The organism is Methylobacterium sp. J-059 (assembly GCF_022829485.1).
Lineage (GTDB): Bacteria > Pseudomonadota > Alphaproteobacteria > Rhizobiales > Beijerinckiaceae > Methylobacterium.
In genome coordinates this window covers 1-53775 of sequence record NZ_JAKSYA010000171.1, presented here as the reverse complement: position 1 = coordinate 53775, position 53775 = coordinate 1, and the positions used below count along the sequence as shown (strand labels likewise).

Sequence of the window (53775 nt, the reverse complement as noted above, 5' to 3'; positions counted from 1 at the left end):
CGGCGCGGTGCCGCCCCCACGCGAGGGAACTCACCGGGGGCGCCTTTGCTCCGAATCCGGGCGCGCCGGCCCGGGCGGGGACCGTCGCGTGGCATCAAGAAGACGCGAGCGCCGCCCGGAGGGCGGCGCTCAGCCTTCGGCCTGCTCCACGAAGCGGCGGATGAGCCAGCGCCCAGCCGGGCCGGGCGGGCGGTCGGTGCGGTGGATCGCGGTGAGCGGGAGCAGGCGGCGCGTCGCCTCCGGCAGCTTCAGCGCCACGAGGCGCCCCGCCTCGAGGTCGGCGCGCGCCAGGTGCGCGGGCATGCTGCCCCAGCCGATCCCGGCCAGCAGCAGCGTGTGCTTGGAGCTCATGTCGGAGAGCCGCCAGGTCCGCGGCGCGATCACCCCGAATTCCTGGCCTTCCGACAGGGGAGAGCGGTCGGAGATCACCAGCTGCACGTGCTCGCGCGCCAGGCCCGACACCGACCCGTCGGCGGCGGCCAGGGGATGGGAGGGCGCGGCGACCGCCACCATCTCGACCTCGCCGACGGACACCAGCTCGAGCGGGTCGGTCTCCCGCTGCCAGAGCTCGACCCCGATGCCGATCGCCGCCCGGCCGTCGATCACGTGCTGCTGCACCGCGCCGAGCGCCTCGACGTTCAGGCGCAGGGCCACCGAGGGAAACCGCGCCTGGAACGCCTTGAGCGCATCGACGAGCCGCGGCCCCGGCATCAGCAGGGTGACGACGAGGCTGACCTCCGCCTCGAGCCCGCTCAGCAATCCGCCGACCTTGGCGCGCAGGGCGTCGACGCCGTGGGCGACGATGCGCGCCTCCGCCAGCACCGCGCGCCCGGCCTCGGTCAATTGCGGCCGTCGCGTCGCGTCGCGGTCGAACAGCGGCAGGCCGAGCTGCTGCTCGAGATTGGCCACCGCGTAGCTGATCACCGAGGTGGCCCGGTTGAGGCGACGGCCCGCCGCGGCGAAGCTCCCGGCCTCGACCACCGCGAGGAAGACCCCGAGCTGGTCCAGCGTCGGTGTTCCGGGGCCGCGCATGCCGGGATCCTCGAACGATCGGGGCGCGTCCGGCCCCGGCGATCCGGCAAGCAAGGTCGGCGCCGCCGGGTCAGCGGCGGGCGGGCTTGTGCGCCTGGATGCGGCCGACCGAGCCGGTGACCATCGCATCGTAGGCGCTCGGCGCGGCCTGGCCGACGCCGCGCTCGACGGGGCGGCCGGAGACCGTGCCGGGCGCGGTCTCGGTGGGGATGCCGGCCGGCGCGGTGTAGCTCTGCGCGACCGCGGCGGCGGGCAGGGCGGCCGCCAGGGAGAGGGCGAGAACCGAAACCTTGAGGATGCTGGACATGGGGGGCTCCATCGATCTGAGGCGAGGCGACCCGGTGGCCGCCGTCCGATGAAGCGAAGATGGGCCCGTCTTGCTGATCCGAAAACCCGAATAGTTTCGAACAAGACGTTCGACTTTTTTGGCAAGCCTGCTTTCTTCTCCAGCCCGCCGGCTTCACCTGCGCTCGGGTGCGAGGGGGCGGCAGCCGGCGAGGAACAGGGCCACCGCGGCGCGGCGGCGCTTCTCCTGCGCTTCCGGGTCGACCGCGATGCCGTAGAGCGCCTGCTTCGCGCTGCGGCCGAGGACGAGGTTGAGGAACAGGTCGGCGGCGATCTCCGCGTCGTCGACCGCGATCTGCCCCCGCGCGGCCATCACCGTGAGGAGGCGGCCGACCGCGCGCACGCCGCGCATCCAGCCTTCCTCGTAGGCGAGCCGCGCCAGATCGGGGAACTGCATCGCCTGCGCGGCGATGCAGCGGGTGAGCGCGGCGGCGCCCGGCGCATGGGCACGGGCGAGGAGGTTGCGGCTGAGCTCGTCCAGCACGGTCGCGGCGTCCCGCGGGTTGGCCTCGAGGGCCTGCGTCTCGGCCGCGGCCGAGAGCGGGGCCAGCCATTCGCGGATGCGCTCGTCGAGCACCGCCTCGAACAGCGCGCGCTTGTCGCGATAGCGCGAATACAGCGTCGGCTTGCTGACGCCGGCCGCCTCCGCGACCGCGTCGATCGAGGTCGCGTCGAAGCCGCGCTCCATGAACAGGCGGGTGGCGACCTCGACGATGCGCGCCTCGCGCCGCGCGGCTTCCGCGCGGGTCGGCCGTCCGCCGCCGCGCCGGGGCTGCGCCTCCGCATCGTCGGCCGCGACCTGCGTCATGAACTTCCTCCTTGTCAGCCCGAACCGCCGACCGTATTACAACGATACCGTATCGTTTTATTGTTGGCCAGCCGCGATGCAACCACGATCCACCGACGATCCTGCGCCCGTCCCCGTCGTTCCTGCACCCGCGCGCAAGCGCCGTCCCGCGCGGCTGATCCTTCCGTTGCTCGTCCTGGCCGCGCTCGGCGGGGGCGGCAGCTACGGCTGGCACTGGTGGACCGTCGGCCGGTTCCTCGAGACGACCGAGGACGCCTACCTGCAGGCCGACAAGGTGACGGTCGCCCCCCGCATCGCCGGCCACGTCGCCGCGGTGCTGGTCGGCGACAACCAGGCCGTGCAGGTCGGCGACGCGATCGCGCGGCTCGACGACCGCGAGTATCGGATCGCGTTGAAGCAGGCCCAGGCCGAGGTCGAGAAGAACCGCGCCCAGCTGCTCGGCACCGCCGCCGCCATCCTCCAGCAGCAAGCGCAGGTGCAGTCCGCGAAGGCCGAGGTCGAGAACACCGATGCGGCCCTCGATTTCGCCACCAAGGAATACGCCCGCTACCAGAACCTGCTGCAGACCGGCTCGGGCACCGCCCAGCGCCAGCAGCAGGCCGATGCCGACCTGAGGCAGAAGCGGGCGGCGCACGACAAGTCCGTCGCCTCGCTGGACGCCGCTCGCAAGCAGGTGGAGAGCCTGACGGCGCTGGAGGCGAGCGCCCGCGCGAGCCTGGACGGGGCGCGGGCCAAGGTCGAGCAGGCGCAGCTCAACCTCAGCTACACGACCATCGCCGCGCCCGCCGCCGGCACGGTCGGCGACCGGGCCCTGCGCGTCGGGCAGTTCGTCTCGGCCGGCACCGGGCTGCTCACGATCGTGCCGACCGGCCGCGACATCTACCTCGTGGCGAACTTCAAGGAGACGCAGACCGGGGAGATGGTCGAGGGACAGCACGTCACCTTCACCGTCGATGCGCTGGGCGACCGCGCGTTCGAGGGCCGGATCGAGAGCTTCTCGCCCGGCACCGGGGCGCAGTTCGCCCTGCTGCCGCCCGAGAACGCCACCGGCAACTTCACCAAGGTCGTCCAGCGCGTGCCGGTGCGGGTCGCGATCGACGCGTCCGACCCGCGGCTCGCGCGCCTGCGCGCCGGCCTGTCGGTCGAGGCCACGGTGCACCTGGCGGACCCGGTCGCGCCGGCCGCACGCCGCGCCCGGCCCGGCGCCGCCCTCGTCAGCGAGGCCCTGCCCCGATGAGCGCCGCCGCGGCGATGCGCGGGCCCGAGGCCAAGGCCAGCGCGCGCGACTGGCTCGCGGTGTTCGGCGCGATCCTCGGCGCGTTCACCGCCATCCTCGACATCCAGATCACCAACGCCTCGCTCTCCGACATCCAGGGCGCGCTCGGCGCCTCCACCGAGGAGGGCAGCTGGATCTCGACCGCCTACCTGATGGCCGAGATCATCGTGATCCCCCTCACCGGCTGGCTCTCCTCGGTGATCGGCCTGCGCCGGTACCTGTCGGTGAACACGATGCTGTTCACCGCCTTCTCGCTCGCCTGCGCGCTCTCGACCTCGCTCTCGCAGATGATCCTGTTCCGGGCCGGCCAGGGCTTCACCGGCGGCGTGCTGATCCCGACCGCGATCGTCATCGTGCGCACGCGCCTGTCGAGGAGCCAGCAGCCGATCGGCATCGCGATGTTCGGGCTGACCGCCACCTTCGCGCCGGCGATCGGCCCGACGGTGGGCGGCTGGCTCACCGACAACCTGTCCTGGCACTACATCTTCTACCTGAACCTGATCTTCGGCCCGCTCGCCGCCGCGATCCAGCTCGGCGCCTTCGACAGCGTGCCGGCGCGCTGGGCCGAGCTCCTGAAGGGCGACTGGATCGGCATCGGCCTGATGGCGACCGGCCTACCGGCGCTGACCTACGTGCTGGAGGAGGGCCAGCGGAAGGACTGGTTCGGCTCGCCCGTCATCGTCCAGGCGAGCTGGCTCGCGGTGGCCGGCATCGCCGGCTTCATCGTCCGCGAGCTCATGGCCGAGCGCCCCTTCATCAACCTGCGGGTGCTCGCCAACCGCTCGGTCGGCGGATCGTGCGTGCTGATGACGGTGCTCGGCGCGGTCTCGTTCGGCTCGATCTACATCATCCCGCTCTACTGCGCGCAGATCCAGGGCTACGACGCCCAGCAGATCGGCTACGTCGTGATGTGGTCCGGGCTGCCGCAGCTGCTGCTGTTCCCGATGATGCCGCTGATCATGCGCACCTTCGACGCCCGGCTGCTGGTGGTGACCGGCACGCTTTTCTTCATCGCGAGCTGCTGGATCAACGTCGGGCTGACCCACGACGTCGGCGCGGACCAGCTGATCCTGCCGCAGCTCCTGCGCGCCGTCGGCCAGCCGCTGTTCACCATCCCGCTGTCGCAGCTCTCGACGGCGGGCCTCGCCCCCCGCGACACGGCGGACGCCTCGGCGCTGTCGAACATGATGCGCAACCTCGGTGGCTCGATCGGCATCGCGATGCTCTCGACGATGATCGACCGGCGCGAGCACATGCACTTCTCGGTGCTGGCCGAGGCGATCACCGTCAACGCCACGCGCACCCAGGAGCGCCTCGCGGCCATGGCCGCCGGCCTGCACGGGCACGTCGCCGACGCCGCGGCCGCGAAGGGCGCCGCCCTCGGCATGCTGGCGGCCCAGGTCCGGCGCGAGGCCGAGGTGATGGCCTATGCCGACGGGTTCTGGCTCGTCGGCGTCAGCCTCGTGCTGAGCCTCGGCGTCGTCGCGATCCTGAGGAAGCCGCAGCGCGCCTCGGGGCCGGTCGAGGCCCTCTGAGCCCGCGCCTGCGACGATCGTCCGTCTCAGTGGTGCCCGGCCATGTGACGGCCGATCGTCGCCACCTCGGCGGTGGCGGCCTGCGTCTCGTAGACGAGGCGGCCCTCCGACATCACCACGATGCGGTCGGACAGCTCCAGGATCTCGTCGAGGTCCTCGCTGATCAGCAGCACCGCGGCGCCGGCGTTGCGCGCGGCCACGATCCGGTTGCGGATCTCGGAGACCGCCGAGAAGTCGAGGCCGAAGCACGGGTTGACGACGATCAGGAGGTCGACCGGGTCGGTCAGCTCGCGGGCGAGCACCGCCCGCTGCACGTTGCCGCCGGACAGGGTGGCGATCGGCGCCTCGGACGAGGCGGTCTTCACCTTGAACCGCTCGATCAGGTCGCGCCCGCGCCGGGCCATCGCCCCCCGGTCGAGCCAGAAGGTCGGCTTGCCCGTCGGGTCGTCGCCGCGCCGGTCGAAGGCGCGAAAGCCCAGGTTCTCGACCACCGACATCCGCGGCGCGCAGGCGTTGCGCAGCGGCTCCTCCGGGATGAACCGCACCTTTCGCGCGCGGCTCTCGGCCCGCGTGCCGGCATAGGGCGCGCCGGCCACCACCACCCGGCCGCCGGTGGCGCGGACCTGGCCGCCGAGGACGTCGGCAAGCTCCTTCTGCCCGTTGCCCGAGACGCCGGCGATGCCGACGATCTCGCGGGCGCGAACGCTGAGCGCGTCGACGGCGATGTGGCGCAGGCCCGAGGCGTCGGTGGCGGTCACGCCCGCGATGCGCAGGATCTCGCGGGCTTCGTCGGGCTCGCCGAGGCGGGCGGCCGGCACGCGCACCTTGCGCTCGCCCATCATCATCGCCGCCATGTCGTCGCGGGACAGCGCGCCGACCGCGCCGCCGCCCACGAGCCGACCGCGCCGGAGCACGCTCAGGCTTCGGGCGAAGGTCTCGACCTCGCGGAACTTGTGGCTGATCATCAGCACGGTGAGGTCGCCGCGGTCGGCCATCGCGCGGAGCAGCCCCAGCACCTCCTCGGCCTCGCCCGGCGTCAGCACCGAGGTCGGCTCGTCGAGGATCAGGAACCGCGCCTCGAGGTAGAGCTGCTTGACGATCTCGAGCTTCTGCTTCTCGCCCGCCGCCAGCTCCGCCACCGGCCGGTCGAGGTTCAGCCGGAACGGCATGCCGGCCATGAAGGCGGACAGCCGCGCCCGCTCCCGGCCCCAGGCGATCACCGAGGGCGCGTCGGCGCGGCTGATGACGAGGTTCTCCGCCCCCGTGAGCGAGGGCACCAGCGTGAAGTGCTGGTAGACCATGCCGAGGCCGCGCGCCTGCGCGCCCTTCGGGTTGGTGATCTCGGCCTCGCGGCCGTCGACCAGCACCGTGCCGGCGCTCGGGGCGTAGAACCCCATCACGCACTTCACCAGCGTGGACTTGCCGGCGCCGTTCTCGCCGAGCAGCGCGTGGAAGCCGCCGGCCGCGATCTTCATCGACACGTCGTCGAGGGCGGCGAAGGCGCCGAAGCGCTTCGTCATGCCGACGGTCTCGACGCCGATGGCGCGGGGGGGGCCCGGGGCCGGGGCCGAGGGAGGAGACGCGAGCGGTGACGACGTCATGGGCGGCCTCTCACGGCGCTTCGGCGATGATCGCGACGGGGCCGCCGCCATCCGGCCCCTGATGCTCGGCGCCGCCCGAGACGTAGAGCTCGGCATGGCCGACGAGGCCGGCGAGCACCCCGCCGACGAAGCCGCGGGCGTGCCGCGTCGCGGCGTGGTCGGAATCGGTGAGCATGGTGGTGCGAAGCCCGCGTAGGCGCCCGTCGGACGGGGCCTCGGCCTTGGCGAGCAGCGCGACCAGCCGCGCGCGCTGCGCCGGCGCCAGCTGTCCGGCGGTGCCGAGGCCGAGGCGGGCGAGGGCGGCCCGCACGGGCTCGACGTCCAGGGCGTCGGCCATGGTGGCGTGGTCGATCCGCAGCGGGCCGGACCAGCCGGCGCCGCGCCCGAGCACCACGATCTCGTGGCCCATCAGCTCGATCCCGGCCGAGGCCGAGGCGCGCGACGAGGCGAGCGAAAAGTCCCGGCCGATCGCGGCCTCCTCCAGCGCGCCGACCTCGCCGAGCGCCGCGGCGATGCCGAGGGAGGCGGCCGCGCGCGAGAGGCCCATGGATTTCAGCGTGTCGGCGGTGGCGCAGTCCGCGTCGCGGCCGCGCGCCGCGGCGATCCGCTCCGAGGTGAGGAGCGGGCACTTCACCTGGACGAAGTGCACCTCGTCCGGATCGACGATCCCGGCCGCGCGCATCGCCGCGCGCACGCCGTCGGCCACCGACGCGACCTGGGCCAGGCGCCCGACCTGCTCGGGCCGGAGGTCGGCGGTGTGGGCGTGGCCGATGGCGAGCGCGCCGGGCACGGCGGCCTCGTCGGCCTCGCGCACCTCGAACACGGTGACGTGCGGGGACAGGCCGCCCTCGGTCCCGCCCGACATGACGAGGCAGACCCGCTCGGCGGCCTCCGGGCCGGCGTGCCGACCCAGCAGGTCGCGCAGGGCGCGGGCGGCGAGCCCCCGGGTCCAGTCGTTGACCAGGCCGTTGCCCTCGGTCTTGCCGAAGATCGCGACGATCGCGCCCGGCACGATCCGGCCCTCCGCGATCGCGCGTTCCAGGCCGGAGACGTCGTCCGGGGCGGCGGTGGCGATGCGGTGGACGACGGCGCGGCGGGTGCTCATGCGGCGGCGAGCGCGGCGATGACGGCGTCGGTGTCGGAGACCGCGCCGAACACCCCGCCCTGCATCGTCACCATGCGAAGCGCCGCCGCGTGGTTCTCCGGATCGGTGGCGCCGCAGGCGTCGCCCAGCACCACGCATTCGAAGCCGCGGTCGTTGGCCTCCCGCATGGTGGTGGAGACGCAGACATCGGTGGTGATGCCGGTGAGCACGAGGTTGCGGATGCCGCGGGTGCGCAGGATCAGCTCGAGGTCGGTGGCGCAGAACGAGCCCTTGCCGGGCTTGTCGATCACCACCTCGCCGGGGAGCGGCGCGAGCTCCGGGATGATCTCCCAGCCGGGCTCGCCGCGGACCAGGATCTTGCCGCAGGGCCCGGGGTCGCCGATGCCGGCGCCGATCCGGCGCGAGCGCCAGCGCTTGTTCTCCGGCAGGTCGGAGAGGTCGGGCCGGTGGCCCTCGCGGGTGTGGATGATCGTGTAGCCGGCCCCGCGCATCGCGGCGAGCAGGCGGGCGATCGGCGCGATCGGCGCGCGGGTCAGCGACAGGTCGTAGCCCATCGCGTCGACGTAGCCGCCGTCGCCGCAGAAATCGATCTGCATGTCGATGATGACGAGCGCCGTGTTCCCCGGCCGCAGGTCGCCGTCGTAGGGCCACGGGTAGGGCTCGGCGGCGACAATGCCGGTGGGCGAGGACGTCGTGCTCATGCGGCCTCGCCCTGTCGGCTTGACGAACGAATGTCCGCTGACGGAGATCGTCGTGACGTGCGCTCGATTCGGAATGCCGCGAACGAGCGCGGGACGAGTATTGCCCTTCGCCGCACGCGCTCTTCCCTCCCCCCTCTGCGGGGGAGGGTGGGCCTCGCGTCAGCGAGGGTCGGGAGAGGGGAGCGACCTCTCCGGATACGGCGCTCCCCTCTCCCCCCCTGCTCCGCAGGGTACCCTCCCCCGCAGAGGGGGGAGGGAGAACGCCTGGCGGCCAAATCGCCGACGGATTTCCTAGCTGATACGATTCGCGAGACGACCGAGGCCGGCGGGGAGATCGAGGTCATCCGCATCATCTCCGCCCGCAAGGCCGATCGTTCGGAAAGGCGACGCTATGAACACGAAGCTGGTCAGCTACGAGATCGACCTCGCCAATCCGCCGACGCTGAGCGAGGCGCAGACGGCGGAGCCGGAGGCCCTTGCGGCGAAGCCGGACGCGGAGATCGACCACAGCGACATCCCGACCCTGACGGAGGCGTTCTAGCAGAACGCCGTGCGCAACCCGTTCTACCGCCCGGTCAAGACCTCGACGACGGTGCGGATCGATGCCGACGTGCTGGCCTGGCTGCGGGCGCCCGGGCGCGGCTACCAGACCCGCATCAACGCGATCCTGCGCCGCGAGATGCTGGCGGCGTTGAGGAAGGGCTGAGGCCCTCACTCCGCCGCCTCACGCGCGGCCGGCGCCTGGCCGGCGCCGTAGGAGCGGGTCGGCGCGACGAAGCCGCAGGACGTGCCGTCCACGACCTTCACCTGATCCTCCCACGGCAGCCTGTACCGGCCGGCGGCGAGGTCGTGCATGTAGGTGTAGGGGCAGTCCTGCGCGCCGCCCTTCACCGCCGTGCAGCCGCGGTGGCCGAGCTGGTAGATGTTGTTCTCGACGCCCCAGTGGATCCGCGCCTCGCGCACGAGGTCGGGCCGGACCTCGGCGGTGATGATCTCGTCGACGCGGCCGGTGGTGCCGTGGGCGAGGATCGCCCCGTCGAAGTTGCAGACCATGCCCTCGCCCATCGAGTCGAAGGTGCCGTCCGAGCCGCACAGGCAGACGTTGGCGGTGACCATCAGGTTGCAGAAGGCGTTCGACTGGTTGGTGAAGCGCCAGGATTCGCGGATCGGCGCGGTGTAGCCGGCCGTGCGGATCATGATCTCGGCGCCCTTGTAGGCGCATTCGCGCGCCATCTCCGGGAACATCCCGTCGTGGCAGATGATCAGGGCGAGCTTGGCGCCCTTCGGCCCGTCGATCACCGGGATGCCGAGGTCGCCGGGCTCCCACGGCTCCACCGGCACCCAGGGGTGCATCTTGCGATAGTACAGCTTCACGTCGCCGGCATCGTCGATGATCAGGCCGGTGTTGTAGGGCGCGCCGTGCGGGTTGAGCTCCATGATGGAGAAGCAGCCCCAGATCCGGTTGTCGACGCAGGCCTTGCGGAAGGCGGCGACCTCCGGCCCGTCCATCCGGCACATCAGCTCCGGCCGGGTGTCCATCGACAGGCCGTGGAGCGCGTATTCGGGAAACACCACGAGATCCATGCTCGCCATGTTGGCCCGCGCCTTGGCGACCATCGCGACGACCCGGTCGGCCTGCGCGCCCAGGTCGGCCGGCGTCTCGACCTTCGGCAGCTTCAGCTGGACGAGGCCGACGACGACGCCGTTCGGGGATTTGTTCAGCCCACCGAGACCGTTCATGCGAAACCTTATTTCGAGAGGGAGAGCTCGCCCGGCGCGCCGGCCAGCGCCCGGTCGGGCGACGAGGTGGCGATCAGCAGGGCCAGGGTGAGGACGTAGGGTGCGGCGTAGTACAGGTAGTAGCCCTGCGTGACGCCGACCGATTGCAGCGCCGGCCCGAGCGCCCCGGCGCCGCCGAACAGCAGGGCGGCCGCGAAGCACGCAAGCGGGTTCCAGCGGGCGAAGATCACCAGCGCCACCGCCATCAGCCCCTGGCCCGAGGAGATCCCCTCGTTCCACGAGCCCGGATAGTACAGCGACAGGTAGGCGCCGCCGATCCCGGCGAGCACGCCGCCGGCGGCGGTCGCGAAGAGCCTCACGCGGTCGACGTCGTAGCCCATGGCACGCGCCGCGTCGGCGCTGTCGCCGACGACGCGCACGATCAGCCCGGCCTTGGTGTTGCGGAACGCCCACCACAGGAACACCGCGAGCGCGGCGCCGACGAGGAACAGCACGTTGACGCGCAGCGCCGCCTGGATCTGCGGCACGTCCGACCAGAACCCGAACGGGATCGCCGGAAGCGGCGGCGCCGAGGGCTGGATGAAGGCCTTGCCGAAGAAGAAGGCCAGCCCGGTGCCGAACAGCATCAGGGCGATGCCGACCGCCACGTCGTTGACCCGCGGCAGGCGGCAGACGAACCCGTGCAGAAGCCCGAAGGCACCGCCGGCGAGCCCCGCCACCGCGACGCCGGCCCAGGGCGAGCCGGTGAGCACCGCGGTGGCGTAGGCCGACATCGCGCCGAACACGAGGGTGCCCTCGAGGCCGAGGTTGATCCGCCCCGAGCGCTCGGTGATGGTCTCGCCGAGGCTGACGAACAGGAACGGCGTCGAGACGCGGATCGCGCCGCCGACCACCGCGATCAGGACGCTCCAGAGCCCGAGATCGCCGCTCATCGCCCGCCCTCCGCCGCGCTCATGCGGGCGCTCATGCGGGCGCTCCCGCCGGCAGCGCGGCGGCGGCGCGCTTGGTGGCCCACAGGTGCGGGCTGAACAGGTGCAGGCGCCCGTAGAGCGTCTCGCTAGCGAGCACCACGAGGAACAGCAGCCCCTCCAGCACCAGCACGGTGGCGTCGGGCAGCTGCATCCGGCGCTGGATCAGCCCGCTCGACGCCTCGATCCCGCCGAGCAGGAACGCGACCGGCATGATCGCGATCGGGTTCTGGCGGGCGAGGAAGGCGACGAGGATGCCGGTGTAGCCGTAGCCGGCGGCCAGCGTGCCGTTGGCGGTGCCCTGAACCGCGACCACCTCGAAGAACCCGGCGAGCGCCGCGAAGGCGCCGCCGAGGGCGGTGAAGCCGACGATCAGCCGCCCGACCGGCAGACCCTGGATCTGCGCCGCGCGCACGTTGCCGCCGGCGATCCGCGCGGCGAAGCCCAGCGTCGTGCGGTCCATCAGCACGTAGGCGACGAGGCAGGATAGGACGCCGACGCCGAGGCCCCAATGCACCCCGATCCCCGGCATCGGCGCGAGCATGAAGGCGTCGCCGACGGGCAGCGTCGAGGGCTTGTTGAGGCTCGCCGGATCGCGCAGCCAGCCCTCGATCAGGTGGTTGGAGAGCGCGATGGCGATGTAGGACAGCAGCAGGCTCGAGATCGTGGCGTTGACGCCGCGATAGGCCTGCAGAAACCCGACGGCGCCGATCCAGACCGCGCCGACCAGCGCCGCGGCGAGCGCCATCAAGGGGATCGCGAGACCGGGCGGAAGGGCGGCCAGCGGCTGGGCCGCGGCGGCGGCGCTGAGGCCGCCCAGCACGATCGCCCCCTCCCCGCCGATCACCACGAGGCCGAGGCGGGCGGGCAACGCGACGCAGAGCGCGGCGAACAGCAGGGGTGCGGCGCGCTGCAGGCTGTTGCCGAGCGCGAAGGACGAGCCGAAGCCGCCGCGATAGACGATGTCGACGAACTGGAGCGGCGACTTGCCCAAAGCCGCCAGGAACAGCCCGAACAGGACGAAGCCCGCGAGCGCCGCGCCGACCGGGATCAGGAACGCCTCCGAGCGCCGCGCCAGCCAGGCCCGGGCCTGAAGGCCGCGCGCCGGCGGATCCGCCGTCTCGACCGGTGCCACAGCGGCGTCCGCGACCATCCCGCACCTCCGAACCGGTTCCACCATCCTGCGACGCGTGCGGCAGGAAGCGTGCCAGCCCCGCAACCGGGCCGGTGCAAGCCTTCGCCGCCCCTTCCCTCCCCCCTCTGCGGGGGGAGGGAGAGCGTCGAACCGTGCCTCAGACCGAGCCCTTCACGCCCGCGACCAGGTAGTTCGTGCTTTCCAGCTCGGCCGCCTTCTCGGGGTAGCCCTTTCCGGCGGCGAGGATCTCCTTGCCGGCATTGTCCTTGAGCGGTCCCTTGATGATCTGGTAGCCGCCCTTCATCATCTCGGCCTTGACCGCGTCCGCGTTCTTGCGCGCCGCGTCGCTGACGCCCGGGCCGTAGGGGCTCATCTTGACGTAGCCGTCGGCGAGGCCGCCGCGGACGAAGTTCTCCGGCACCTTGCCGGCCTGCATCGCCTCGACGAAGCCCTTGTAGATCGGCAGCCAGTTCCACTCCGCCCCGGTGAGGTACTTCTGCGGCGCCAGCGGCGACTGGTCGACGTGGTAGCCGCAGACGAAGGCGCCCCGGCGGGCGGCGGTCTCCACCGTCACCTTCGGGCTGTCGACGTGGCAGGTGACGACGTCGGCGCCGCCGTCGATCAGCGCGTTCGTGGCCTCGGCCTCCTTGACCGCGAGCGACCACTCGCCGGTGAAGATCACCTGGCAGGTGATCGACGGGTCGACGCTCTGCGCGCCGAGCAGGAAGGCGTTGATGTTGTTGAGGACCTGCGGGATCGGCTTGGCGGCGACGAAGCCGAGCTTCTTCGACTTGGTGGCGTGCCCGGCGGCGATGCCGTTGAGGTACTGCCCCTGCGCGATGTAGCCGAAGTAGGAGCCGGCGTTCTTCGGGTCCTTGTCGGTCCACAGGCCGCCGCAGTGCCGGAACTGGATCTTGGGGTTCTTCTTGGCCTCGGCGACCATGTAGGGGCTGTAGTAGCCGAACGAGGTCGGGAGCAGCAGCGTCGCCCCGTCGAGGTTGATCATGCTCTCCATGGTCTTCTCGACCGCGTTGGTCTCGGGGACGCGCTCCTCCTCCGTGACCTCCAGGCCGGGCATGCCCTTCAGGGCCTTCGCGGCGAGGGCGTGGGCCTGGTTGTAGCCGTAATCGTCCTTCGGCCCGACATAGATGAAGCCGGCGGTGAGCGTGCCGGCGGCGCGCGCCCGCGAGAGGGGCGTCAGCGCGAGCGCGGCGGCGCCCCCGAGGAGGTGCCTGCGCGAAAGCGAATGATCTGCCAAGGCCGTCTGCTCCGTCCCGAATGCGGGGCGAAGTCTAGGCTTGGCCGCAACACCGGCGAAGCCGAGATTTTCGGCATCGTCGGCGTCGTTGCGGCTCAACGCGACGCCTGATCGACCTGGATCAGGCGCCTAAAATCAGTCCTGCCACTGCGAATCTTTTCGGCAAAGCTCGTGGCGGCGTTCGGACCGACCTCAGCGGCTGCGATAGGCCCGCGCGTCGCGGCCGTCGCGCAGCGAACCGGTGACGAGGCCGTCGTCGACCCCGTAGACGCTCCGCGCGTCGCCACGCGGGGTGCGGCCCGCGGCATCGAGGGCGTTCGGGATGGCGGCGCGGCCTTCGAGGCCGCCGGGCGCGAGCGCGGGCGGGATGCCGGCGGGCGCGTTGTAGCTCTGGGCGAAGGCGGTGGTGGACAGGGCGAGCCCGAGGGAGGCGGCGAGGATCAGGCGTGCGGTCATGGGAGGCATCCGAGGTTCGATCGGTCGGCGACCCCGTGGTCGCCGACGCTCTCGGACCTAGATTTTCACCAGACCTGCCTTTGGAAAGGGCCGTGAATGCTGAAGTTTTAGCCTGATTTCCAGGGAATACCCGCCGCGGGCGGATCGAACGGGCCGGCCCGGCCGAACTCTAAGATTAAAAGGCGCATTAAATCAAATACTTAACAGAGCAATCGGTCGCCGCTGCCCTGTTATTCGGCATCTGGCACGCTTCTTTCGCGGAGCGTGCGGTTCGGCACCCGGCCCGTCGCTGCGGGTGCCGGGCTAGCCCCGGCCGATGGTCGCCACGATCTGCCCGTGCGGCTCGTCGGTCGGCAGGAACACGGTGTTGGCGTTCGCAAGCCCGAACGGCGCCAGGTTGATCGGGATGTAGTGCTTGTTCGGCATGGCGAACCCGATCTCGCCGACCTCGGGAATCGCGGCCAGCACCGTCTCGCCCATCCGGTACATGCTGTCCTGCACGCCAAGGCTGTAGGTGGTGCCGAACACGGTGAGCAGGTGGGTGAGGATGTCGGCGTTGGCGGCGGCGTAATCGGCCGGCGGCCGCGTCCAGGTCCAGGTCGCGTCCATGGCGGTGGCGGCGATGCGGTCGGTGGTGTCGGGCAGGGTGCGGTAGCCGTCGTCGACGAAGTCGGACCAGCCCGATTGCGTGGTCTTCATGAAGGTGAAGTTGCGCAGGCCCGATTGCAGCGCGCGCGCGCCCCGGCTCGCGACGAGCCGGACGAAGCCGGTGCCGTTGGCGTCCAGCGTGAAGGTGTGGCCGTGCGGCTCGCCCGCGACGGCGTAGCGGAGCCAGCGCGTCTCCAGCCCCTCGATCGTGACCTCCTCGATCTGGGGATAGGTGTCGAGGAACACCGCCGCGACCGCCTCGACGAAGGCTTCCTTGTCGAGGGACAGGTTCTTGGCCGCGGTGACGTTGACGATGTTCTTGACGCTGTCGGTGGCGACGCAGGCGCGGTTGTCGCCCGCGGTCCAGGCGGCGTCGAAGGCGCCCTTCATCAGCACGGTGAGGGTGAGCTCGCGCGGGGTGTGGTGGTCGCCCTCGCGGGTCAACCGCATGACCCGGACGCGGCCCTTGCCGTAGGTCGAGGCGATGAGCGGCATGGAGGTCTCCGGTTCGGGTGGAGGTTCGTCGGAGCGTCTTCGCCGGATCGCGCGGACGGACGCGATCCCGCGACGGGCGTCAGTGCTCGGAGGCCGCGGCCTGGCGCAGGGCCGCGTCGCGGGCGTCGGCCGTGCTGCCGAGGCCGTTGAAGAACAGGTTGAGGACCACCGCGGCGATCGCGCAGAGCAGGATGCCGGATTCGAGCAGCGGATGCAGCGCGTGCGGCATCTGCTTGAAGAAGTTCGGCGCGACGAGCGGGATCATCCCGAAGCCGACCGAGACCGCGACGATGAACAGGTTGTTGCGGTTGCGGGCGAAGTCGACCGCGCCGAGGATGCGCGCCCCGGTGGCGCCGACCATGCCGAACATCACGAGGCCGGCGCCGCCGAGCACGCATTGCGGCACCGCCTCGACCAGGGCGGCGAGCTTCGGGATCAACCCGAGCCCGAGCATGATCACGCCGCCGACCACGGCGACGTAGCGGGTGCGCACGCCGGTGACGCCGACGAGGCCGATGTTCTGCGAGAACGAGGTGTAGGGAAACGTGTTGAACACGCCGCCGATGATCGTGCCGAGCCCGTCGCCGCGCAGGCCCTTGGTCAGGCGCCTCTCGTCGACCGGGTCGGCGCAGATCTCGGCGAGCGCCAGGAACATGCCGGTCGACTCGATCATCACCACGATCATCACGATGCACAGCGTCACCACCGAGACCGGATCGAAGGTCGGCAGCCCGAAGGCGAAGGGGCGCACCACGTCGAACCACCCGGCGGCGGCCACGTGCGAGAGGTCGACCAGCCCGAAGACGCCGGCCACGAGCGTGCCGACGACGATCCCGATCAGCACCGAGGCGGAGGCGACGAAGCTGGTGCCGTAGCGGGTGATCGCCAGGATCACGCAGAGCACGAAGGCGGCGATCCCGAGGAAGACCGGCGCGCCGTAGCTCGGGTTGCCGACCCCGCCGGCCGCCCAGTTCACGCCGACGCGCATCAGCGAGATGCCGATGACGAGGATGATCGTGCCGGTGACCACCGGCGGGAACAGCGGCAGCAGCCGCCCGACGAGCGGCGCCACCAGGAACGCGAACAGCCCGGCGGCGATCACCGCGCCGTAGATGCCGGTGAGCCCGATCTCCGGGCTCGCGCCCATGGCGATCATCGGCGTGACGGCGGCGAAGGTCACGCCCATCATCACCGGCATGCGGATGCCGATGCCGGGCAGGCCCCAGCTCTGCACCAGGGTGGCGAGGCCGCCGGCGAACAGGTCGGCGCTCACCAGCATCGCCACCTGCTCCGGCGCCAGCTTCAGGGCGCGCCCGACGATCAGCGGCACGGCGACGGCGCCGGCATACATCACCAGCACGTGCTGGAGGCCGAGGAGACCGAGCGCGAGGGCGCCGACCCGGGCGACCGGCGCGGTGGCGGGCCCGAGCGGCACCGGACCGCTCTCAGGCAGGACATCCGGGTGGGCCGTGCTCGACATCGGCGAACGCTCCAGCAGGCCGCCGGATCGGTCCGGCTGCCGAGGACAGATCCTCGCGCAAGGCATGTGCCAGCGCAGGCCCCGCAGGGGCGGGCGATCGCGCGGCCGACCCGCCCGACGGACGCGCCGCTTGGCCCGTTGCCTGCTACCCTCGGCCGCGAGACCCGACGCGCGAGGCCCGATGACGATTCCCCTGGCCGACCTGAACGCGATGGCGGAGGCCGACTTCGTCGCCGCCCTCGGCGCGGTGTTCGAGCACGCGCCCTGGGTGGCGCAGCGGGCGGCCGCCGCACGGCCCTTCGCCACCGTCGAGGCGCTGTACGGCGCGATGCGCGCCGCGGTGGAGACGGCGCCCGACACGGCGCGCCTCGCGCTGCTGGCGGGCCATCCCGAGCTGGCGGGCCGCGCGGCGCGCGACGGCGCCATCGCCCCCGATTCGATCGCCGAGCAGGCGGCGGCCGGGCTCGACCGGATGTCGGACGCGGAATACGCGCGCTTCGAAGCGCTCAACGGGGCCTACCGCGCGAAATTCTGCCTGCCCTTCATCCTGTGCGTCAAGCGGCACGGGCGCGCCGCGCTGCTCTCCGCCTTCGCGGCGCGTCTCGACTCCGACGCCGCGACCGAGCGGCGGACCGCCGAGGCCGAGGTCCTCCGCATCGCCGCGATCCGCCTGAACGCGCTGGTCTCCGGCGAGGGGCCGCTCAGGACGACGGGGCGGATCTCGACGCACGTGCTCGATACGGTGAGCGGGCGCCCGGCGGCCGGCGTCGCGGTGAGCCTCCACGAGATCGTCTCGGAGACCGAGACGGCCCTGGTGGCGCGGGCCGTGACCAATGCCGACGGGCGCACCGACGCGCCGCTCGTCGGCGGCCGGCCGGTGCCGATCGCGGTCTACGAGCTGCGCTTCGCCCTCGGCGACCATTACCGCCGGCTCGGGCTTTCGCTCGCCGAGCCGGCCTTCCTCGACGTCGTTCCGCTGCGCTTCGGCGTCGCGGAGCCGGAGGGGCACTACCACGTGCCGCTGGTGGCGACGCCGTGGAGCTTCCAGACCTATCGCGGAAGTTGAGCCGCACCGCGGAAAATCGTCTTCCTGGGGCGCACCGCGGCGGGGTTCGCGCGTTGTCGGCGCAGATCCCACGAGGAGCCGCCATGCTGCGTTCCGCCCAAGTCCTGATCCTCTCGCTCTGCCTCGGCTGCGGCCTGGCCGGCGCGGCCTCGGCCCAGTCCGTCGGCGCCCCCGCCGGGCGCGTCGCCGCGACCGCCCCGGGCGGCACGGTCGGCAAGGCCGGGGCGCGCAACCGGATGGAGGCGATCCGCAGCGGCGACGCCTACGGCCGGCGCCGGATGCGCCACCACCGCCGCCACCGGCGCTGAGCCGCCCGCGCCCCTCACGCGATCACGGAGAACCCATCGATGCGCCTCGCCACCCTCACGGCCCTGACCCTCGCCGCCGGCCTCGGCCTCGGCGGCTCCGCCTTCGCCCAGTCGACGGGCGCCCCTGCGGGGCTCGACCCCGCGACGGCGCCCGGCGGCACCGAAGGCCGCGCGGGCCCGCAGAACGAGATGAACGCCGTCCGCGACGGCGACGCGGTGGCGGTTCCGCCGCCGGCGGGCGACGTCACGACGGAGGCGCCGCCGCGCCGGGACGACGTGCCGCCGCAGCCCCGCTACTGAACCGGACGCGCGGGCGGCCCCCCGCTCGCGCGCCGGAGACGGCGGCCCGCTACTGCGGCAGCTTGTCGTCGATGCCCTTCACGTACCAGTTCATGCCGAGGATCATCGGGTCGGGCGCGTCCTCGCCCGCCTTCACCGCGACCGTGCCGTCCTGCTTCGTCACCGGGCCGGCGAAGGGGTGGACCTTGCCCGACGCGATGCCGGCCTTGGTCTCCTCGGCCATCGCCTTCACGTTGTCCGGCATGTTGGTGAAGGGCGCGAGCACGACCATGCCGTCCTTGATGCCGCCCCAGGTGTCGTGGCTCTTCCACGAGCCGTCGAGCACCGCCTTGGCCTCGCCGATCACGTAGCCGTCCCAGTCGTCGGTGATCGAGGTCAGCTGCGCCTTCGGGGCGAAGCGGAACTGGTCCGAGGACTGGCCGAAGGCGAGCTTGCCGGCCTTCTCGGCCTCCTGCAGCGGGGCCGCGGAATCGGTGTGCTGGGTCAGGATGTCGGCGCCCTGCGCGAGCAGGGCCTTGGCGGCCTCCGCCTCCTTGCCCGGGTCGAACCAGGTGTTCACCCAGACGATCTTGAGCTTGACGTTGGGGTTCACCGACTGCGCGCCCAGCATGAAGGCGTTGATGCCGCTCACCACCTCGGGGATCGGGAACGAGGCGATGTAGCCGACCGTGCCGGACTTCGAGAGCGTGCCGGCGATCTTCCCGCAGACGTAGCGGCCCTCGTAGAAGCGGGCCGAGTAGGTCGAGACGTTGGCGCTGCGCTTGTATCCCGTGGCGTGCTCGAACTTCACGGTGGGGAATTTCTTGGCGACCTTCAGGGTCGGCTCCATGAAGCCGAACGAGGTGGTGAAGATCAGCTTGGCGCCCGAGCGCGCCAGCTTCTCGATCGAGCGCTCGCTGTCGGCCTCGGGCACGCTCTCGAGAAACGTGGTCTCGACCTTGCCGGGCATCGCCGCCTCGAGCGCCTTGCGGCTGAGGTCGTGCTGGTAGGAATAGCCGTAATCGGCCACCGGGCCGACATAGACGAAGCCGACCTTGAGCTTGTCGTCGGCCCGCGCGGCGGGTGCGAGCAGAAGAGCCGCCAGGATGGCGCCGGTGATCGTCCGCATGGTCGTCGATGTCCCCAAGGTCGATACCCCCAACATGGCCCCCGCCTTCTAGCGGTGGGGCGTGAATTCGCGGCCCAGGGCGGCGGGCGCCAGCGAGCCGCCCTGGCGCCGCCCGAGGGACAGCAAGACCAGGGCCAGGATCGTCGCAACGTAGGGCAGCGCCGACAGCGCCTGCCCCGGCAGGCCGAGGCCCGCGGCCTGGGCGTGGAGCTGGAGCACCGTCGCGCCGCCGAACAGCAGCGCCCCGGCGGCCACCCGCAGCGGGCGCCACGAGGCGAACACCACCAGCGCCAGGGCGATCCAGCCGCGCCCGGCGGTCATCCCCGGCGACCAGAACGGGGTGTAGGCGAGCGACAGGTAGGCGCCGGCGAGCCCGGCGCAGGCGCCGCCGAACAGGACCGCGAGGACGCGGACCTTGCGCACCGGCAGGCCGAGCGCGTGCGTCGCGGTGTGGTCGTCGCCGATGGCGCGCAGCACCAGCCCGGCGCGGCTCCGGCCGAGGAACCACCACACCCCGAGCACCAGGGCGACCGCGACGTAGACGAAGGCGTCCTGCCCGAAGAGCAGGTCGCCGACGACCGGCAGGTCGCTCAGCCCCGCCACGTGGAGGTGGGGCGCCGGATCGCGCTTCATCCCGACGTAGCCGGTGCCGACAAGGCCCGAGAGCCCGAGGCCGAGGATCGTCAGGGCGAGGCCCGAGGCGACCTGGTTGGCGGCGAGCCCGACCGTGAGGATCGCGAACAGCCCCGACAGCGCGAGCCCGGCGCCGGCGCCGCCGAGCGCGCCGGCGAGCGTCGAGCCCGTCTCGGTGGCGACCGCGAAGCCGGCGGCGGCGCCGAGCACCATCATTCCCTCGGTGCCGAGGTTGAGCACCCCGGAGCGCTCCGCCACCAGCTCGCCGATCGCGGCCAGGATCAGGGGCGTGGCCGCGGTCAGCACGGTGACGAGCACCATCTGGACGATGTCGAGGGTCATGGCCGCCTTCTCACCATGCCCGGCGCCTCACGCGGTCCGCCGGGGGCCGCCCGGCACGAGCCGGACGCGGTAGCGGGCGAGCACGTCCGCCCCGAGCACGAAGGCGAGCAGCAGCCCCTGGAACGCGCGGGTGAGGTCGAGCGGCAGCTTCAGGTCGATCTGGGCCGACTCGCCGCCGATCGTGGTCAGCGCGATCACCCCGGCGGCGACCAGGATTCCCGGGGGGGACAGCCGCCCGAGGAAAGCGACGATGATCGCGGTGAAGCCGTAGCCCGGCGAGATCGTCGGCTGCAGCTGGCCGATCTTGCCGGCCACCTCGCAGATGCCGGCGAGCCCAGCCGCCGCCCCCGAGATCGCGAAGACGGCGAGCGTCAGGCGGGCGTCGCTGAAGCCCGCGAACCGCGCCGCGCGCGGCGCGGCGCCGACGACGCGGACCTCGAAGCCGAACAGCGTCCGGGCGAGGACGAGCGTCGCGACGATCACGGCAGCGAGCGCGATCAGCACGCCGGCATGCAGCGTGTCGCCCTCCATCAGGTAGGGCAGCCGCGCCGCCGGATCGAACGGCACGCTCTGCGGGAAGTTGAAGCCCGCCGGATCGCGCAACGGCCCGCGGGCCATGTAGTCGAGCAGCAGCTCCGCGACGTAGACCAGCATCAGGCTGGTCAGGATCTCCGAAACGCCGAGGCGGACCTTCAGGAGCGCCGGGAGCATCGCGTAGGCGAGGCCCGCCAGCGTGCCGGCGGCCAGCATCGTCGGCAGGATCCAGGCCGTGAAGCCCTCCGCCCCTTGCGTCGCGACGCCGATCCAGCCGCCGGCCAGGCCGCCGACCACGAACTGGCCCTCGGCGCCGATGTTCCACAGGCTCGCCCGGAAGCAGAAGGCCAGCCCCGTGGCGACCAGCGCCAGCGGCGCCGCCTTCAGCGCCACCTCCTGCAGCGACCACACCTCGCTCAGCGGGATGACGAAGTAGGTCGTGAACGCGGCCCCCGGCGCGACGCCGAGCAAAGCCACCGCGATCCCGCCGACGAGCACGGCGCCGGCGAAGGCGATGACCGGCGACAGCGCCGAGAGCACGGCCGAACGCCGGGCGCGCGGGCTCAGATCGAGGCGCATGGGAGGCTCTGAACAGTCGGAAAGAATCGCGGGCGGCTCCTCCCTCCCCCCTCTGCGGGGGAGGGCGGGCCTCGCGTCAGCGAGGGTCGGGAGAGGGGAGCGACGGTGCCGGACGCGGCGCTCCCCTCTCCCCCCCTGCTGCGCAGGGTACCCTCCCCCGCTTCAGGGGGAGGGAAGAACGCCGCAGCTTCACGCATGCGATCCGCCCATCAGCAAGCCCACCGCCTCGCGGGTCGTCTCGCCCGCCGGGACCGGCTCGGAGAGGGTGCCGGAATGCAGCACCGCGATCCGGCTCGCGATCTCGAACAGCTCGTCGAGGTCCTGGCTGATCACCAGCAGCGCGGCGCCGCGGGCGGCGAGATCGATCAGCGCCTGGCGGATGCGGGCGGCGGCCGAGGCGTCGACGCCCCAGGTCGGCTGGTTGACCACCAGCACGCCGGGCTCCGCCTGGATCTCGCGCCCGACGACGAACTTCTGCAGGTTCCCGCCCGACAGGGTGCCGGCGGCGGGGTCAGGGCCGGCCTTGCGCACGTCGAAGGCCGCGATCACGGCGGCCGCGAGCGCGCGTGCCGCCCCGCGCCGGAGCAGGCCGAAGCGCGCGAGCGGCGCGGTGGCGTGGCGCGAGAGCACCGCGTTCTCGGACAGGCTCATGCCCGGGGCGGCCGCGTGGCCGTTGCGCTCCTCGGGCACGAAGGCCGCGCCGCGCCGGCGCCGCGCGTTGATGTCGAGCCGCCCGACGGCCGCGCCGTCGACGACGACCGCCTCGGCCCGCGCCGCGGCGGTCTCGCCGGAGAGCGCGGAGAAGAACTCCGCCTGCCCGTTGCCGGCGACGCCGGCCACGCCGAGGATCTCGCCGCCCCGGACGGTGAGGCGGATGTCGGCGAGCGCGGTGCCGTGCAGGCCGGGCGCCGGCAGGGACAGGCGATCGAGGACGAGGCGCGGCGGGCCGAGCGCGGCGCCGGCGCGGCCGGTCACCGCGCCGACCTGCGCCCCGACCATCAGGGCCGCGAGCGAGCGGGCGCTCTCCCCCTGCGGATCGCAGGCGCCGACGACGCGCCCGTGGCGCAGGATGGTGGCGCGGGTGCACAGGCGCCGCACCTCGTCGAGCCGGTGCGAGATGTAGAGCAGCGCCCGGCCCTCGTCGCGCAGCCGCTCCAGCACCGAGAACAGCTGCTCCGCCTCGCCCGGCGTCAGCACCGAGGTCGGCTCGTCGAGGATGACGAGGCGCGGGTCCTGCAGCAGGCAGCGCACGATCTCGATGCGCTGGCGCTCCCCGGCCGAGAGCGACCAGACCGGCCGGGCGGGATCGAGGTGCAGGCCGTAGGCCGCCCCGAGCGCGGCGATCCGCTCGGCGAGCGCCCTGCCCGAGAGGGTCTTCGGCATGACAAGGGCGATGTTCTCGGCCACCGTCAGGTTCTCGCAGAGCGAGAAGTGCTGGAACACCATCCCGATGCCGATGGCGCGCGCCGCCTCGGGGTCGGGCAGCTGCACGATGTCGCCCTTGTGGGTGACGACGCCCTCCGTCGGCTCCAGCAGCCCGTAGAGGATCTTCATCAGGGTCGACTTGCCGGCGCCGTTCTCGCCGAGCAGCGCGTGGATCTCGCCGGCGCGGATCTCGAGGTCGACGCCGTCGTTGGCCTTGAAGTCGCCGAAGCGCTTGACGATGCCGTAGGCCCCGTAGAGCGGCGCGGTGCCGGCGGCGGGCGACGGCACGGCCGCCATCAGGCGCCGCCGAGGAGGCTGAGGGCGAGCCGGCCGTGGTCCTCGCGCAGCTTCCGCGTGTCCATGCCGACGGGGTTTCCGTCGACCACCCGCCACCGGCCCGCGACCATCACCCGGTCGGCGCGGTGCGCGCCGCACAGCACGAGCGCGGCCAGCGGATCGTGCGCGCCGGAGAAGCGCAGCGCGTCGAGGGTGAACAGCGCAAGGTCGGCCTCGCGGCCCGGCTCGATCCGGCCGATGTCGTCGCGCCCGAGGCAGCGGGCCGAGCCCTCGGTCGCCCAGCGCAGGGCGTCGAGATGCGTCACCGCTTCGGCGCCGTAGGTCAGGCGGTTGATCATCAGGGCGTGGCGCACGCCCTCCATCAGGTTGGAGCTGTCGTTCGAGGCCGAGCCGTCGACGCCGAGGCCCACCGGCGCGCCCGCCGCCTCCAGCTCGCAGGTGCGGCACTGGCCCGAGGCCAGCGTCATGTTCGAGGTCGGGCAGTGGCAGACGCCGACGCCGGCCTTGCCGAGCCGGCGCACCTCGTCGTCGTTGAAGTGGATGCCGTGCGCGAGCCAGGCCCGCGGGCTCATCCAGCCGACCTCCTCGAGGTAGTCGACCGGCCGCTGGCCGAACATCTCCAGGCAGTAGGCGTCCTCGTCCAGCGTCTCGCCGAGATGGGTGTGGAGCTGGCAGTCGTGGCGGTCGGCGAGCGCCGCGCTCTCGCGCATCAGCCGCTTGGTGACGTTGAAGGGCGAGCACGGCGCCAGCCCGATCCGCACCATCGCGCCGGGCTTCGCGTCGTGGAACAGGTTCAGCACCCGCTCGCTGTCGGCGAGGATGGTGTCGTCGTCCTGCGTCAGGCATTCGGGCGGCAGGCCGCCGTCCTTCTCCGACAGGCTCATCGAGCCGCGGGTGACGAAGGCACGGATGCCGAGGCTGCGCGCCTCGTCGACCTGCACGTCGACGGAATCCTCGAGCCCCTTCGGGTAGAGGTAGTGGTGGTCCCCCGCCGTGGTGCAGCCGGAGAGCAGCAGCTCGGTGTAGGCGAGCCGCGTCGCGAGCCGGAACGCATCGGGGGTGATCTTGTCCCAGACCGTGTAGAGCGCCTTCAGCCACGGGAACAGCGGCTTGTTGATCGCCAGCGGGTGGGCCCGCGTCAGCGTCTGGAAGAAGTGGTGGTGGGTGTTGATCAGCCCGGGGATGACGACGTGGCGCGACGCGTCGAAGGTCTCGTCCACCGGCGCGGCGGGCTGCGCGCCGGCCGCCACGCGCTCGACGATGCGGCTGCCCTCGACCACGATGCCGCCGCCGGCGCCCTCGGCGAGGATCGCCAGCGGATTGCGAATCCACAGGCGCCGGAGCGTTTCGTCCCCTCGGGGCCTGGCGTCGGATCCCGTCATGCCGTCTCCCATCCCGTCACGGTCGTGCGATCGGCGATCCAACCGGCGATCAGAAGATGTGGAACGCGACGCCGGCGAGGAAGCTCTTCTCTTCCGTGCCCTTGAACGTCGCCGTCTCGACGTTGCCGAACTTGTTCAGCCAGTACTGGAAGCCGATGAAGGCGTCGACCTTGTTGGGCTGGTCGTAGATCAGCTTGCCCACGTCGAGCACCAGGTTGGTGCGCGACAGGAATTCGAGGCCGCGCTTCGGGTTGAAGGCGAAGTCGGCCACGTTCTGCACGCCGCGGCCCTTGGGCAGCACGATGTTGTTGAAGCCGGTCAGGCTCAGCGGCAGGTTGGTGAAGGCGAGGGGGAAATTGTAGACCACCTCGAATTCAGGCACCACGTCGAAGCTCTGGTCGCGATCGGGCTGCAGGTTGAAGCCGTTGCGGTTCCACTCCTTGTAGGCGTGGACCGACAGGTTCAGGAACCCGGCCGGCACGTCGAAGGAGAAGTTGAGGCCGCCGACCACGTCGCGCTTCTTCGAGCCGAACGCGTCGTTCTGCGAGTTCGCGTCGAAGCCGAAGGCGAGGGAGATGTCCTTGACGATGCCCGGCAGCGTGAACGCCTTGGAGTTGGTCAGCGCGTTGAGGCTCAGGGTGCCGCGATAGAGGCCGTAGGCTTCGGTGTTGCCGTAATCGGCGAAGAACGGCGCGCCGACGCTGCCGGGCGGGTTCGTGGTGCCGGCCGGGAATTGCGACCCCGACTTGAGGATGTCGAGCGAGAAGAAGTTCGTGCCGTAGGCCCAGGCGTCGGCATGCGAGATGTTGTAGATCTGCTTGGGCGCCTCGCGGCTGACGAACGAGCCGTCGGCCTTCTGGATCTGGACGCCCGGCGACACGGTCGGGAACTGGTAGCGATAGCTGAACTGCGTGTCGGCGAAGAGGAAGAACGGCGCTTCCTTGGCCGGCGCCTCGACGGGCGCCTTGTCCTTCTTCGCGTCGAGATCGGCCGCCGCGCCGTATCCCACCAGACCGAGCGACATGGCCGCTGCAACGAGTCCCCGAGCGATCATGTCTGCCCTCTCCGTGCCGAAAATCCGGTGAGCAGGCAGCAACCGATATGCCAGCGCGTGCCACCTGGGCGAGAGGCGGCGGCCGAGTCATAATTCGGCAACAGGTTTGCCGGCCGAGCGCAGGCGCCCGCTCCGACGGGTGCGGCGGCGGCGACCCTGAAACGCGCGACGCGGCGGCCGGGCTCCCACCTCCGGCGGCGCGTCGTCCGCCGACGAACGCGCCACCGCCCATGACGTCGGCAGCATGCGCACAACATTCGAGCAATGTCGGGCAGTATTTGCGGATGCATTCCGCGCCATCGCCCGACATCGTCGCGTCGTGCGCCGCCGAGCCGGCCGCAGGACGGGAGATTCGCGCCGATGGTGACCGTGGATGCCGAGCCGGGCCCGCTGGCGATCGACCTGGCGACGACGGCGCTGGTGATCATCGACATGCAGCGCGATTTCCTGGAGCCCGGCGGCTTCGGCGAGAGCCTCGGCAACGACGTCTCGCTGCTCGCCGCCGCCGTGCCGCCGGCGCAGGCGCTGCTGGCGGCGGCGCGGCGGGCCGGCCTCCTCGTGGTCCACACCCGCGAAGGGCATCGCCCCGACCTGTCGGACGCGCCCGCCGCCAAGATCGCCCGCGGCACGCCGTCCGCCCGCATCGGCGCGCCCGGGCCGATGGGGCGCATCCTGATCCGCGGCGAGCCCGGCCACGACATCGTCGCCGACCTCGCGCCCGCTCCCGGCGAGCCGGTGGTCGACAAGCCGGGCAAGGGCGCGTTCTACGCCACCGACCTGGCCGAGATCCTGGCCGCGCGCAGCGTCGCCACGCTGCTCGTCTGCGGCGTCACCACCGAGGTCTGCGTCCACACCACCGTGCGCGAGGCCAACGACCGCGGCTACCGCTGCCTCGTGGTGTCGGATGCCTGCGGCTCGTACATCCCGGCCTTCCACGCGGCCGGCCTCGCGATGATCGTGGCGCAGGGCGGCATCTTCGGATGGGTGTCGGATTCGCACCGCGTCGTCGCCGCGATCGCCGCCGGCCGCACCGCGTGATCGACCACGCCCCGAGCCGCCAAGCTTGGCCCGGTTATTGCCCGGCGAGCGCGACTGATGGAGCAGGAGTTCGTTGGATGCGTACGGTCTTGGCAAGCACCCTGTGTCTCGCGTTGCTGACGACGTCGGGCCTCGCGCAATCCTACACCGCGCCCGCGCCGACCGACGTCCCGTCGAGCGGCACGAAGAGCCTCAACAAGGCCGACCGCAAGATCGCCTGCACCCAGGAAGCCGACCGCCGCAACATGCGCGGCCTGAGCCGGCAGCAATATCGCGCCGCCTGCCGCAACCGCCCGATCCCGCGGGGCTGAGCGGCCGCGCCTTGCCGAGCGGGCGATCGGGTTCTATCCGCGCCGGGCCGTGACCGATCCACGCCCGAAGCGAGTGCCCCGGTGGACGCCCCGACACGCTACGCGCTCTACGTCACGCCGGAGCCCGGATCGGCGCTCGCCGCCTTCGGCGAGGCGGTCCTCGGCGATGCGCCCCTGCCCGGATGGGACGCGGCCGCGCGCGCGGCGCTCGCCGCCGTCACCGCGGCGCCGCGGGTCTACGGCTTCCACGCGACGCTGAAGGCGCCGATGCGCCTCGCCGCTGGCCGGACCGAGGGCGACCTCCTCGCCGCCTGCGCGGCGCTGGCGCAGCCCCGCGCGCCCCTGGCGGTCGGGCCCCTCGCGGTGACCCTGCTCGGGGACTTCGTCGCCCTGGTGCCCACCGCGCCGCCGCCCGGGCTCGGCCTGCTCGCGGCCGAGTGCGTCGCCGCCCTCGACCCGTTCCGGGCCGGCCTCACCCCGGCGGAGCGGGCGCGCCGCCAGCCGGAGCGCCTCGACGCGCGCGGCCGCGCGCTCCTCGACCGCTGGGGCTATCCCCACGTCTTCGAGGCCTTCCGCTTCCACATGACCCTGACCGGCCGCCTCGCCGGCGACGCCCGCGAAACCTGGCGCGCCCGCCTCGCGGCGGCCTGCCCGCCGACGTCGCTGACGATCGACGCGATCACGCTGCTGCGCCAGGACGGCGCGGCGCCGTTCCGCCTCCTGCGCCGGATCCCGTTCAGGCCTGCACCGGCCTCGCCTTGAGCACCCTTCATCGGGTGGATGAGCGGTCCCGGCGGCGAAAGGTTTCCCTGCCGCCTGCCTGTCCGAGCATCGGCAAACGGCTTCAGAACGCCCTCAGCCGAAACTTTTGGATCTTGCTGTCGTCCTTGCTCCTTGCCGCCTGCACCTCCCGGTAAAACCCGAGAAAGGACGAGCCCGCGATCAAGCTGATACGGTCGCTTCCCCAGCCGTGACTCGGATCCGACAGCTTCGAACGGATCGACCGGAACTTGCCGGTGTAGGTCTCAGGGGAGGCATCGGTGCCCTCCAAGGTCACGAGGGCTTCGGCTTTCCGATTGGCGAGACGCCCCTCGATGCGCACGTCGGGAGAATAGCCTGGGGCACCCGGTTTCAGATGCGCGAAGAATCGGTTGGCCGACAGCGTGACGGCGGCGTCTCCTTCCACCGTCACCCAGCCCTTCTCGGTCGGCGTTACCCAAGTCCAGTGCCACGGTGCGTCCTCGGCATTCGCCGCGGCGGCGCGGCCGAGCACCAGGGCGGCGGCGAGGAAGCCTCCGATCGACGGGCGCGACAAAGCATCTCTTCCTGAAAAACTTTCAGGGATCGACGTTCGAGGCGATCGCTCCGCCTCCTTCGCATCCGAATCGAATAGCGCGCGTCGCAGGACCGCCGTCAGGGCGCTGGTTCGGAACATCGTGATCGTCATTCGACGGGAACGCGAATCGCGTGCACCGCCAGAGCGGTATATCCGACGACGGCGCCGAGCCAGACTAAAATCCTGCGCGCCGTCCGATCGGGCGCCTTCATCCCTTGGCACCGAAGGCCCATGATCCCGTCTCCGAAGCCGAGCGTCGGCGCGCGGGGCATGGGCTTTGCCGGAACGGCAGGATCGGCGCCCGTTCAGGACGAAACCGCGGGTTGCGGCGCGGCTGTCATCCTATCGTCGCGCGCGACGGGTCTACCGGCGCATCCCTCGCGGCGGACGGCACGCATGCTCATCGTCGATAGCCTCACGCGGCGCTACGGACCGCGCCTCGCGGTCGACCGGATCTCGCTGCGGATCGAGCCGGGCAGCTTCGTCGGGGTGATCGGGCGGTCGGGCGCCGGCAAGTCGACCTTCCTGCGCATGCTCAACCGCCTCGCCGAGCCCTCGGCCGGGCGGATCCTGTTCGACGGGCTCGACGTCACCGCGCTCCGGGGGCGCGACCTGCGCCGCTGGCGCGCCCGCTGCGCCATGGTGTTCCAGCAGTTCAACCTGGTCGGCCGCCTCGACGTGCTGACCAACGTGCTGATGGGGCGCCTCGCCCACGCCCCGAGCTACCGCGCGCTCCTGAAGCTGTGGTCGGCCGAGGACCGGGCGCGGGCGCTCGCGGCGCTCGAGGCGTTCGACATGGCGGGCTTTTCCGCCCACCCCGCCGACCAGCTCTCGGGCGGGCAGCAGCAGCGGGTCGCGATCGCCCGCGCGCTGGTGCAGGAGCCCGACATCATCCTCGCCGACGAGCCGGTGGCCTCGCTGGACCCGCGCAACATCAAGCTGGTGATGGATGCGCTCGCCGACGCCAACCGGCGCCTCGGCATCACCGTGCTGTGCAACCTGCACTCGCTCGACCTCGCCCGCGCCTATTGCGACCGGCTCGTCGGCCTCGCCGACGGCCGCGTGGTGTTCGACGGCGGCGCCTTCGACCTCACCGAGGACGTCGCCAAGCAGCTCTACGGCCTGGAGGCCGGCGAGGTGATGGACCGGGCGCCGAACGCGGTCGAGCCCGCCGCACTCGTCGCCTGACCCCGGACGAACCCCGTGCCACGCCCCTTCCCGGAGATGATGATGCTCGACCGTCGCACCCTCGTCGGCGCCCTCGCGGGCGGCCTGGCCGCGCTCGCCCTGCAGCCCGCCCTGGCTCAGGATTGGAAGGCGACGGTGCCCGAGATCACCCTCGGCGCGATTCCCGTCGAGAACGCCACGGGCACCACCGACCGCTACGCGCCGCTCGCCGCCTACCTCACCAAGGCGCTCGGGGTGCCGGTGAAGCTGCGGGTCGCCAACGACTACGCCGCGGTGATCGAGGGCCAGCGCGCCGGCAACATCCAGATCGCCTTCTACGGCCCGGCCTCGTTCGCCCGCGCGGTGATGACGGGGGTGAAGGTCGACCCGATCGTCAACCAGAAGCACGATAACGGCGCCTCGGGCTACTACTCGGTGCTCTACGTGCGCGCCGACAGCCCGTACCGGACGATCGCGGACCTGAAGGGCAGGAACCTCGCCCTGGTCGACCCGAACTCGACCTCCGGCAACCAGGCCCCGCGCTTCTTCCTCAACAAGAGCGGCCACGACGTCGACGCGCTGTTCGGCAAGACCGTCTACGCCGGCAGCCACGAGAACGCGGTGCTGGCGCTGACCCAGGGCACGGCCGACGCCGCCGCCAACCTGTGGAACTCCGAGACCGATTCCGTCGTCACCCGCATGGCCGCCAAGGGCATGCTGAAGAAGCCCGACGGCACGCCGCTGAGCCCGTCCGACTTCCGCATCGTCTTCAAGTCCGCGTTCCTGCCCGAGGGCCCGTTCGCGATGCTGTCGAGCCTGCCCGCCGACCTGAAGCGCAAGATCGTCGAGGCCTTCGTCGCTTTGCCGACCGCCGACAAGGCCGCCTTCGACCGCCTCTCCGACGGCAAGGACCTCGGCCTCACCCCCGTGACGCTGGAGGATTACCAGCCGATCATCGAGATGCTGAAGTTCAACGACGCGCAGCGCCGCAAGTCCTGATCCCGGGACCGGACGGGTCGCCGCCGTGAGCGGGCGGATCGCGCCGCTGCCGCCCGAGCGGGCGGCGGCCCTGGCCGAGGCCTACGGGCGCGCGGTCGCGTCGACCCGGCGGCGGAGCCTGGCATTCCTCGCGGTCGTCGCCGGGCTGCTGGTCCTGTCGGGCCTGATGGCCGAGGTGCGCCCGCTGGTGCTCGCCGACAACATCGGCAACCTCACCGCCTATCTCGGCCGCATCCTGCCGCACCTGACCCTCGCCGACCTGCGCGGCGACCTCGCCGAATGGTACTGGGGCCTGCCGAAATGGGCGGCGCTCCTCGGCGAGACCCTGCTGATGGCCTATCTCGGCACGCTGCTCGGCGGCGTCGGCGCCTTCCTGCTGTGCTTCGGCGCGGCCGCGAACCTCGCCCGCACCCGCGCCGGCCGCTTCCTGACGCGCCGCGCCCTCGAGGTCCTGCGCACGGTGCCCGAGATCGTGTTCGCCCTGCTCTTCGTCATCGCCTTCGGCCTCGGCCCGATGGTGGGCGTGCTGGCGCTCGCCCTCCACACCACGGGGGCGCTCGGCAAGCTGTTCTCCGAGGTGGTCGAGAACATCGACATGAGGCCGGTCGAGGGGCTGACCGCATCGGGCGCCTCGCGGATCCAGGCGATCCGCTTCGCGGTGCTGCCGCAGGTGCTGTCGAGCTTCGCCTCCTACGGGCTGCTCCGCTTCGAGATCAACGTGCGCGGCGCCGGGGTGATGGGCTTCGTCGGCGCCGGCGGCATCGGCCAGGAGCTGCTGGTGGCGATCCGCAACTTCTACGACGCGGACGTGAGCGCGATCCTCCTGATGATCGTCGCGACGGTGATGGCGATCGACCTCGGCACCGAGCGGCTGCGCCACCACCTCATCGGGGCGGAGGGCGCGCGATGAGCCGGCCGCCGCGTCCCGTGGACGTCGCCGCCCTGCGCCGGCGCCACCCCGACGCGTTCCGGACCGCGTGGGGCGCGCGGCTCGCGACGCTCGCGACCCTGGCCGCCCTCCTCGGGCTCGCGGCGTTCGCGATGGTGCGCCTCGACTTCTCGGCCACCCGCATCGTGTGCGGCCTCGGGCGGCTCGCCGAGTTCTCGCTGATGATGCTGCCGCCCTCGGCCGGCGGCCGCTTCCCCGATTTCCTGCACGCGCTCGGCGAGACCCTGGCCATCGCCTTCCTCGGGACGCTGGCCGCGGCACTGGTCGCCTTCCCGCTGGCGCTGCTCGCGGCCCGGAACGTGGTGCCGAACCCGTTCGCGCATTTCGCGGTACGCCGCGGCCTCGACGTGGTCCGCTCGGTCGACGTGCTGATCTGGGCGCTGGTCTGGATCAACGTCGTTGGGCTCGGCCCCTTCGCCGGCGCGCTGGCCATCGCCTGCTCCGACGTCGGGGCGCTCGGCAAGCTGTTCTCGGAGGCGGTCGAGACCGTCGATCGCCGCGACGGCGAGGGCGTCGCGGCCTCCGGCGGCGGCGCGCTCCACCGCATCCGCTTCGGCCTCGTGCCCGCCGTCCTGCCGGTGCTCGGCAGCCAGGTGCTGTACTTCTTCGAATCGAACACCCGATCGGCGACGATCATCGGCATCGTCGGCGCGGGCGGCATCGGCCAGTACCTGAGCGAGCTGATCCGGGTGCTCGAGCTGCAGCAGGTCGCCTGCCTCGTGCTGATGATCCTCGTCGCCGTGGCGGCGATCGACGCCGTGTCCGGCCGGCTGCGCCGGGCGCTGATCGGCGGGCCGGCGCGGTAGGCCGGGTGCCGCTTCCCTACAGAAAGCGGCCGGGGTCGAACGGCGCCAGCGGGATCTCGGGCGCCTCGCCGCCGACGAGCTGGGCGACGAGGCGCCCGGTGCGCGCCGATCCGACGAGGCCGACATGGCCGTGGCCGAAGGCGTAGACCACGTCCCCGGTGCGGCGGGCGCGGCCGATGCAGGGCCGCCCGTCCGGCATGCTCGGGCGATGGCCGAGCCACATCCGGATCCGCTCGGCCGGCACGGTCGCGGGCAGGTCCGGGAACATGCCGGTCAGGTGGTCGCGCAGGATCTCGGCGCGCTTCCAGTTCGGCGCCGCGTCGAGCCCGGCGAACTCGACCTGGCCCGCCGCGCGCAGGCCGCCGTCCATGGCGTTGACCACCATCTTGGCGTCCGAGGCCATCACCGGGGTGCGCGGCCCCGCCTCGGCGCCGGCGATCATCACGTGGTAGCCGCGCTCGCTCTCCAGCGGCAGCCGGTCGCCGAGGCTCGCGGTCAGCGCGCCCGAGCGGGCGCCGGCGGCGACCACCGCCCGGTCGCACGGGATCGCGCCGGCCTCGGTCTCCACCGCGACGAGCCGACCCGCGTCGAGGCGGAACCCGGTGGCGCGGGTGCGGGCGTAGGTCGCGCCGCGGGCGCGGGCGAGGTCGGCGAGCCCGGCGACGTAGCCGCCCGGGTCGCGGCAATGGCCCGCCTCCTCGACCATCACCCCGAAGGTGTAGCGGCGATGCAGGGTCGGCTCGCGCTGGCGCAGCTCGTCGGCCGAGAGCTCGAGCCATCGCACGCCGACCGCGCGGCGGATCGCCCAGGCCGCGGCGTCGGCCGCGAAGGCCGCCCGGTCGGGATAGACGTGCAGCAGGCCGCGCCGCTCGATCAGGTGGCCGAGGCCGGCCTCCTCGGCGAGGCCGGCATGGAGGCGGGGCGCATCCGCCAGCAGGGTGCGCATCGCCCGCGCCGTCTCGGTGATCTGCCGCCCGGTGCGCGCCGCCCAGATGTAGCGCGCCAGCCAGGGCAGCACCCGGGGCAGGTAGCGCCAGCGGATGGCCAGCGGCCCGAGCGGGTCGGCGAGGTAGGACGGCACGCGCTTCCAGATGCCGGGCTCCGCCGGCGGGATCACCGAGTGCGACGAGAGCCAGCCGGCATTGCCGTAGCTCGACGCCTGCTCCCCGCCGGGCACGCCCGGATCGACCACCGTGACGCGATGGCCGGCGCGCAGGCATTCGAGCGCGCTCACGGTCCCGACCGCCCCCGAACCGATGATCACGACGTGGCGGGCCGATGGCTCGGTCATGGGTTGCGTATCCTGCAGGGGGGCGCGTGCGCCTCGCATCCGGGGTCAGTAGTCAACCCGGGCACCTGCGAGCAACGCCGCCCTCGGCGGCCCTGCCCATGCCGGGGAGCATAGGGCGTCGCCTTGCGCCGCGACGCGCTTGCTTCGAAGGCTGCCGACGAGGGAAGGGAAATTCCTTACCTCAAGCGGCCGAGGCCGCGATGGGTCCCCTCGTACGAGAGCGCAGCAAGATCACCGCGAAGGGCCAGACGACCGTCCCGAAGGCCGTGCGCCAGGCCCTGGGCGTCAGCTACGGCGGCGAGATCGCCTACGTCGTCGACGAGGGCGGCGTGCGCCTCACCCGCGTCGAGGTCGAGGAGGCGGACCCCGTGATCGAGGGATTCCTGGCCTTCCTCGCCCAGGACATGGCGCGCCGGCCGCAGGCCATCACGCCCTTCCCCGCCGATCTGATGGAGCGCATGTCGGCCCTCGCCGAGGGGATCGACGCCGATCCCGGCGCGGACATCGACGGTCCCGTGGCGCTCTGATCGATGACGGTCGTCGGCGCGTGGACGATCTTCGCCCATCCGCTGCTGCTCGACCAGCTCGAGACGCTGACCGCCGCCGTGGAGAAGGCCAAGGCCGACGACCCGGACGGGTACCGCAGGACCGCCAACGCGAAGCTGCTCGCGGTCTTGCGGAGATTGATGTTCGAGACCGTCCCGCAGGACCCGTCCCGGGCCGAGTACCGCCAGGGCGCCCCCCTCGGCGCGTCCCGAAAGCATTGGTTCCGGGCCAAGTACGGCAACGGCCGCTTCCGCCTGTTCTTCCGCTACGACAGCCGGACCAGGATCCTGATCTATGCGTGGGTGAACGACGCGGAGACGCTGCGCACCTACGGCGCGAAGACCGACGCCTATGCCGTGTTCGAGCGGATGCTCGACATGGGCCATCCCCCCGACGATTGGGCGACGTTGCTCGCGGCGGCGTCCGCGGGGCCGCCGAAAGCGCGCCTGAAGACCGCAGCAGCGAAATAGCCGACCGACGGTCCGCAAGGGCGCCCCTGCCGGGCGCTTCGCGCGCAGGAGCGGCACTCAGGCCTGGTTCAGTCCCTCGTCGCGGCCGGCGGCATCGCCGCTAATCCACCACCAGCTCGACCCGGTCGGCGACGAACACGGAGGCCGCGGCCAGGATGCGTTCGCCGGCGGCGTCGACGTTGACGCTGGCGACCGTGAGCAGGGTCCGCCCCGGCGCCACGTCGAGGCGGCTGGCCTCCTCCGCGGTGGCGGCGCGTGCCCCGATCCGCGACGAGAGGCGGGTGTAGTCGGCGATGCCGAACCCGGCGAAGGCGCGGGTGATCGAGCCGGAGGCGGCGTAGGCCTCGGCGAAGCCGGCGAAGCGCGGCAGCGGCAGGGCGATCCGCGCCGCCGAGATCGGGGCGTCGTCGGCCTGGTGCAGGGTCAGCATCTCGATCACCGGATCGCCGGCCGCGAGCCCCAGGGCCTCCGCCGTCTCGAGGCTCGCCGGCACCGTCGCCGCCGCGACGAGGTCGCCCCAGGCCTGGCGGCCGGCCCGGGTGACGATCTCGGAGAACCGGGTGCGCGGCCCGATCGGATAGGGGATCGGCCCCGGCTCGACGAAGGTGCCGCGCCCCTGCGTCGCCCGCACCAGGCCGCGCTCGGCCAGCGTCCCGAGGGCGCGGCGCACAGTGTGGCGGTTCACCCCGAACCGGGCCGCCAGCGCCGCCTCGGTGGGAAGCTGGCTGCCGGCCGGAAATTCGCCGCCCGCGATCGCGCCGCCGATCGCGTCGGCGATCTGGCGCCACGCGGCCAGGCCCGCGCCGCGCTCGACGGGGCCGGCGCGGGCGGATGTCACCGGGGTGTCGCTCGCCTCGTCCATGACGGATCGCATCGTCCCTTGCGTCCACGACTGGATTTATCTATATCTATAGACAAATCGGAGGCCTTCGAACGCGAATGCCGTGCGCCAGCCAAACAGCACCCGACCCGGCAACGCCAGAGGTCGAAGCCCGTCGCGCCGCGATGGCGCGTGCCGGGGCGGCCTCGCTCGCCGAGCTCGAGGCCGTTCTCGCCGAGACCGGGCTGTCCTGCGAGGCCGAGGATCTGCGCGCGCCCGAGACCGGCCTCGTCATGGCGCGCGGCCGCATCGGCGGCGACGGGCGCGCCTTCAACGTCGGCGAGGCGACGGTGACCCGGGCGGCGGTGCGCCTGCCCGGCGGCGAGACCGGCTTCGCCTACCATCTCGGCCGCGACCGTCCGCGCGCCCGGCTCGCCGCCATCCTCGACGCGCATTGGCAGCACCCGGCGCGGCGCGGGGCGGTCGAGGCCGCCCTGGCGGGGATTGCCGAACGCCGCGCCTCGGAAGCGGCCGCCGCGGCGCGAAAGATCGCGGCGACCCGGGTGAACTTCTTCACCCTGGCGCGGGGCGAGGATTGATGGCGCTCGCCCGCGGCTTCGCCGACCCGATCCACGACGCGCAAGGGACGTTCCGCACGCTGATGGATGCGCTCGCCCGGCCGGGCCGCATCGGGCGGCTCGCGAGCGACCTTTCTCCGCCCGCCCCGCTCACGCCGGAACTCGCCGCCGTCGCGCTGGCGCTGACCGATGCCGACACGCCGGTCTGGCTCGACGCGCCGCTCGCCGCGAACCCGGCGGTGGCCGCGTTCCTGCGCTTCCACACCGGCGCACCGATCGTCGCCGAGCCCGCCGACGCGGCCTTCGCGCTGATCGCGGATCCTGCCGCCTGCCCACCCTTCGCAGCGTTCGCGCAGGGCATGCCGGACTATCCCGACACCTCCGCCACCCTGGTGCTGGCCCTCGACCGCCTGTCCGAGGATGGCGCCGCCTTCGAAGGCCCCGGCATCCGCGGCCGCATCCGGCGCGCCGCCGCGCCGCTGCCGGCGGACTGGCCGGCGCGCCTTGCGGCGAACCACGCCGCCTTCCCGCGCGGGCTCGACCTCGTGCTCACCGCGCCGGGCGTCGTCGCCGGGCTGCCGCGCTCGTCGCGGCCCGTCCCTTCGGCCGCCCCTTCGCCCGTCCCTTCGGAGGCGTAGACCGATGTACGTGGCGGTGAAGGGCGGCGAGGCCGCGATCGACAACGCCCACCGGCTGCTCGCCGAGACGCGCCGGGGCGACCCGTCGGTGCCCGACCTCACCGTGGCGCAGATCCGCGAGCAGATGCGGCTGCTGGTCGACCGGGTGATGACCGAGGGCTCGCTCCACGATCCGGATCTGGCCGCGCTCGCCCTCAAGCAGGCCCGCGGCGACGTCGTCGAGGCGGTGTTCCTGGTCCGCGCCTACCGCACCACCCTGCCGCGCTTCGGTGCCACCCTGCCGGTGGAGACCGCGGCGATGGCGGTGGCGCGCCGGGTCTCGGCGACCTTCAAGGACCTGCCCGGCGGGCAGGTGCTCGGCCCGACCTTCGACTACACCCATCGCCTGATCGACTTCTCCCTCGCCGAGGGCATGGCGCCCGAGCCCGGCGCGGAGGCCGAGCCCGGCCCGGACGCGGCCGCCCGCCCGCGCGTGACCGACCTCCTCGGCGAGGCCGGCCTGATCGAGCCGTCGCCCCGGGACGAGGGCACCCCCGTCGGCGACCTGACCCGCGAGCCGGTCGACTACCCGGCCGACCGTGCGGTCCGGCTGCAGACGCTGGCGCGGGGCGACGAGGGCTTCGTGCTGGCGCTGGCCTACTCGACGCAGCGCGGCTACGGCCGCACCCATCCCTTCGTCGGCGAGGTCCGCTTCGGCACCGTGGCGCTGGAGCTCGTCCCCGAGGAGCTCGGCTTCCCGGTGGAACTCGGCACCGTGGCGATGACCGAGTGCCAGATGCTCGCCCAGTTCCACGGCGGCGGCGACGTCCCGCCCCGGTTCACCCGCGGCTACGGGCTCGTCTTCGGCCAGGGCGAGCGCAAGGCGATGGCGATGGCCCTGGTCGACCGATCGCTGCGCGCGGCCGAGCTCGGCGAGGCGCTGGTCGCCCCGGCGCAGGACCAGGAATTCGTGCTCGCCCATTGCGACAGCCTGCAGGCGACGGGCTTCGTCGAGCACCTCAAGCTGCCGCACTACGTCGACTTCCAGGCCGAGCTGGAGCTGCTGCGCCGCCTGCGCGCCGAGCACGCCGCCGCGCGGACGGGAGAGTCCGGCCCGGACGAAGCGCTTCGGGAGGCCGCCGAATGAGCACGCCCGCCGCGCGGCCGGAGACCGGCTACAACTTCGCCTACCTCGACGAGGGCACCAAGCGGATGATCCGCCGGGCGATCCTCAAGGCGATCGCGATCCCCGGCTACCAGGTGCCCTTCGCCGCCCGCGAGATGCCGATGCCCTACGGCTGGGGCACCGGCGGGGTCCAGGTCACCGCCGCGATCCTGGGGGCGTCCGACGTGCTCAAGGTGATCGACCAGGGCGCCGACGACACCACGAACGCGGTCTCGATCCGGCGCTTCTTCTCGGCCACCGCCGGCATCGCCACCACCACGCGGACGGCGGAGGCCACGGTGATCCAGACCCGCCACCGCATCCCGGAGGCGCCGCTGAGGGAGGGCCAGATCCTGGTCTACCAGGTGCCGATCCCGGAGCCCCTGCGCTTCCTCGAGCCGCGCGAGACCGAGACGCGCCAGCTCCACGCGCTCGCCGAGTACGGGCCGATGCACGTCAAGCTCTACGAGGACATCGCCCGCCACGGCCACATCGCCACCACCTACGCCTACCCCGTCGAGGTCGCGGGCCGCTACGTCATGGACCCGTCGCCGACGCCGAAGTTCGACAACCCGAAGATGGACGACTGCCCCGCCCTGCAGCTCTTCGGCGCCGGCCGCGAGAAGCGCATCTACGCGGTGCCGCCCTACACGCGGGTGCGCAGCCTCGACTTCGAGGACCATCCCTTCCAAATCCAACGCTTCGACCGCCCCTGCGCCCTGTGCGGGGCGGACGACGCCTACCTCGACGAGGTCGTCCTCGACGATGCCGGCGGGCGGATGTTCGCCTGCTCCGACACCGATCATTGCGAGGACCGGCGCCGGTGCGGGTTCGGGCCGGCGGCTCCCCCTCCCCCCTCTGCGGGGGAGGGGGAGCCGCGGAGCGGGTCGGGAGAGGGGAGCGCGGTATCCGGCACTGTCGCTCCCCTCTCCCGACCCTCGCTCACGCGAGGCCCACCCTCCCCCGCACCCAAGTCGGGCCTGCCCGGCTTGGGCACACGGTGTGCGGATCTCGGGCAAGCCCGAGATCTGCCGGGGGGAGGGAAGAACGGAGCGGAGGAACGATCATGACCGCCCCCCTGCTCACGGTCTCCGGCCTGACCAAGCGCTACGGCGCGCGCACGGCCTGCGACGGCGTCGGCTTCACTTTGGAGGCGGGCGAGGTGCTGGCGGTGGTCGGCGAATCCGGCTCCGGCAAGTCGACCCTGCTCGGCCTGGTCGCCGGCGAGGTCGCGGCGGATGCGGGCTCGGTCGCCTACCGGATGCGCGACGGCGCCAGCCGCGACCTCGCGACCTTGAGCGCGGCCGAGCGCCGGGCGCTGATGCGCACCGACTGGGGCTTCGTGCGCCAGGACGCGTCGCAGGGCCTGCGCATGGCGGTCTCGGCCGGCGGCAACGTCGGCGAGCGGCTGATGGGGGTCGGCGAGCGCCATTACGGCCGCATCCGCGCCACCGCCCTCGACTGGCTCGGCCGCGTCGAGATCGCCGCAGACCGGATCGACGACCCGCCGACGCGGTTCTCCGGCGGCATGCGCCAGCGCCTGCAGATCGCCCGCAACCTCGTGACGAGCCCCCGCCTCGTGCTGATGGACGAGCCGACCTCGGGCCTCGACGTCTCGGTGCAGGCGCGCCTGCTCGACATGGTCCGCGGGCTCGTGGCCGAGCTCGGCCTCGCGGTGATCATCGTCACCCACGACCTCGCCGTCGCCCGCCTGCTCTCGCACCGGGTGCTGGTGATGCGCCACGGCCGGGTGATCGAGACCGGGCTGACCGATCAGGTCCTCGACGACCCGCAGGCCGCCTACACCCAGCTCCTCGTCTCCTCGGTGCTCGCCGCATGACCCCGCCGCTGATCGCCTTCCAGGACGTGGGCAAGCGCTTCACCCTGCATCTGCGCGGCGGCACGGTGCTGCCGGTGATCGCGGGCGCGAGCCTCGCCGTCGCGGCGGGCGAGTGCGTGGTGCTCGGCGGCGCGTCCGGCACCGGGAAATCCTCGCTCCTGAAGATGGCCTACGGCAATTACCGCTGCGAGCACGGCGCGATCCGGATCTGGGACGGAGCCCGCACGGTGGACGTCGCCACGGCCGAGCCGCGCGCGATCCTGGCCCTGCGCCGGCACGTCGTCGCCTACGTCTCGCAGTTCCTGCGCGTGATCCCCCGCGTCGGCGCCCGCGCGATCGTCGAGGCGGCGGGCATCGAGGGCGGCCTCGCCGCCGATGTGGCGCGCGCGCGCGCCGCGGCGCTGCTCGCGCGCCTCGACCTGCCCGAGCGCCTGTGGGACCTGCCGCCGGCCACCTTCTCGGGCGGCGAGCAGCAGCGGGTGAACATCGCCCGCGGGTTGATCGCCGACCGGCCCCTCGTGCTGATGGACGAGCCGACCGCCTCGCTCGATGCCCGCAACCGCGGCGTCGTGATCGCGCTGATCCGCGAGAAGCGGGCGGCGGGCGCGGGCATCCTCGGCATCTTCCACGACGCCGACGTACGCGAGGCGGTGGCGACGCGGATCGTGGACGTGGCGGATTTCCGCGCGCCGATCGCGGCATGAGCGGGCGCGGCATGAACGGGCGCGGCATGAGCGGAGACGGCGGAGCGATGGCGGACCGGGTCGAGATCCTCGAGAACGCGCGCCTCGTCCTGGCCGACCGCGTCGTCGACGGCTGGCTCGCGATCGTGGACGGCCGCATCGCCGAGCACGGCGCGGGCCGGGCGCCGGAGCGCGGCCGGGACCTCCGCGGCGACCACCTCGTCCCCGGCCTGGTCGAGCTGCACACCGACCACCTGGAAAGCCACTACGCGCCGCGCCCCGGCGTGCGCTGGCATCCGCTGGGCGCCGTGCTCGCCTACGATGCGCAGATCGCCGCCTCGGGGATCACCACCGTGTTCGATTCGCTGCGCGCCGGCACCGACCCGGACGGCAGCGGCCTCGGCTCCGAGCTCGACGCGCTGGCGCAGGCCATCGCCGACGCGCGCGCCGCCGACCTGTTCCGGGCCGAGCACCGGACGCACCTGCGCTGCGAGATCCCGTCGGCCGACGTGATCGACACCGTCCGCGCCTTCGTCCGGCGTCATCCCGTCGGCCTGATCTCGCTGATGGACCACACGCCGGGGCAGCGGCAGTTCCGCGACATGGCGAAGTATTATCAATATGCCGGCCGCGGCGGCCGGCCGATCGAGGCGATCCGGGCCGGCACCGAGCGCAAGATCCGCGACGGCGCCGCGCTCAACGCCCGCAACCGCCCGATCCTCGTGGCGCTGGCCCGGGAGCAGGGCATCCCGCTGGCGAGCCACGACGACACGACGCTGGCCGACGTCGCCCAGTCGCGGGCCGAAGCGGTCGCGCTCGCCGAGTTCCCGACCACCCGCGAGGCGGCCGAGGCTTCGCACGCGGCCGGCATCACCGTGATGATGGGCGCGCCCAACCTGATCCGCGGCGGCTCGCATTCCGGCAACGTGGCGGCGCACGCTCTCGCCGAGGCCGGCCTGCTCAGCATCCTGTCCTCCGACTACGTGCCGGCGAGCCTGCTGATGGCGGCGTTCCAGCTGCCCGAGCGCGTGCCCGGCATCGACCTGGCCGCCGCCATCGCCACCGTCACCGCCAACCCGGCCCGCGCCACCGGCCTCGACGACCGCGGCCGGATCGCGCCCGGCCTGCGCGCCGACCTCGTCCGCGTGCGGACGGCGCAAGGGGTGCCCGTCGTCCGCGAGGTCTGGCGCGCCGGCGCGCGGGTGGTGTGATGGCGGGCGGCTTCGTCCTCGTGGTCGGCCCGAGCGGGGCCGGCAAGGACACGGTGATCGCCGCCGCGCGGGCGCAGCTGGCCGGCGACCCGCGCTTCGTCTTCCCGCGCCGCCTGGTGACCCGGCCGCCCTCGGCGCACGAGGACAACGCCGAGATCGCCGAGGCGGAGTTTTCCCGCGCCGCCGCGGCCGGCGCGTTTCCCCTGCATTGGCGCGCGCACGGCCTCGGCTACGCGATCCCGGCCGAGGCGCTGACCGAGGCCGAGCAGGGGCGGGTCGTGGTGTGCAACGTCTCGCGCCGGGTGATCGAGGCGGCGCGCCGGACGCTCCCCGGCGTCCATGTCGTGGCGATCACGGCCGCCCCCGAGATCCTGGCCGCACGGCTTGCCGCCCGCGGCCGCCCCGAGGACGGCGACCTCGCCGCGCGCCTGGCCCGCGCGCTCCCGGCGGAAGCCGACGACACCGTCGCCAACGACGGCGACCGCCGCGTCGCGGCGGCCGGCTTCGTCGCGATCCTGCGCGACCGCGCCGGACGCCGCTGACCGTCTCGACGCGGCGGCCGGCGACGCGCCGTGGCCGCCGGCGAGAGCCTGGACAGGTCTTTCGATGGGCAGGCAACCAAGCGGCGGTCGATCGGTTATTCGGGCCACCATCTGCATTGGGAAAGAAGTCGACGCCATGCCGAACCGTCTCACCCTCACCGCCGGCCTGATCGCCGCCGGCCTGCTCGCCGCTCCGCTCGGCCTGACGCATGCGGCCAGGGCCGAGTCCGACCAGAAGGAGTTCCAGCTCGCCAAGACCACCAAGGTCGGTCTCGCCCAGGCGCTGACCACGGCCGAGGCCCAGGGCGAGAAGGGCCGCGCCATCGACGCGGATTTCGAGAAGGCGGACGGCAAGAACCCGACGCATTACAGCATCAAGGTCGTCTATCCGGACGGCAAGCTCGTCGAGTACGGCATCAATGCCGACAGCGGCGCGCTCTACAAGACCGAGAACCAGCCGATCGAGCGGTACTTCACCCGCCTCAAGCCGGCCGATTTCCAGAACGCCACCACGTCGTTGAAGGACGCGCTGACGATCGCCGAGCAGAAGGCGGGCGGCGGCAAGGCCTACGAGGCCGAGGTCGAGCGCGACGGCAAGTCGGTGCAGTACGAGATCAAGGTGGCGCTGGCCGACCACGAGCAGACCGTGAAGGTCGGCCCGAACGGCAAGGTCGTCGGCGACTGATCGCCCCGGTGCGCGGCGCGGCGCCCATCGGTGCCGCGCCGATCCGCGGATCGTGATACGGAGTCTGCCGGAGGCCGGATCGATAGCGGACCCCGAGCTCAGATCTGAACGGCCACGAGCCATGCTGTGATGAACCCGACCGCCGTCGCCGTCATGCTCGGCATCGCCACGGGCGCGATCTCCCTGCTCGTGTTCGCGATCGTCGACGGCCACCCGCTGCTCCTGGCCAGCATGGTCGCCGTGTTCATCGCGATGTTCGTGCGCTGGGGCTGACGCGCCCCCTCGTCCCGGCAGCCGTCGGCTTCGAAGACCCCGTCGATCCACCGATCTGTGGGTGCGGCGTCGGCCGCGACAGGGCGGAGCTTCACAAGGCTGTCACGCTGCTATTAGACTAAGCCCCGATGGAGAGGGCCTTTTCGTCACTTCGCGAAGGGCTGGGATCGACCGGATTGGCACCCGGACCCCGCCGCGAGCCGGATGTATCCGCCCCAGCCGGTCGCCGACCGCGCCCGGCGCGCCACGCGTGTCCCATGTCTCCGGCCGAGACGGTGCCGCCGCCGGGCCGCCGGATCCCGCGCCCGGACGCACGAGAGCCCCATCCCCCCGTCGACCCTGTCCTCGGGACAGCGCGCAATGTCGATCTCGCGCGTTGTCCCGTATGGCTTTCGTTCGAAGAGTCGCGCCGATGATGGATCTCCAGACCCTCGTCCTCAACGCGGATTACCGGCCGCTCTCCTACAACCCGCTCTCGTTGTGGAGCTGGAAGGACGCCTTCACCGCCCTGTTCCTCGACCGCGTGACGCTGGTGGCGAGCTACGACGTCGAGGCGCGCAGCCCGAGCCGGGCGCTCCGGGTGCCGAGCGTGGTGGCGCTGAAGAACTACGTCACGCTGGCCCGCAGCCCGGCCTTCACCCGCTACAACATCTACCTGCGCGACAGCTTCTCGTGCCAGTATTGCGGCCTGCGCCTGCCCTCGGGCGGCTTGACCTTCGACCACGTCAACCCGCGCTCCCGCGGCGGGCTCTCCACCTGGGAGAACGTCGTCGCCGCCTGCAGCCCGTGCAACCTGCGCAAGGCGAACCGCACCCCGCACGAGGCCGAGATGCCGCTGCTGACCGAGCCGCGCCGCCCGACCCGCTACGAGTTGCACCACCGCCAGCCCGAGTTCGACCACCGCGACTACCACCACACCTGGCTCGACTACCTGTACTGGGACAGCGAGCTGGAGAGCTGATCGGGAAAGGAGCGCGCATCCGGTCTCATCGGCACCGACCGACGGGACCGCGTGGAGCGTGCGTCCTGAGACGCGTTCGGGCCGGTTCCCTGGCCGTGATCGGGCTCCGAGACGGGAGCGCCGAGGCCGATCCGGGCGCCGCGCGGCCATGTCGACTTCACGATGTCGTCGGTGTAGGGCCCCTGCTCCTGCGTGAAAGCTGTATCGGCACGGCCGAGAACGGCCAGGACGGCAACCCAGCAAAGCCGCTGCACCCGCATCATCCGAGTTTCCTCCGAGGTCGAGGGCGAACCCTGGGCTGAACGGGTTCGGCCGAGCGGATCGGCAGCGGTTCCGTCGCCCCCGGAGGACGGGTCCGGTCGCGCACCGAGCGAACCGCGGCGCGGTGGCGCGCGTTCGAGCATCGACCGGACCGATCCGGGACGACCTCGAGGATGGAACCGGCATGGCAGAACCGACCCGCATCGTGATCGTCGGCGGCGGCATCGCCGGGATCACGGTGGCGACCGGCCTCGGCCGCCGCCTCGGCCGGAGCGGGGCGGCGCAGGTCACCTTGGTCGACCGGGCCCTGTCCCATGTCTGGAAGCCGATGCTGCACACCTTCGCCGCCGGCACCGCGCTGCCGGACCGGCAGAAGCTGAGCTTGCTCGCGCAGGCCAAGGCCAACCATTTCCGCTTCCGGCTCGGCTCGCTGCAGGCCGTCGACCGTGCCGCGCGGCAGCTGACCCTCGCCCCCTTCGACGCGGAGGGCGACGGAGCGGCCCTCGCGCCGACGCAGCTCGGCTACGACGTGCTGATCCTCGCCCTCGGCAGCCGCGCGAACGATTTCGGGACGCCGGGCGTGGCCGAGCATTGCGCCACGATCGACGACCTCTCCGACGCGGAGGCGCTGCACCGGCGCCTGCGCGGGCAGGTGCTGGCGGCGCTGCGCTCGGAGGCCAGCCTGCGGATCGCCATCGTCGGCGGCGGCGCCACCGGCGTCGAGTTCGCGGCCGAGCTGAAGCACGCCGTCGACGTGATCGCCGGCTACGGCACCGGCGCCTTGCGCGAAAAGCTCCGCCTCACCCTGATCGAGAGCGGCCCGCGCCTGCTCGCCGCCTTCCCCGATCGCGTCTCCCGGGCCGCGGCGGCCACCCTGGCCGACCTCGCGGTCGACGTGCGCACCGGCGCCCTGGTGACCGGCGCCGACGCCGCGGGCTTCACGCTGAAGGACGGCGGACGGATCGAGGCCGACATCAAGGTCTGGGCCGCCGGGGTGCGCGCGCCCGCGGTGTTCGCCCGGATCGAGGGGCTCGACCGGTCGCGCACCGGCCAGCTCGTGGTCGGCGACACCCTCCAGGCCACGCGCGACCCGGCGATCTTCGCGCTCGGCGACTGCGCCACCTGCCCGCAGCCCGGCGCGGAGCATCCGGTGCCGGCGACCGCGCAGGCGGCCCACCAGCAGGCCCGGCACCTCGTGCGCCATTTCGAGGCGTGGCGGCGCGGCGGCGCGATGGCGCCGTTCCGCTATCGCGACAAGGGCGCGCTCGTGTCCCTGGCCGACTACAACGGCTGGGGCACGCTCGGGCGCTACACCTTCGGCGGCGGCCGCCTGCGCGGCCTGTTCGCGCGGCTCGCCCACGACCTGCTCTACCGCCGGCACCAGGTCGGCCTGCTCGGCCCGTTCCGCGGCGCCCTCGCCTGGCTCGCCGACGACCTCGCCCACGCCGTCGGGCCGCCGGTGCGGCTGGACTGAGACGCCCGGTTCCGGGATCGGCCGGGCGGGCACGTCCCCGTGCGACGTCGAGCCTGCCGTCGGCCGGCCGCATTCCGGCGTCGGACCGGCTTGTGCCGGCCGCTCTCCATCGTGCGGAGACGGCGCGATCAGGCCGGCCGGCACGGCGGGTGAACCGGGGCCGGATCGGGTGCCGCGGGGGGGGGCGTGTCGCGGGTCAGCGGTCCAGGGGCTGGCCGTCGCGGGGCGTGATGCCCTGCGAGCGCAGCTGTTGGTTCTGGTCGTTGATCTGGATCGGGTCCACGCGACGCTGCGGCGCGCCCGGCAGCGTGATCGACGGACCGGCGACCGATTGCGCGGCAGCGGAGGGCGGGCACAGCAGCTGGCAGATCGGCACGTTGTCGGCGGTCGAGGAGCATCGCGCGACGGCGGTTCCCTGGACACAGGTGCAGCTGCACAGGGCGAGCGCCGGGACGGGCGCGATCGTGATGGCAAGCGCGAGGATGACGGTTCGCATGTCGCTGGTCCTGGGTGGCGCCGCCGGAGCCTAGAGCATCATTTCGCCCGAGGCGCCATCATCCGCCATCCGCGCGGCCGACGGGGATCGGAGCCCGAGGATCGCACGGACCGACGCGGCGCCGGCATCTCGTGGAGCGATCCGCGACGCCGGTCGCCGAGGCGCTTCCGAGGATCGAACGCCCGCTGGGTCCGACGACCCGCCCCGAGCCGTCGTGACGATTGGTGGGCGGTGAGGGACTCGAACCGCCGACCCTCTCCGTGTAAAGGAATGGTCCTCTTCGGCTGTAGAGCGCCGTCCCGTTCGCAGATCGCCATTCCAGGCCATCGAGGGACATTCTGAGCCCTCGTTCCTGGGGAGTTTCTGGGGAGATGTTCCCCTGGCGTTCACCGCCGCCCGGCAGAGACGGCTTCGACGACGCCCCGCATGTGCTCCGGCGCGTGATGACCGTAGACGTCGCGTACGATGCGCTCGGTGGTCCCAAGGGCGAGCGCCACCATCCCGAACGAGACGCCCTCGCGAACGGCCCATGTCGCGAAGGTGTGCCGCAGGATGTGAGGTGTGACCTCTTCGCCGAGGCCGGCTGCGAGACGCGCCGTGTTCCAGGCCCGGCGGAGCCGATCGAGCGGAACGCCCTCGAACTCAATGACGTGCGAGACGCTCTGACCCTTCCAGCGGCGCATATGCGCTTGAAGGCGGTTCGACAGCGGCACCGGCGTCCGGCGCTTGGAGCTCTCGCCCTCCCCTTGGCCGCGCCGGTAGAGGATGCCGCCGCGCAAGTCGACGTAGCCGCCCTCGGTCGTCGGAAGCCACTTCAGTCGCAGGATCGCCTCGTGCCTCGTGCCTGTGTAGAGGCCGGTCAGGATGAAGCGGGCGACATGCCGGCTTTTGTCAAACTCGGTCCGCAGCTTTCCGTCTGGGCCGATCACGCGCGGCCGGCGCCAGACCGGCGCACCTGCGGGGTCGTTCGCCACGTTGCGGAAGCCGAGGGCCGCCAGGATCAGGCGCGCCGCCTCCGATCGAGACAGCCAGCGCTCGCGGCTCGGCTTCTTGTCCGGCATGGCGATGACGACGGGGTAGAGCAGGTGGTGCTCGGCGTGGGCGTAGCCGATCGCGGCTGAGAGCACGCCGAGCTCGCGAAGCGCCGTCTGCGAGCCGACCCGCGGCACCTGGTCGACCGTCTCGAACCGGTAGCCCGGCCCGACCTTGTAGCGCGCCTGGGGCTGGGCCGTGCGCCAAGTCGCATAGGCGCGGCACACGTTCGGGGTCAGGTCGGCCACCATCTTGCCGGCGAAGAACTGGCCGAGGTGCGGGTTGGCCGACTTTACAACGTCCGGCCGCGCCGTGTGGGGCGCGTGCTCGTCCGTGTAGACCTTCAGGACGTCGAGGACCGAGACGCGAGCGGGATCACCCTTCCCGAAGTCGGGTTTGTATTTTCGCGCGAGGTGCTCTTGGAGTTTTTGCTCAGCCTGCGCGTGCTCTCCATAAGCGCAGCCAGTGCCGACGTCTGGCTGTCCGCTGTCGCGGATGAGCCAGCGGTCGTCCTTGCGCGAGTAGTAGAGGCGCGCTCCCTTGGCGGGACGAGGCATTTCCGAGTCATCCGCTTGATGTCGCCGAGCGTGGTGTGGATTCGCCCGAACAGTTCGTAGGTGACCAGCCGATCACGCTCTGCCTCGCGTCGCAAGGATTTCGCGGACACGGACGAGACGATACCGTGCGCCATGGCGATCTCGGCCGCGACGCTGAGCGGCATCATGGTCTCGTCCGTCACCTCAGACCGGTCGGGGATGCGCAGCGCCCTACCCAATATCCCCTCCCTGGGTTGCTCGGAGGACGGTGAGGCGGGTGGGGAGGATCGGGGCGCGCGGCCCTTGGAACACGCGTCCGTCTAGGCGGTAGAACTGCTGAGCAAAGGCGAACCGCCCCATTCCCATCTGAGGATACCAAACATGTTTCGCGAGGTGGCTTATGCGCTCGGGCTTGGCGTCATGACGCTGGACGTCGAAAGAGCACTGGACGTGATCGCCTGACGTCGAACGAGGAGCGGCCATATGTCTGACGACACCAAAAAGACCAACGCTCCTTCTTCGCAAGCGACGGAAGAGGATATCGCAGCTCCACGCCTGACACCTCAAGGTCGCGATGCGCCGGATGGCGCTGGAGAAGACGAAACCGATCCCAACGGAGGCGCCAAGACGGGACAGACCGATAAATCCGAGGGCTGACGAGTCCGTATGTTCGCGGGCAGAGCCACAGCACAACCAGCTTAGACGGCGCAGATTTGCCTCGGTCGGCTCCTGAACGGCCCTGACCGGGATCATTGCTTCGCTCGCATATCTACAGCCCATTCTGGATGTCTTCGGCTAGGTCGAAATTGTTCGGCGATATACCGTCGACTAGCTAGTGCGAGCCATTTCGCCGTATCGCTTCAGCCCCGCATTCATAAATCGATACATAACCGATAATCCCATTCTGGTTAAGACCTACAAGCCGCTTGTATATGGCCGGCATGTTGCCGGTCTCCGCGCCCCAGATATATACAAGCTGCTTGTATTTTTCAGCCGCAAACCTCCAGCTAATGCTAGGACGATACATCGCTGCCCCGCGGCTGGTCGTAGCCAAGGCTGCGTCCGCAGGAACGATGCGGTGTCCGGATCAACTCTGACGCGAACCTCCACGTCGAGGCCGGCGGCGGTGCCGTAGCCCCAGATGGTGCTCAGGGTCTCGCGCTTGGCTCGGGGGAAGGATGATGACACCGCCCATAGCGGTCTCCTGTGCCTCAGCGCCGCCTGCTGGCTAGACTGGCCCATGCGTCATTGATGATAGCCTCGCGGGCGTCCGCACGGGCGGTATCGGCTGCCCTAACGCGGGCGAGCACGTCACCAAGCGCGGCTGAGCCGCCTGCTGCACTAAGGTCTTGCACCTTGTGCTGGAGAGCGGAGTGGTAGGCGGTCGCAGCGGGTGATCCGCCCGGCGCGCCCTCGATGGAGACTAGGAGAGCGACAATCGCGGCACCAAGCTGCTCGGGGGAGACTGGCGGCGGGGCGGTGGCGCGACGACGGGGGGCGGTAGTTGCACGCGGCATGGCGGCCTCCTCAAGGGCGGCCGCGGCGGGGTCTGCCGCTATGCTCCGGCGAAGGCCGCGCGATGTCGGGGACCTTTCCTCTTTGGCGTGCGACCTGCCCTTCGTGCGGCTTCGGTGGCCTGGGACAGGGGTCGGCGTTCCGGTCATCGCCAGCGTCGCCGATCCGATCGAGTGCCGCGAGGATGCGGTCCACTGCGTCGAGGCTGGCCTGCGCTGCGCCCTCAAGTTCCGCCCGCATTGCGGCGTGGCTGAATGCAATGGCCGAGCTTTGGCCAGCCGGAGATGAGGGCCGATTAAGGCGGATGAGATCACCCATGGGAGGTACGCCCTACTCTTAGACCGCAGGCACAGCGGCGATTAGCGTCAGAACCTGGATCAGATCCTTCTCATCGAGAACACGCCCCTCCGAGCGATTGAAATTTAGGGCGTGTTGGGCGAGGGCGACGGCACCTGCGGGCGTGGTAGGGGCTGTGCGGAACAGAGTGCCTCGAAGGTGCAACCAAAGCGCATCGCTGGCCGTGTCATCTTCGGCAGACCGGCCTGAAACGAACTCCGGAGCACGCCGAGCTCGGCGAACAGCCGACATGAGACGGCGACTGTCGGCGATGGCGGCATGCACGGGATCAGCCGCTGGCTCGGGCAGCCGCGCTCGCAGGGCGTCGGCACGCTCGCGCGCGGTCGGACTTCCGGACTCGGCGATCTTCATCGACTGGCGCATGGGTATCTCCTTGTGAGGTATGCGAGCCTTTCGGCCCGCGACGGGTTGCGGGGCAGGTCAGATGCGGGAGGCGAGGCCCGTGACGACGGAGCCGCCAGCTACGATCGCAATAGCGGTCAGAAGCTCGCCGGCAGCCGCAAGCACGCGCCTGACGTACCTGGCTGGTGGCAGGGGCGGCCGCAGATCGATCGTCGGTCCCAGCAGCCGGCCGGACGGCAGGGCCATGGGGAGGCGCCGGACCGGCTCCACGCCCAGGCAGCGGGACAGGTCGCCCTCACGGGCCTGTGCGAAGGCCCAGGCGTCGCCGTGCGCGGTGGCGTTCGGCGCTTCCTCAACAAGGAACCAACGAAGGTGACGGATCAGGCAGAGCATGCCCCCGCGCGTCGCGCAGGGCGTGCCGAGCAGCGCCATCAGGGCACTGTCGGCATCGTCCTCGGCGCGGATGGCTCCCTCGCCGTCGGGCGCGGCCTGGAAGACGCTCCACGCTTCGCTGTGGCGATCGACAGCCGTGAGGATGGGGTCGAGGTGGAAGGACGTGCAGTCCGCATCCGGAGCGACGGAACCGAGCGGCTGGCTGAAATCGGGGATACGGGCGTGCGGCATCATTCGGGCTCCGTTGAGGGCTCGTGGCGGTGGTCGGGGATCAGGGGCGTGGGGTGGGCCCATTTAGGTGCGGATCAGGCCGGCGGCGGGTGTGACTGGCTCAGTTCGGCAGCTGTGAGGCGCCAGCGCCGGGCGAGGCCGAGCGCCCAGGCATGAGCCTCGCGCTGGTCGGTCTCGCCAGCCGCGAGCCGGACTCTGTAGGATGCCGCAAGGCGCAGGCAGATCGCGTGATCCTGCCGGGCGTGCAGCAGGCGGACGGCGGGGGAGCGGATCAGGTCAGCGGCCATCGGTCCGACTCTCAGTGCGCGCGGTAGGCGCGGGAGGACCTGGCGGCGGCCCAGGCGCCCTTGAGGGCGTAGGACATGCACACGCCCCAGGCGTCGCCGGTCACATCCATGCGGGCCTGCGCGGTGCGGATCGCGGCGCGCATGATGGCGGAGCGATCGAACGTGCCGTCGCGGTTGACCAGGGGGGCAACAGTGCGGGCGAAGCGCTTGGCGCTCTCGGTCGAGGCGACAACGGCGGCGCGGGCGGTGATGGCGGTTCGGCGGACGTCGGCGGTCAGGCGAGGATCGGCGCCGCGGGCGATGTGCGCGTGAGCGATGAGGTTGGCGTAGCGCATCTGGGCTGGCCTCTGTGGTGATAATCTCACCACCAGAGGTTTAAACCACATCAGTTTGATGTCAACCTCATATGGTGATAAATCCACCTCATGAAGCCATTTCAATGCCGGATGGGTCGTGCTGCCTTGGGATGGAGCACGGCGGACCTAGCTCGTGAAGCTGATGTCGGGGCGAACACGGTCAATCGGTTTGAAGCCGGGCAAGATGCTCGGATCAGCAGCGTCGATAAGATCCGGGACGCTCTGGAGCGTGCGGGTCTAGAATTTATCCCTGAGAATGGCGGGGGCGCCGGGGTTCGGATGCGTGAGCGAAAAGCATGATCGCCTCGTCCGAGCGCCTGTCCGAAGTCGCGCGCCTCGCCGGCCTCCTCGCCGATCAGGTGCTGGACGCGCAAATCTTCAGCCGACCGATCCCGGATCAGCACATCCGTACGCTACTCAGCGCCGCTTTCCTCATGGAGGAGTACGGCGTCCCGCTTCCCTCGCTGCTCCAGCAGATTGTTCATGGGGCGAAGAGGAGCGCCGACTGATGCGGGAGGCTCTCGAGCGCACTGGCCTCGAATTCATACCCGAGAACGGGGGAGGGGTTGGCGACCAGTAGTGTTGGACGATTGTTCTCCACTGAAATGGGGGACAGTAGTTTTATAAAAATCTACGAAAAAGTCCGATAGTTTACCGATCAAATCAGATATTTGAGATGGCTTCCACCTGGCTATTTTCCTTTTAGAATAGCTTTCATTGAAAGCATCTGACTGTGTGAATACAAATCCATCCATAAAAATAAAGAATATTGTAGTCCTCTCGCCCAAGGGCGCATAAGCGGTGAGCTCGACGCAAACACTATGTTCTTCAGGGTCATATTCTGGAGCTGCCATGCGAATATCCGATCCAATAATTCCTTCCTTAGCCATGGTCTTGAACAATAAAAATGCATTGTATAGCTCACCAAATTCTCTACTGAATCTTGCCTCGGCATCATATTTAGTTGGCTTCATATTCAACGAAATCGTTTTTAGTGCTTCGCTGAACCGCAGGAAGGGGTCTTTTTTTGGCATGAGGTTCGATATGCGACTTTCTAGAGTGCAACGCTTGCAAAAGGTCATGTAGGACTGCCGGATAATTAGTCTGACGCCTTAATGCCGAAGAACTTTGGATATTAAAATATAATAAATCGTAAATCAAAAATGTATACTATTCTAGGAGTAAGATTTTTTAATATGTGACGCGTCAACTTTTCGGCCTCTAGCCACCAATCGATTGGATGACAGCCGGGGCACCTTTGATGATGTCGGATTTGTCGACACGTTCAATTGTATCTAACTATCGAACACCTCAAAGAACCGTCCGTTTGCGGAGGTTGACCGGAGATCCGAGGCCAGCCGCAGCCTTGGCGTGACCGGGTCGGCGTTCTGGCAGTCAAGCGTTGGTCTTGAACAGGCTCAGGAGCCCATCCCGCGGAAGTCCGTCTCGCGCTTAGCCAGAAGCGGCCTCCGTCGCACCCCAAGCCACCAAACCTGACGAAGAGGCACTTCTCAGGGGACAGGCCAAATGCAATTGTCCCAAACTCGTATGCGATAGCGATGTTCGAGAACCTGAGATGATGGAGTGGTCATACCTCTATCTCACGATCCCACCGGTCGTGGTCGTGGTGGGCGCGGTGCTGGGCGCACGCCTCGTCCGGCAGAGCACGGATCGAGTTGACCGCATGCAGTGGCAGTTCGACCGCGAGGCAGCGGTACGGTCGCAGATCAAGGGTCAGATCCCATAGCCCGATGACATAAGTTCGGCCCGGCCATTCGAGGTTCGCATGTCCTATGGCGCTGCCAGCGCGCAGCAGACATTCACCCCCAAGGGGTCGGTTCACGGCTGACGCAAGGAGCCGGCGAGCGGCCTGGTCGCCCCGCCAGACGTATCGTGACCTGCTGACCACAAAAGCGGCCCACTCACGTCAAAAGACTTGCATCCAAGTATCGGTTGACGTAGGTTCACAGATGAAGAAATGCGGCCCCGGCGGGAGATGTCCCGAGCGGGGCTTTTTCATGCCCGCGCGCGTCAACCGATCGCGCCGCCTTTCCCGTCCCTATCGCAAGCCACCTCATCGTCTCTGCTCGCTTACGAGCCGGAGCGCTGCCTGTCGGCTACCCCTGCCCCCTCTGCATGGAAATCCGCCATGACCGGCCAACTCCCCCCCGCTGGACCTGCTTATCGGAGCCGAAGCGATCGGCGGGCACCTTGGGCTCGGGCCGACCCAGGTTTGGCACCTAGCACGAACGGGGGCGCTCCCTGTTATCCGGGTCGGCAGGAAGCTGGCCGTGCGGAAAACCCGCTTAGCCGAATGGATCGCAGCGCAAGAGGCCGAGGCAGAGAAGGCTGGTCGCCTCGCAGCCGCAGCCGCAGCCGCAGCGGCAAGCTGATCTCCTTGCGAGGGGGGGGGGGGGGGGGGGGGGGAAACGCTGCACCTTTTTTACACAGACCCCTTTTCACAGTGGGTGGTAGTGTGTGTAACAAGATCAAAACATGTCCGCTTGCGGGGTGGGGTAGAGGTGAGATATATTATGGGTTTTGTGTGTCTGCGTCTTTCTCTCTGGCGCCTGTGTCGCCACATTGGAGCAGGGCG

General features: G+C 71.3%; 57 protein-coding genes and 2 pseudogenes. 30 read left to right on the top strand and 29 right to left on the bottom strand.

All coding sequences use genetic code 11. The annotated features are described in order from the left end of the window. Window positions 1-129: 129 nt before the first annotated feature. From MKK55_RS26530 to MKK55_RS26520, 3 genes are all read right to left on the bottom strand, one after another. Window positions 130-1032, bottom strand: coding sequence for a LysR family transcriptional regulator (locus tag MKK55_RS26530; protein WP_243938552.1), 903 nt, complete (start codon window positions 1030-1032; stop codon window positions 130-132). Window positions 1033-1102: 70 nt separating this feature from the next. Continuing rightward, entirely contained in the window at window positions 1103-1339 is a 237-nt protein-coding gene (locus tag MKK55_RS26525) for a hypothetical protein (protein ID WP_147726800.1), read from the bottom strand. Between the two features lie 153 nt (window positions 1340-1492). Further along, the gene (locus tag MKK55_RS26520) at window positions 1493-2185 is read right to left on the bottom strand and encodes a TetR/AcrR family transcriptional regulator (RefSeq protein ID WP_147859852.1); all 693 of its coding nucleotides are present in this window, start codon (window positions 2183-2185) and stop codon (window positions 1493-1495) included. 166 nt (window positions 2186-2351) lie between these two features. On the opposite strand from MKK55_RS26520, the gene MKK55_RS26515 reads away from it, so the two are divergent. After that, on the top strand, window positions 2352-3422 hold the full coding sequence (locus MKK55_RS26515; RefSeq protein WP_243938550.1) for an HlyD family secretion protein: 1071 nt from the start codon (window positions 2352-2354) through the stop codon (window positions 3420-3422). Continuing rightward, window positions 3419-4996: a DHA2 family efflux MFS transporter permease subunit gene (locus MKK55_RS26510; RefSeq protein ID WP_243938548.1), complete on the top strand. Its 1578-nt coding sequence runs from the start codon at window positions 3419-3421 to the stop codon at window positions 4994-4996. Before MKK55_RS26515 ends, MKK55_RS26510 begins: the two co-directional genes overlap by 4 nt. Before the next feature lie 26 nt (window positions 4997-5022). On the opposite strand, the gene MKK55_RS26505 is transcribed toward MKK55_RS26510, so the two are convergent. From MKK55_RS26505 to MKK55_RS26495, 3 genes are read right to left on the bottom strand one after another with little or no spacing between them, the layout of a single operon-like run. After that, on the bottom strand, window positions 5023-6597 hold the full coding sequence (locus MKK55_RS26505) for an ABC transporter ATP-binding protein (RefSeq protein WP_147859850.1): 1575 nt from the start codon (window positions 6595-6597) through the stop codon (window positions 5023-5025). Window positions 6598-6607: 10 nt separating this feature from the next. Next, complete coding sequence (locus tag MKK55_RS26500; RefSeq protein ID WP_243938546.1) at window positions 6608-7702, bottom strand: ring-opening amidohydrolase; 1095 nt, start codon at window positions 7700-7702, stop codon at window positions 6608-6610. Beyond that, window positions 7699-8403, bottom strand: a complete 705-nt coding sequence (locus tag MKK55_RS26495) for a cysteine hydrolase family protein (RefSeq protein ID WP_243938544.1) — start codon at window positions 8401-8403, stop codon at window positions 7699-7701. The genes MKK55_RS26500 and MKK55_RS26495 overlap by 4 nt, the downstream gene beginning before the upstream one ends. A 391-nt stretch (window positions 8404-8794) precedes the next feature. Here MKK55_RS26495 and MKK55_RS29410 point away from each other — a divergent pair. After that, window positions 8795-9109, top strand: a pseudogene (locus MKK55_RS29410) (BrnA antitoxin family protein). Between the two features lie 5 nt (window positions 9110-9114). Here MKK55_RS29410 and MKK55_RS26480 read toward each other — a convergent pair. The 7 genes from MKK55_RS26480 to MKK55_RS26450 form a co-directional block, all read right to left on the bottom strand. Then, window positions 9115-10143, bottom strand: a complete 1029-nt coding sequence (locus MKK55_RS26480; RefSeq protein WP_243938538.1) for a formamidase — start codon at window positions 10141-10143, stop codon at window positions 9115-9117. 8 nt (window positions 10144-10151) lie between these two features. After that, complete coding sequence (locus MKK55_RS26475; RefSeq protein ID WP_147728579.1) at window positions 10152-11075, bottom strand: ABC transporter permease; 924 nt, start codon at window positions 11073-11075, stop codon at window positions 10152-10154. Between the two features lie 31 nt (window positions 11076-11106). Next, window positions 11107-12264: an ABC transporter permease gene (locus MKK55_RS26470; protein ID WP_243938103.1), complete on the bottom strand. Its 1158-nt coding sequence runs from the start codon at window positions 12262-12264 to the stop codon at window positions 11107-11109. Between the two features lie 139 nt (window positions 12265-12403). After that, complete coding sequence (locus tag MKK55_RS26465) at window positions 12404-13504, bottom strand: BMP family ABC transporter substrate-binding protein (protein WP_147843347.1); 1101 nt, start codon at window positions 13502-13504, stop codon at window positions 12404-12406. 192 nt (window positions 13505-13696) lie between these two features. After that, window positions 13697-13960: a hypothetical protein gene (locus MKK55_RS26460; RefSeq protein WP_147728710.1), complete on the bottom strand. Its 264-nt coding sequence runs from the start codon at window positions 13958-13960 to the stop codon at window positions 13697-13699. Between the two features lie 303 nt (window positions 13961-14263). Then, window positions 14264-15103 (bottom strand): factor-independent urate hydroxylase, encoded by an 840-nt coding sequence (pucL, locus tag MKK55_RS26455; protein ID WP_243938105.1) that lies wholly within the window; start codon window positions 15101-15103, stop codon window positions 14264-14266. 79 nt (window positions 15104-15182) lie between these two features. Next, entirely contained in the window at window positions 15183-16583 is a 1401-nt protein-coding gene (locus MKK55_RS26450; RefSeq protein ID WP_243938536.1) for a nucleobase:cation symporter-2 family protein, read from the bottom strand. A 181-nt stretch (window positions 16584-16764) separates the two neighbouring features. On the opposite strand from MKK55_RS26450, the gene uraD reads away from it, so the two are divergent. The 3 genes from uraD to MKK55_RS26435 all read left to right on the top strand — a co-directional run bounded on the left by uraD (window position 16765) and on the right by MKK55_RS26435 (window position 18257). Continuing rightward, window positions 16765-17649: a 2-oxo-4-hydroxy-4-carboxy-5-ureidoimidazoline decarboxylase gene (gene uraD, locus MKK55_RS26445; protein WP_243938534.1), complete on the top strand. Its 885-nt coding sequence runs from the start codon at window positions 16765-16767 to the stop codon at window positions 17647-17649. Between the two features lie 83 nt (window positions 17650-17732). Further along, window positions 17733-17957, top strand: coding sequence for a hypothetical protein (locus MKK55_RS26440; protein WP_243938532.1), 225 nt, complete (start codon window positions 17733-17735; stop codon window positions 17955-17957). Between the two features lie 39 nt (window positions 17958-17996). Beyond that, window positions 17997-18257, top strand: a complete 261-nt coding sequence (locus MKK55_RS26435) for a hypothetical protein (protein ID WP_243938529.1) — start codon at window positions 17997-17999, stop codon at window positions 18255-18257. A gap of 49 nt (window positions 18258-18306) precedes the next feature. Here MKK55_RS26435 and MKK55_RS26430 read toward each other — a convergent pair whose 3' ends face one another. From MKK55_RS26430 to MKK55_RS26405, 6 genes are all read right to left on the bottom strand, one after another. Further along, complete coding sequence (locus tag MKK55_RS26430) at window positions 18307-19365, bottom strand: BMP family ABC transporter substrate-binding protein (RefSeq protein WP_147843782.1); 1059 nt, start codon at window positions 19363-19365, stop codon at window positions 18307-18309. 48 nt (window positions 19366-19413) lie between these two features. Beyond that, entirely contained in the window at window positions 19414-20340 is a 927-nt protein-coding gene (locus MKK55_RS26425) for an ABC transporter permease (RefSeq protein ID WP_243938527.1), read from the bottom strand. 27 nt (window positions 20341-20367) lie between these two features. Further along, on the bottom strand, window positions 20368-21453 hold the full coding sequence (locus MKK55_RS26420; protein WP_243938525.1) for an ABC transporter permease: 1086 nt from the start codon (window positions 21451-21453) through the stop codon (window positions 20368-20370). Between the two features lie 189 nt (window positions 21454-21642). Continuing rightward, a complete protein-coding gene (locus MKK55_RS26415) occupies window positions 21643-23175 on the bottom strand; it encodes an ABC transporter ATP-binding protein (protein ID WP_243938522.1) in 1533 nt (510 codons plus the stop codon). Continuing rightward, entirely contained in the window at window positions 23175-24557 is a 1383-nt protein-coding gene (locus tag MKK55_RS26410; RefSeq protein ID WP_147843786.1) for an 8-oxoguanine deaminase, read from the bottom strand. The genes MKK55_RS26415 and MKK55_RS26410 overlap by 1 nt, the downstream gene beginning before the upstream one ends. Before the next feature lie 49 nt (window positions 24558-24606). Further along, complete coding sequence (locus MKK55_RS26405) at window positions 24607-25611, bottom strand: hypothetical protein (RefSeq protein WP_147729244.1); 1005 nt, start codon at window positions 25609-25611, stop codon at window positions 24607-24609. A gap of 360 nt (window positions 25612-25971) precedes the next feature. Between MKK55_RS26405 and MKK55_RS26400 the strand changes: the two genes are divergently transcribed. The 3 genes from MKK55_RS26400 to MKK55_RS26390 all read left to right on the top strand — a co-directional run bounded on the left by MKK55_RS26400 (window position 25972) and on the right by MKK55_RS26390 (window position 27722). Continuing rightward, window positions 25972-26649, top strand: coding sequence for a cysteine hydrolase family protein (locus MKK55_RS26400; protein ID WP_243938120.1), 678 nt, complete (start codon window positions 25972-25974; stop codon window positions 26647-26649). A 77-nt stretch (window positions 26650-26726) separates the two neighbouring features. Continuing rightward, window positions 26727-26960, top strand: a complete 234-nt coding sequence (locus tag MKK55_RS26395; RefSeq protein ID WP_147844746.1) for a hypothetical protein — start codon at window positions 26727-26729, stop codon at window positions 26958-26960. Window positions 26961-27041: 81 nt separating this feature from the next. Continuing rightward, window positions 27042-27722: a DUF1045 domain-containing protein gene (locus MKK55_RS26390; protein ID WP_243938520.1), complete on the top strand. Its 681-nt coding sequence runs from the start codon at window positions 27042-27044 to the stop codon at window positions 27720-27722. Window positions 27723-27804: 82 nt separating this feature from the next. On the opposite strand, the gene MKK55_RS26385 is transcribed toward MKK55_RS26390, so the two are convergent. Continuing rightward, a complete protein-coding gene (locus MKK55_RS26385) occupies window positions 27805-28407 on the bottom strand; it encodes a hypothetical protein (RefSeq protein WP_243938518.1) in 603 nt (200 codons plus the stop codon). A gap of 285 nt (window positions 28408-28692) precedes the next feature. Here MKK55_RS26385 and phnC point away from each other — a divergent pair, with 285 nt between their 5' ends. The 4 genes from phnC to phnE (MKK55_RS26365) are packed head-to-tail and all read left to right on the top strand — an operon-like array spanning window position 28693 to window position 32217. Continuing rightward, window positions 28693-29484 carry a phosphonate ABC transporter ATP-binding protein gene (gene phnC / locus MKK55_RS26380; protein WP_243938516.1) on the top strand — a complete coding sequence of 264 codons (792 nt, stop codon included), beginning with the start codon at window positions 28693-28695 and terminating at the stop codon, window positions 29482-29484. A gap of 42 nt (window positions 29485-29526) precedes the next feature. Then, window positions 29527-30462 (top strand): phosphonate ABC transporter substrate-binding protein, encoded by a 936-nt coding sequence (gene phnD, locus MKK55_RS26375; protein ID WP_147729660.1) that lies wholly within the window; start codon window positions 29527-29529, stop codon window positions 30460-30462. Window positions 30463-30487: 25 nt separating this feature from the next. Then, window positions 30488-31372 (top strand): phosphonate ABC transporter, permease protein PhnE, encoded by an 885-nt coding sequence (gene phnE, locus MKK55_RS26370; RefSeq protein WP_147859454.1) that lies wholly within the window; start codon window positions 30488-30490, stop codon window positions 31370-31372. Beyond that, entirely contained in the window at window positions 31369-32217 is an 849-nt protein-coding gene (phnE, locus tag MKK55_RS26365) for a phosphonate ABC transporter, permease protein PhnE (RefSeq protein WP_243938514.1), read from the top strand. Before phnE (MKK55_RS26370) ends, phnE (MKK55_RS26365) begins: the two co-directional genes overlap by 4 nt. Window positions 32218-32233: 16 nt before the next feature. On the opposite strand, the gene MKK55_RS26360 is transcribed toward phnE (MKK55_RS26365), so the two are convergent. Further along, a complete protein-coding gene (locus tag MKK55_RS26360) occupies window positions 32234-33508 on the bottom strand; it encodes an NAD(P)/FAD-dependent oxidoreductase (RefSeq protein WP_243938512.1) in 1275 nt (424 codons plus the stop codon). Window positions 33509-33708: 200 nt separating this feature from the next. Between MKK55_RS26360 and MKK55_RS26355 the strand changes: the two genes are divergently transcribed. Both MKK55_RS26355 and MKK55_RS26350 read left to right on the top strand, forming a co-directional pair. Next, window positions 33709-34035 carry a type II toxin-antitoxin system PrlF family antitoxin gene (locus MKK55_RS26355; protein ID WP_147843792.1) on the top strand — a complete coding sequence of 109 codons (327 nt, stop codon included), beginning with the start codon at window positions 33709-33711 and terminating at the stop codon, window positions 34033-34035. 3 nt (window positions 34036-34038) lie between these two features. Next, the gene (locus MKK55_RS26350; protein WP_243938510.1) at window positions 34039-34524 is read left to right on the top strand and encodes a type II toxin-antitoxin system YhaV family toxin; all 486 of its coding nucleotides are present in this window, start codon (window positions 34039-34041) and stop codon (window positions 34522-34524) included. 100 nt (window positions 34525-34624) lie between these two features. Here MKK55_RS26350 and phnF read toward each other — a convergent pair whose 3' ends face one another. After that, complete coding sequence (phnF, locus tag MKK55_RS26345) at window positions 34625-35386, bottom strand: phosphonate metabolism transcriptional regulator PhnF (protein WP_243938508.1); 762 nt, start codon at window positions 35384-35386, stop codon at window positions 34625-34627. A 77-nt stretch (window positions 35387-35463) separates the two neighbouring features. Here phnF and phnG point away from each other — a divergent pair, with 77 nt between their 5' ends. The 12 genes and pseudogenes from phnG (at window position 35464) to MKK55_RS26285 (ending at window position 45634) form a co-directional block, all read left to right on the top strand. Further along, on the top strand, window positions 35464-35943 hold the full coding sequence (gene phnG, locus MKK55_RS26340; RefSeq protein WP_279596375.1) for a phosphonate C-P lyase system protein PhnG: 480 nt from the start codon (window positions 35464-35466) through the stop codon (window positions 35941-35943). Further along, window positions 35943-36560, top strand: coding sequence for a phosphonate C-P lyase system protein PhnH (gene phnH, locus MKK55_RS26335; RefSeq protein WP_243938505.1), 618 nt, complete (start codon window positions 35943-35945; stop codon window positions 36558-36560). The genes phnG and phnH overlap by 1 nt, the downstream gene beginning before the upstream one ends. A 4-nt stretch (window positions 36561-36564) precedes the next feature. Further along, the gene (locus MKK55_RS26330; RefSeq protein WP_243938503.1) at window positions 36565-37686 is read left to right on the top strand and encodes a carbon-phosphorus lyase complex subunit PhnI; all 1122 of its coding nucleotides are present in this window, start codon (window positions 36565-36567) and stop codon (window positions 37684-37686) included. Beyond that, window positions 37683-38534, top strand: a pseudogene (locus MKK55_RS26325) (alpha-D-ribose 1-methylphosphonate 5-phosphate C-P-lyase PhnJ); the annotation flags it as partial. The gene MKK55_RS26330 and the pseudogene MKK55_RS26325, both read left to right, overlap by 4 nt. Before the next feature lie 236 nt (window positions 38535-38770). After that, window positions 38771-39544 (top strand): phosphonate C-P lyase system protein PhnK, encoded by a 774-nt coding sequence (phnK, locus tag MKK55_RS26320; protein WP_147729897.1) that lies wholly within the window; start codon window positions 38771-38773, stop codon window positions 39542-39544. Next, window positions 39541-40248 (top strand): phosphonate C-P lyase system protein PhnL, encoded by a 708-nt coding sequence (gene phnL, locus MKK55_RS26315; protein WP_243938499.1) that lies wholly within the window; start codon window positions 39541-39543, stop codon window positions 40246-40248. Before phnK ends, phnL begins: the two co-directional genes overlap by 4 nt. A 47-nt stretch (window positions 40249-40295) precedes the next feature. Further along, entirely contained in the window at window positions 40296-41438 is a 1143-nt protein-coding gene (locus tag MKK55_RS26310) for an alpha-D-ribose 1-methylphosphonate 5-triphosphate diphosphatase (protein WP_147729705.1), read from the top strand. Further along, window positions 41438-41980, top strand: a complete 543-nt coding sequence (gene phnN, locus MKK55_RS26305; protein WP_243938497.1) for a phosphonate metabolism protein/1,5-bisphosphokinase (PRPP-forming) PhnN — start codon at window positions 41438-41440, stop codon at window positions 41978-41980. Before MKK55_RS26310 ends, phnN begins: the two co-directional genes overlap by 1 nt. 136 nt (window positions 41981-42116) lie before the next feature. Then, window positions 42117-42665, top strand: coding sequence for a PepSY domain-containing protein (locus MKK55_RS26300; protein ID WP_243938495.1), 549 nt, complete (start codon window positions 42117-42119; stop codon window positions 42663-42665). Window positions 42666-42794: 129 nt separating this feature from the next. Continuing rightward, window positions 42795-42938 carry a hypothetical protein gene (locus tag MKK55_RS26295; RefSeq protein ID WP_187274846.1) on the top strand — a complete coding sequence of 48 codons (144 nt, stop codon included), beginning with the start codon at window positions 42795-42797 and terminating at the stop codon, window positions 42936-42938. Between the two features lie 412 nt (window positions 42939-43350). Beyond that, entirely contained in the window at window positions 43351-43899 is a 549-nt protein-coding gene (locus MKK55_RS26290; protein ID WP_147729215.1) for an HNH endonuclease, read from the top strand. A 445-nt stretch (window positions 43900-44344) separates the two neighbouring features. After that, window positions 44345-45634: an NAD(P)/FAD-dependent oxidoreductase gene (locus MKK55_RS26285; protein WP_243938493.1), complete on the top strand. Its 1290-nt coding sequence runs from the start codon at window positions 44345-44347 to the stop codon at window positions 45632-45634. A 196-nt stretch (window positions 45635-45830) separates the two neighbouring features. On the opposite strand, the gene MKK55_RS26280 is transcribed toward MKK55_RS26285, so the two are convergent. Together MKK55_RS26280 and MKK55_RS26275 are read right to left on the bottom strand one after the other, a co-directional pair. Next, window positions 45831-46130, bottom strand: coding sequence for a hypothetical protein (locus tag MKK55_RS26280; protein WP_243938491.1), 300 nt, complete (start codon window positions 46128-46130; stop codon window positions 45831-45833). A 386-nt stretch (window positions 46131-46516) separates the two neighbouring features. Next, a complete protein-coding gene (locus MKK55_RS26275) occupies window positions 46517-47719 on the bottom strand; it encodes a tyrosine-type recombinase/integrase (protein ID WP_243938489.1) in 1203 nt (400 codons plus the stop codon). A gap of 462 nt (window positions 47720-48181) precedes the next feature. Between MKK55_RS26275 and MKK55_RS26270 the strand changes: the two genes are divergently transcribed. After that, complete coding sequence (locus MKK55_RS26270; RefSeq protein WP_243938487.1) at window positions 48182-48355, top strand: hypothetical protein; 174 nt, start codon at window positions 48182-48184, stop codon at window positions 48353-48355. A gap of 1194 nt (window positions 48356-49549) precedes the next feature. Here the strand turns inward: MKK55_RS26270 and MKK55_RS26265 are convergent. From MKK55_RS26265 to MKK55_RS26250, 4 genes are all read right to left on the bottom strand, one after another. Then, window positions 49550-49933 carry a hypothetical protein gene (locus tag MKK55_RS26265; RefSeq protein WP_243938485.1) on the bottom strand — a complete coding sequence of 128 codons (384 nt, stop codon included), beginning with the start codon at window positions 49931-49933 and terminating at the stop codon, window positions 49550-49552. A 57-nt stretch (window positions 49934-49990) separates the two neighbouring features. Beyond that, window positions 49991-50539 carry a hypothetical protein gene (locus tag MKK55_RS26260; protein WP_243938483.1) on the bottom strand — a complete coding sequence of 183 codons (549 nt, stop codon included), beginning with the start codon at window positions 50537-50539 and terminating at the stop codon, window positions 49991-49993. A gap of 71 nt (window positions 50540-50610) precedes the next feature. Further along, on the bottom strand, window positions 50611-50823 hold the full coding sequence (locus tag MKK55_RS26255; protein ID WP_243938482.1) for a hypothetical protein: 213 nt from the start codon (window positions 50821-50823) through the stop codon (window positions 50611-50613). Window positions 50824-50834: 11 nt separating this feature from the next. Beyond that, window positions 50835-51158: a hypothetical protein gene (locus tag MKK55_RS26250; RefSeq protein ID WP_243938480.1), complete on the bottom strand. Its 324-nt coding sequence runs from the start codon at window positions 51156-51158 to the stop codon at window positions 50835-50837. A gap of 90 nt (window positions 51159-51248) precedes the next feature. Between MKK55_RS26250 and MKK55_RS29405 the strand changes: the two genes are divergently transcribed. Together MKK55_RS29405 and MKK55_RS26245 are read left to right on the top strand one after the other, a co-directional pair. Continuing rightward, on the top strand, window positions 51249-51479 hold the full coding sequence (locus MKK55_RS29405) for a multiprotein-bridging factor 1 family protein (RefSeq protein WP_409566127.1): 231 nt from the start codon (window positions 51249-51251) through the stop codon (window positions 51477-51479). Further along, on the top strand, window positions 51476-51688 hold the full coding sequence (locus MKK55_RS26245; RefSeq protein ID WP_243938478.1) for a hypothetical protein: 213 nt from the start codon (window positions 51476-51478) through the stop codon (window positions 51686-51688). Before MKK55_RS29405 ends, MKK55_RS26245 begins: the two co-directional genes overlap by 4 nt. Before the next feature lie 33 nt (window positions 51689-51721). Here the strand turns inward: MKK55_RS26245 and MKK55_RS26240 are convergent, their stop codons facing one another. Continuing rightward, the gene (locus tag MKK55_RS26240) at window positions 51722-52213 is read right to left on the bottom strand and encodes a hypothetical protein (protein ID WP_243938476.1); all 492 of its coding nucleotides are present in this window, start codon (window positions 52211-52213) and stop codon (window positions 51722-51724) included. Window positions 52214-53775 lie beyond the last annotated feature (1562 nt).

What these genes read in the sequence shown, in the direction of transcription:
- MKK55_RS26530 (WP_243938552.1), bottom strand. Translation starts at nt 1,032, where the DNA reads ATGCGCGGCCCCGGAACACCGACGCTGGACCAGCTCGGGGTCTTCCTC.
- MKK55_RS26525 (WP_147726800.1), bottom strand. Translation starts at nt 1,339, where the DNA reads ATGTCCAGCATCCTCAAGGTTTCGGTTCTCGCCCTCTCCCTGGCGGCC.
- MKK55_RS26520 (WP_147859852.1), bottom strand. Translation starts at nt 2,185, where the DNA reads ATGACGCAGGTCGCGGCCGACGATGCGGAGGCGCAGCCCCGGCGCGGC.
- MKK55_RS26510 (WP_243938548.1), top strand. Translation starts at nt 3,419, where the DNA reads ATGAGCGCCGCCGCGGCGATGCGCGGGCCCGAGGCCAAGGCCAGCGCG.
- MKK55_RS26505 (WP_147859850.1), bottom strand. Translation starts at nt 6,597, where the DNA reads ATGACGTCGTCACCGCTCGCGTCTCCTCCCTCGGCCCCGGCCCCGGGC.
- MKK55_RS26500 (WP_243938546.1), bottom strand. Translation starts at nt 7,702, where the DNA reads ATGAGCACCCGCCGCGCCGTCGTCCACCGCATCGCCACCGCCGCCCCG.
- MKK55_RS26495 (WP_243938544.1), bottom strand. Translation starts at nt 8,403, where the DNA reads ATGAGCACGACGTCCTCGCCCACCGGCATTGTCGCCGCCGAGCCCTAC.
- MKK55_RS26480 (WP_243938538.1), bottom strand. Translation starts at nt 10,143, where the DNA reads ATGAACGGTCTCGGTGGGCTGAACAAATCCCCGAACGGCGTCGTCGTC.
- MKK55_RS26475 (WP_147728579.1), bottom strand. Translation starts at nt 11,075, where the DNA reads ATGAGCGGCGATCTCGGGCTCTGGAGCGTCCTGATCGCGGTGGTCGGC.
- MKK55_RS26470 (WP_243938103.1), bottom strand. Translation starts at nt 12,264, where the DNA reads ATGGTCGCGGACGCCGCTGTGGCACCGGTCGAGACGGCGGATCCGCCG.
- MKK55_RS26460 (WP_147728710.1), bottom strand. Translation starts at nt 13,960, where the DNA reads ATGACCGCACGCCTGATCCTCGCCGCCTCCCTCGGGCTCGCCCTGTCC.
- pucL (WP_243938105.1), bottom strand. Translation starts at nt 15,103, where the DNA reads ATGCCGCTCATCGCCTCGACCTACGGCAAGGGCCGCGTCCGGGTCATG.
- MKK55_RS26450 (WP_243938536.1), bottom strand. Translation starts at nt 16,583, where the DNA reads ATGTCGAGCACGGCCCACCCGGATGTCCTGCCTGAGAGCGGTCCGGTG.
- uraD (WP_243938534.1), top strand. Translation starts at nt 16,765, where the DNA reads ATGACGATTCCCCTGGCCGACCTGAACGCGATGGCGGAGGCCGACTTC.
- MKK55_RS26440 (WP_243938532.1), top strand. Translation starts at nt 17,733, where the DNA reads ATGCTGCGTTCCGCCCAAGTCCTGATCCTCTCGCTCTGCCTCGGCTGC.
- MKK55_RS26435 (WP_243938529.1), top strand. Translation starts at nt 17,997, where the DNA reads ATGCGCCTCGCCACCCTCACGGCCCTGACCCTCGCCGCCGGCCTCGGC.
- MKK55_RS26430 (WP_147843782.1), bottom strand. Translation starts at nt 19,365, where the DNA reads ATGCGGACGATCACCGGCGCCATCCTGGCGGCTCTTCTGCTCGCACCC.
- MKK55_RS26425 (WP_243938527.1), bottom strand. Translation starts at nt 20,340, where the DNA reads ATGACCCTCGACATCGTCCAGATGGTGCTCGTCACCGTGCTGACCGCG.
- MKK55_RS26420 (WP_243938525.1), bottom strand. Translation starts at nt 21,453, where the DNA reads ATGCGCCTCGATCTGAGCCCGCGCGCCCGGCGTTCGGCCGTGCTCTCG.
- MKK55_RS26415 (WP_243938522.1), bottom strand. Translation starts at nt 23,175, where the DNA reads ATGGCGGCCGTGCCGTCGCCCGCCGCCGGCACCGCGCCGCTCTACGGG.
- MKK55_RS26410 (WP_147843786.1), bottom strand. Translation starts at nt 24,557, where the DNA reads ATGACGGGATCCGACGCCAGGCCCCGAGGGGACGAAACGCTCCGGCGC.
- MKK55_RS26405 (WP_147729244.1), bottom strand. Translation starts at nt 25,611, where the DNA reads ATGATCGCTCGGGGACTCGTTGCAGCGGCCATGTCGCTCGGTCTGGTG.
- MKK55_RS26400 (WP_243938120.1), top strand. Translation starts at nt 25,972, where the DNA reads ATGGTGACCGTGGATGCCGAGCCGGGCCCGCTGGCGATCGACCTGGCG.
- MKK55_RS26395 (WP_147844746.1), top strand. Translation starts at nt 26,727, where the DNA reads ATGCGTACGGTCTTGGCAAGCACCCTGTGTCTCGCGTTGCTGACGACG.
- MKK55_RS26385 (WP_243938518.1), bottom strand. Translation starts at nt 28,407, where the DNA reads ATGACGATCACGATGTTCCGAACCAGCGCCCTGACGGCGGTCCTGCGA.
- phnC (WP_243938516.1), top strand. Translation starts at nt 28,693, where the DNA reads ATGCTCATCGTCGATAGCCTCACGCGGCGCTACGGACCGCGCCTCGCG.
- phnD (WP_147729660.1), top strand. Translation starts at nt 29,527, where the DNA reads ATGCTCGACCGTCGCACCCTCGTCGGCGCCCTCGCGGGCGGCCTGGCC.
- phnE (WP_243938514.1), top strand. Translation starts at nt 31,369, where the DNA reads ATGAGCCGGCCGCCGCGTCCCGTGGACGTCGCCGCCCTGCGCCGGCGC.
- MKK55_RS26360 (WP_243938512.1), bottom strand. Translation starts at nt 33,508, where the DNA reads ATGACCGAGCCATCGGCCCGCCACGTCGTGATCATCGGTTCGGGGGCG.
- MKK55_RS26355 (WP_147843792.1), top strand. Translation starts at nt 33,709, where the DNA reads ATGGGTCCCCTCGTACGAGAGCGCAGCAAGATCACCGCGAAGGGCCAG.
- MKK55_RS26350 (WP_243938510.1), top strand. Translation starts at nt 34,039, where the DNA reads ATGACGGTCGTCGGCGCGTGGACGATCTTCGCCCATCCGCTGCTGCTC.
- phnF (WP_243938508.1), bottom strand. Translation starts at nt 35,386, where the DNA reads ATGGACGAGGCGAGCGACACCCCGGTGACATCCGCCCGCGCCGGCCCC.
- phnG (WP_279596375.1), top strand. Translation starts at nt 35,464, where the DNA reads ATGCCGTGCGCCAGCCAAACAGCACCCGACCCGGCAACGCCAGAGGTC.
- phnH (WP_243938505.1), top strand. Translation starts at nt 35,943, where the DNA reads ATGGCGCTCGCCCGCGGCTTCGCCGACCCGATCCACGACGCGCAAGGG.
- MKK55_RS26330 (WP_243938503.1), top strand. Translation starts at nt 36,565, where the DNA reads ATGTACGTGGCGGTGAAGGGCGGCGAGGCCGCGATCGACAACGCCCAC.
- phnK (WP_147729897.1), top strand. Translation starts at nt 38,771, where the DNA reads ATGACCGCCCCCCTGCTCACGGTCTCCGGCCTGACCAAGCGCTACGGC.
- phnL (WP_243938499.1), top strand. Translation starts at nt 39,541, where the DNA reads ATGACCCCGCCGCTGATCGCCTTCCAGGACGTGGGCAAGCGCTTCACC.
- MKK55_RS26310 (WP_147729705.1), top strand. Translation starts at nt 40,296, where the DNA reads ATGGCGGACCGGGTCGAGATCCTCGAGAACGCGCGCCTCGTCCTGGCC.
- phnN (WP_243938497.1), top strand. Translation starts at nt 41,438, where the DNA reads ATGGCGGGCGGCTTCGTCCTCGTGGTCGGCCCGAGCGGGGCCGGCAAG.
- MKK55_RS26300 (WP_243938495.1), top strand. Translation starts at nt 42,117, where the DNA reads ATGCCGAACCGTCTCACCCTCACCGCCGGCCTGATCGCCGCCGGCCTG.
- MKK55_RS26295 (WP_187274846.1), top strand. Translation starts at nt 42,795, where the DNA reads ATGAACCCGACCGCCGTCGCCGTCATGCTCGGCATCGCCACGGGCGCG.
- MKK55_RS26290 (WP_147729215.1), top strand. Translation starts at nt 43,351, where the DNA reads ATGATGGATCTCCAGACCCTCGTCCTCAACGCGGATTACCGGCCGCTC.
- MKK55_RS26285 (WP_243938493.1), top strand. Translation starts at nt 44,345, where the DNA reads ATGGCAGAACCGACCCGCATCGTGATCGTCGGCGGCGGCATCGCCGGG.
- MKK55_RS26280 (WP_243938491.1), bottom strand. Translation starts at nt 46,130, where the DNA reads ATGCGAACCGTCATCCTCGCGCTTGCCATCACGATCGCGCCCGTCCCG.
- MKK55_RS26275 (WP_243938489.1), bottom strand. Translation starts at nt 47,719, where the DNA reads ATGCCTCGTCCCGCCAAGGGAGCGCGCCTCTACTACTCGCGCAAGGAC.
- MKK55_RS26270 (WP_243938487.1), top strand. Translation starts at nt 48,182, where the DNA reads ATGTCTGACGACACCAAAAAGACCAACGCTCCTTCTTCGCAAGCGACG.
- MKK55_RS26265 (WP_243938485.1), bottom strand. Translation starts at nt 49,933, where the DNA reads ATGCGCCAGTCGATGAAGATCGCCGAGTCCGGAAGTCCGACCGCGCGC.
- MKK55_RS26260 (WP_243938483.1), bottom strand. Translation starts at nt 50,539, where the DNA reads ATGATGCCGCACGCCCGTATCCCCGATTTCAGCCAGCCGCTCGGTTCC.
- MKK55_RS26255 (WP_243938482.1), bottom strand. Translation starts at nt 50,823, where the DNA reads ATGGCCGCTGACCTGATCCGCTCCCCCGCCGTCCGCCTGCTGCACGCC.
- MKK55_RS26250 (WP_243938480.1), bottom strand. Translation starts at nt 51,158, where the DNA reads ATGCGCTACGCCAACCTCATCGCTCACGCGCACATCGCCCGCGGCGCC.
- MKK55_RS29405 (WP_409566127.1), top strand. Translation starts at nt 51,249, where the DNA reads ATGAAGCCATTTCAATGCCGGATGGGTCGTGCTGCCTTGGGATGGAGC.
- MKK55_RS26245 (WP_243938478.1), top strand. Translation starts at nt 51,476, where the DNA reads ATGATCGCCTCGTCCGAGCGCCTGTCCGAAGTCGCGCGCCTCGCCGGC.
- MKK55_RS26240 (WP_243938476.1), bottom strand. Translation starts at nt 52,213, where the DNA reads ATGCCAAAAAAAGACCCCTTCCTGCGGTTCAGCGAAGCACTAAAAACG.